This window comes from Dactylosporangium sp. CA-139114, assembly GCF_050955725.1.
Classification (GTDB): domain Bacteria; phylum Actinomycetota; class Actinomycetes; order Mycobacteriales; family Micromonosporaceae; genus Dactylosporangium.
This window is the reverse complement of the sequence record NZ_CP192080.1, coordinates 5,118,504-5,174,434: the sequence shown is the minus strand read 5'-3', so window position 1 is coordinate 5,174,434 and position 55,931 is coordinate 5,118,504. Positions and strand designations below refer to the sequence as shown.

General features: G+C 74.7%; 51 protein-coding genes (2 of these 51 cut by a window edge). 21 read left to right on the top strand and 30 right to left on the bottom strand.

What is annotated here, in order from left to right; all coding sequences use genetic code 11:
* Both ACQP2P_RS22820 and ACQP2P_RS22815 read left to right on the top strand, forming a co-directional pair.
* Nucleotides 1–352, top strand: the 3' portion of a protein-coding gene (locus tag ACQP2P_RS22820) for an Hsp20/alpha crystallin family protein (protein ID WP_433603934.1). The gene continues 95 nt to the left of window position 1, outside the view; 352 of the gene's 447 nt are visible here — the last part of the coding sequence; its start codon lies beyond the left edge, outside the window; the stop codon is at nucleotides 350–352.
* A gap of 164 nt (nucleotides 353–516) precedes the next feature.
* Nucleotides 517–1,833, top strand: coding sequence for a radical SAM protein (locus ACQP2P_RS22815; RefSeq protein ID WP_433603933.1), 1,317 nt, complete (start codon nucleotides 517–519; stop codon nucleotides 1,831–1,833).
* 51 nt (nucleotides 1,834–1,884) lie between these two features.
* Here ACQP2P_RS22815 and ACQP2P_RS22810 read toward each other — a convergent pair whose 3' ends face one another.
* The 7 genes from ACQP2P_RS22810 to ACQP2P_RS22780 all read right to left on the bottom strand — a co-directional run bounded on the left by ACQP2P_RS22810 (nucleotide 1,885) and on the right by ACQP2P_RS22780 (nucleotide 6,657).
* Nucleotides 1,885–3,171 carry a PP2C family protein-serine/threonine phosphatase gene (locus tag ACQP2P_RS22810; RefSeq protein ID WP_433603932.1) on the bottom strand — a complete coding sequence of 429 codons (1,287 nt, stop codon included), beginning with the start codon at nucleotides 3,169–3,171 and terminating at the stop codon, nucleotides 1,885–1,887.
* Nucleotides 3,168–3,473: an STAS domain-containing protein gene (locus ACQP2P_RS22805; protein WP_433603931.1), complete on the bottom strand. Its 306-nt coding sequence runs from the start codon at nucleotides 3,471–3,473 to the stop codon at nucleotides 3,168–3,170. Before ACQP2P_RS22805 ends, ACQP2P_RS22810 begins: the two co-directional genes overlap by 4 nt.
* A gap of 85 nt (nucleotides 3,474–3,558) precedes the next feature.
* The gene (locus ACQP2P_RS22800) at nucleotides 3,559–3,975 is read right to left on the bottom strand and encodes a hypothetical protein (RefSeq protein WP_433603930.1); all 417 of its coding nucleotides are present in this window, start codon (nucleotides 3,973–3,975) and stop codon (nucleotides 3,559–3,561) included.
* A gap of 10 nt (nucleotides 3,976–3,985) precedes the next feature.
* Nucleotides 3,986–4,426, bottom strand: a complete 441-nt coding sequence (locus tag ACQP2P_RS22795; protein WP_433603929.1) for a DUF3618 domain-containing protein — start codon at nucleotides 4,424–4,426, stop codon at nucleotides 3,986–3,988.
* Complete coding sequence (locus ACQP2P_RS22790) at nucleotides 4,423–4,824, bottom strand: phage holin family protein (protein ID WP_433603928.1); 402 nt, start codon at nucleotides 4,822–4,824, stop codon at nucleotides 4,423–4,425. Before ACQP2P_RS22790 ends, ACQP2P_RS22795 begins: the two co-directional genes overlap by 4 nt.
* Before the next feature lie 71 nt (nucleotides 4,825–4,895).
* Nucleotides 4,896–5,324, bottom strand: coding sequence for an ATP-binding protein (locus ACQP2P_RS22785; protein ID WP_433603927.1), 429 nt, complete (start codon nucleotides 5,322–5,324; stop codon nucleotides 4,896–4,898).
* A gap of 94 nt (nucleotides 5,325–5,418) precedes the next feature.
* On the bottom strand, nucleotides 5,419–6,657 hold the full coding sequence (locus ACQP2P_RS22780; protein WP_433603926.1) for a PP2C family protein-serine/threonine phosphatase: 1,239 nt from the start codon (nucleotides 6,655–6,657) through the stop codon (nucleotides 5,419–5,421).
* Between the two features lie 96 nt (nucleotides 6,658–6,753).
* Between ACQP2P_RS22780 and ACQP2P_RS22775 the strand changes: the two genes are divergently transcribed.
* From ACQP2P_RS22775 to ACQP2P_RS22765, 3 genes are all read left to right on the top strand, one after another.
* Nucleotides 6,754–7,128 carry an STAS domain-containing protein gene (locus ACQP2P_RS22775; protein ID WP_433603925.1) on the top strand — a complete coding sequence of 125 codons (375 nt, stop codon included), beginning with the start codon at nucleotides 6,754–6,756 and terminating at the stop codon, nucleotides 7,126–7,128.
* 226 nt (nucleotides 7,129–7,354) lie between these two features.
* Nucleotides 7,355–7,576, top strand: coding sequence for a hypothetical protein (locus ACQP2P_RS22770; protein WP_433603924.1), 222 nt, complete (start codon nucleotides 7,355–7,357; stop codon nucleotides 7,574–7,576).
* Nucleotides 7,573–8,475 (top strand): PfkB family carbohydrate kinase, encoded by a 903-nt coding sequence (locus ACQP2P_RS22765; RefSeq protein WP_433603923.1) that lies wholly within the window; start codon nucleotides 7,573–7,575, stop codon nucleotides 8,473–8,475. The genes ACQP2P_RS22770 and ACQP2P_RS22765 overlap by 4 nt, the downstream gene beginning before the upstream one ends.
* 26 nt (nucleotides 8,476–8,501) lie before the next feature.
* Here ACQP2P_RS22765 and ACQP2P_RS22760 read toward each other — a convergent pair whose 3' ends face one another.
* The 4 genes from ACQP2P_RS22760 to ACQP2P_RS22745 form a co-directional block, all read right to left on the bottom strand.
* Nucleotides 8,502–9,704: a PP2C family protein-serine/threonine phosphatase gene (locus ACQP2P_RS22760; protein WP_433603922.1), complete on the bottom strand. Its 1,203-nt coding sequence runs from the start codon at nucleotides 9,702–9,704 to the stop codon at nucleotides 8,502–8,504.
* Nucleotides 9,701–10,018, bottom strand: a complete 318-nt coding sequence (locus ACQP2P_RS22755; RefSeq protein WP_433603921.1) for an STAS domain-containing protein — start codon at nucleotides 10,016–10,018, stop codon at nucleotides 9,701–9,703. Before ACQP2P_RS22755 ends, ACQP2P_RS22760 begins: the two co-directional genes overlap by 4 nt.
* Nucleotides 10,015–14,106: a SpoIIE family protein phosphatase gene (locus tag ACQP2P_RS22750; protein ID WP_433603920.1), complete on the bottom strand. Its 4,092-nt coding sequence runs from the start codon at nucleotides 14,104–14,106 to the stop codon at nucleotides 10,015–10,017. Before ACQP2P_RS22750 ends, ACQP2P_RS22755 begins: the two co-directional genes overlap by 4 nt.
* A 365-nt stretch (nucleotides 14,107–14,471) precedes the next feature.
* Entirely contained in the window at nucleotides 14,472–15,380 is a 909-nt protein-coding gene (locus ACQP2P_RS22745; RefSeq protein WP_433603919.1) for an NADP-dependent oxidoreductase, read from the bottom strand.
* Nucleotides 15,381–15,429: 49 nt separating this feature from the next.
* Between ACQP2P_RS22745 and ACQP2P_RS22740 the strand changes: the two genes are divergently transcribed.
* Both ACQP2P_RS22740 and ACQP2P_RS22735 read left to right on the top strand, forming a co-directional pair.
* A complete protein-coding gene (locus tag ACQP2P_RS22740) occupies nucleotides 15,430–16,038 on the top strand; it encodes a TetR/AcrR family transcriptional regulator (RefSeq protein WP_433603918.1) in 609 nt (202 codons plus the stop codon).
* Nucleotides 16,039–16,124: 86 nt separating this feature from the next.
* On the top strand, nucleotides 16,125–16,553 hold the full coding sequence (locus ACQP2P_RS22735) for a DUF6069 family protein (protein WP_433603917.1): 429 nt from the start codon (nucleotides 16,125–16,127) through the stop codon (nucleotides 16,551–16,553).
* A 24-nt stretch (nucleotides 16,554–16,577) separates the two neighbouring features.
* Here the strand turns inward: ACQP2P_RS22735 and ACQP2P_RS22730 are convergent, their stop codons facing one another.
* The 6 genes from ACQP2P_RS22730 to ACQP2P_RS22705 form a co-directional block, all read right to left on the bottom strand.
* Nucleotides 16,578–19,073 carry an ATP-binding protein gene (locus tag ACQP2P_RS22730; RefSeq protein WP_433603916.1) on the bottom strand — a complete coding sequence of 832 codons (2,496 nt, stop codon included), beginning with the start codon at nucleotides 19,071–19,073 and terminating at the stop codon, nucleotides 16,578–16,580.
* Between the two features lies 1 nt (nucleotide 19,074).
* Nucleotides 19,075–19,875 carry a potassium-transporting ATPase subunit C gene (locus tag ACQP2P_RS22725; protein WP_433603915.1) on the bottom strand — a complete coding sequence of 267 codons (801 nt, stop codon included), beginning with the start codon at nucleotides 19,873–19,875 and terminating at the stop codon, nucleotides 19,075–19,077.
* Nucleotides 19,875–21,887 (bottom strand): potassium-transporting ATPase subunit KdpB, encoded by a 2,013-nt coding sequence (gene kdpB / locus ACQP2P_RS22720; protein WP_433603913.1) that lies wholly within the window; start codon nucleotides 21,885–21,887, stop codon nucleotides 19,875–19,877. Before kdpB ends, ACQP2P_RS22725 begins: the two co-directional genes overlap by 1 nt.
* On the bottom strand, nucleotides 21,884–23,551 hold the full coding sequence (gene kdpA / locus ACQP2P_RS22715; RefSeq protein ID WP_433603911.1) for a potassium-transporting ATPase subunit KdpA: 1,668 nt from the start codon (nucleotides 23,549–23,551) through the stop codon (nucleotides 21,884–21,886). The genes kdpB and kdpA overlap by 4 nt, the downstream gene beginning before the upstream one ends.
* Nucleotides 23,551–23,640, bottom strand: a complete 90-nt coding sequence (kdpF, locus tag ACQP2P_RS22710; protein WP_433603909.1) for a K(+)-transporting ATPase subunit F — start codon at nucleotides 23,638–23,640, stop codon at nucleotides 23,551–23,553. The genes kdpA and kdpF overlap by 1 nt, the downstream gene beginning before the upstream one ends.
* A 72-nt stretch (nucleotides 23,641–23,712) precedes the next feature.
* Nucleotides 23,713–23,856: a hypothetical protein gene (locus ACQP2P_RS22705; protein ID WP_433603908.1), complete on the bottom strand. Its 144-nt coding sequence runs from the start codon at nucleotides 23,854–23,856 to the stop codon at nucleotides 23,713–23,715.
* Nucleotides 23,857–24,063: 207 nt separating this feature from the next.
* Here ACQP2P_RS22705 and ACQP2P_RS22700 point away from each other — a divergent pair, with 207 nt between their 5' ends.
* The 6 genes from ACQP2P_RS22700 (at nucleotide 24,064) to ACQP2P_RS22675 (ending at nucleotide 27,119) form a co-directional block, all read left to right on the top strand.
* Entirely contained in the window at nucleotides 24,064–24,477 is a 414-nt protein-coding gene (locus ACQP2P_RS22700; RefSeq protein WP_433603907.1) for a rhodanese-like domain-containing protein, read from the top strand.
* A 257-nt stretch (nucleotides 24,478–24,734) separates the two neighbouring features.
* Entirely contained in the window at nucleotides 24,735–24,986 is a 252-nt protein-coding gene (locus ACQP2P_RS22695) for an Hsp20/alpha crystallin family protein (RefSeq protein ID WP_433603906.1), read from the top strand.
* Nucleotides 24,987–25,038: 52 nt separating this feature from the next.
* On the top strand, nucleotides 25,039–25,446 hold the full coding sequence (locus ACQP2P_RS22690) for a four-helix bundle copper-binding protein (RefSeq protein WP_433603905.1): 408 nt from the start codon (nucleotides 25,039–25,041) through the stop codon (nucleotides 25,444–25,446).
* Between the two features lie 112 nt (nucleotides 25,447–25,558).
* Nucleotides 25,559–25,861, top strand: coding sequence for a putative quinol monooxygenase (locus tag ACQP2P_RS22685; protein WP_433603904.1), 303 nt, complete (start codon nucleotides 25,559–25,561; stop codon nucleotides 25,859–25,861).
* 1 nt (nucleotide 25,862) lies between these two features.
* Entirely contained in the window at nucleotides 25,863–26,612 is a 750-nt protein-coding gene (locus ACQP2P_RS22680; protein WP_433603903.1) for an AraC family transcriptional regulator, read from the top strand.
* 108 nt (nucleotides 26,613–26,720) lie between these two features.
* Nucleotides 26,721–27,119, top strand: coding sequence for a ChaB family protein (locus tag ACQP2P_RS22675; protein ID WP_433603902.1), 399 nt, complete (start codon nucleotides 26,721–26,723; stop codon nucleotides 27,117–27,119).
* Nucleotides 27,120–27,141: 22 nt separating this feature from the next.
* On the opposite strand, the gene ACQP2P_RS22670 is transcribed toward ACQP2P_RS22675, so the two are convergent.
* From ACQP2P_RS22670 to ACQP2P_RS22640, 7 genes are all read right to left on the bottom strand, one after another.
* Nucleotides 27,142–27,612: a (2Fe-2S)-binding protein gene (locus ACQP2P_RS22670; protein WP_433619217.1), complete on the bottom strand. Its 471-nt coding sequence runs from the start codon at nucleotides 27,610–27,612 to the stop codon at nucleotides 27,142–27,144.
* The gene (locus ACQP2P_RS22665) at nucleotides 27,609–28,412 is read right to left on the bottom strand and encodes an FAD binding domain-containing protein (RefSeq protein WP_433603900.1); all 804 of its coding nucleotides are present in this window, start codon (nucleotides 28,410–28,412) and stop codon (nucleotides 27,609–27,611) included. The genes ACQP2P_RS22670 and ACQP2P_RS22665 overlap by 4 nt, the downstream gene beginning before the upstream one ends.
* Nucleotides 28,409–30,583 carry a xanthine dehydrogenase family protein molybdopterin-binding subunit gene (locus ACQP2P_RS22660; protein ID WP_433603899.1) on the bottom strand — a complete coding sequence of 725 codons (2,175 nt, stop codon included), beginning with the start codon at nucleotides 30,581–30,583 and terminating at the stop codon, nucleotides 28,409–28,411. Before ACQP2P_RS22660 ends, ACQP2P_RS22665 begins: the two co-directional genes overlap by 4 nt.
* Before the next feature lie 74 nt (nucleotides 30,584–30,657).
* A complete protein-coding gene (locus tag ACQP2P_RS22655; protein WP_433603897.1) occupies nucleotides 30,658–32,541 on the bottom strand; it encodes an amylo-alpha-1,6-glucosidase in 1,884 nt (627 codons plus the stop codon).
* Nucleotides 32,538–35,102, bottom strand: coding sequence for an MGH1-like glycoside hydrolase domain-containing protein (locus tag ACQP2P_RS22650; RefSeq protein ID WP_433603895.1), 2,565 nt, complete (start codon nucleotides 35,100–35,102; stop codon nucleotides 32,538–32,540). Before ACQP2P_RS22650 ends, ACQP2P_RS22655 begins: the two co-directional genes overlap by 4 nt.
* A gap of 85 nt (nucleotides 35,103–35,187) precedes the next feature.
* Nucleotides 35,188–35,871, bottom strand: a complete 684-nt coding sequence (locus ACQP2P_RS22645; protein ID WP_433603894.1) for a hypothetical protein — start codon at nucleotides 35,869–35,871, stop codon at nucleotides 35,188–35,190.
* Between the two features lie 82 nt (nucleotides 35,872–35,953).
* Nucleotides 35,954–36,805, bottom strand: coding sequence for a DUF1996 domain-containing protein (locus ACQP2P_RS22640; RefSeq protein ID WP_433603892.1), 852 nt, complete (start codon nucleotides 36,803–36,805; stop codon nucleotides 35,954–35,956).
* 261 nt (nucleotides 36,806–37,066) lie between these two features.
* Between ACQP2P_RS22640 and ACQP2P_RS22635 the strand changes: the two genes are divergently transcribed.
* From ACQP2P_RS22635 to ACQP2P_RS22625, 3 genes are all read left to right on the top strand, one after another.
* Nucleotides 37,067–39,226, top strand: coding sequence for a discoidin domain-containing protein (locus tag ACQP2P_RS22635; protein ID WP_433603891.1), 2,160 nt, complete (start codon nucleotides 37,067–37,069; stop codon nucleotides 39,224–39,226).
* Nucleotides 39,227–39,315: 89 nt separating this feature from the next.
* Nucleotides 39,316–39,480 carry a hypothetical protein gene (locus ACQP2P_RS22630; RefSeq protein WP_433603889.1) on the top strand — a complete coding sequence of 55 codons (165 nt, stop codon included), beginning with the start codon at nucleotides 39,316–39,318 and terminating at the stop codon, nucleotides 39,478–39,480.
* A gap of 42 nt (nucleotides 39,481–39,522) precedes the next feature.
* Nucleotides 39,523–40,410, top strand: a complete 888-nt coding sequence (locus tag ACQP2P_RS22625) for a glycosyltransferase family 2 protein (RefSeq protein ID WP_433603888.1) — start codon at nucleotides 39,523–39,525, stop codon at nucleotides 40,408–40,410.
* Here the strand turns inward: ACQP2P_RS22625 and ACQP2P_RS22620 are convergent.
* Complete coding sequence (locus ACQP2P_RS22620; protein WP_433603887.1) at nucleotides 40,382–41,053, bottom strand: response regulator; 672 nt, start codon at nucleotides 41,051–41,053, stop codon at nucleotides 40,382–40,384. The two genes, ACQP2P_RS22625 and ACQP2P_RS22620, sit on opposite strands and share 29 nt — an antisense overlap.
* On the bottom strand, nucleotides 41,050–42,132 hold the full coding sequence (locus ACQP2P_RS22615; RefSeq protein WP_433603886.1) for a sensor histidine kinase: 1,083 nt from the start codon (nucleotides 42,130–42,132) through the stop codon (nucleotides 41,050–41,052). The genes ACQP2P_RS22620 and ACQP2P_RS22615 overlap by 4 nt, the downstream gene beginning before the upstream one ends.
* 194 nt (nucleotides 42,133–42,326) lie before the next feature.
* Here ACQP2P_RS22615 and ACQP2P_RS22610 point away from each other — a divergent pair, with 194 nt between their 5' ends.
* From ACQP2P_RS22610 to chrA, 3 genes are all read left to right on the top strand, one after another.
* Nucleotides 42,327–42,599 carry a DUF6223 family protein gene (locus ACQP2P_RS22610; protein WP_433603885.1) on the top strand — a complete coding sequence of 91 codons (273 nt, stop codon included), beginning with the start codon at nucleotides 42,327–42,329 and terminating at the stop codon, nucleotides 42,597–42,599.
* 75 nt (nucleotides 42,600–42,674) lie between these two features.
* Nucleotides 42,675–43,391, top strand: a complete 717-nt coding sequence (locus ACQP2P_RS22605; protein WP_433603884.1) for an ArsR family transcriptional regulator — start codon at nucleotides 42,675–42,677, stop codon at nucleotides 43,389–43,391.
* Nucleotides 43,376–44,518 (top strand): chromate efflux transporter, encoded by a 1,143-nt coding sequence (gene chrA / locus ACQP2P_RS22600; protein ID WP_433603882.1) that lies wholly within the window; start codon nucleotides 43,376–43,378, stop codon nucleotides 44,516–44,518. Before ACQP2P_RS22605 ends, chrA begins: the two co-directional genes overlap by 16 nt.
* Before the next feature lie 31 nt (nucleotides 44,519–44,549).
* On the opposite strand, the gene ACQP2P_RS22595 is transcribed toward chrA, so the two are convergent.
* On the bottom strand, nucleotides 44,550–45,752 hold the full coding sequence (locus ACQP2P_RS22595) for an MFS transporter (protein WP_433603881.1): 1,203 nt from the start codon (nucleotides 45,750–45,752) through the stop codon (nucleotides 44,550–44,552).
* Between the two features lie 73 nt (nucleotides 45,753–45,825).
* On the opposite strand from ACQP2P_RS22595, the gene ACQP2P_RS22590 reads away from it, so the two are divergent.
* Complete coding sequence (locus tag ACQP2P_RS22590) at nucleotides 45,826–46,581, top strand: DeoR/GlpR family DNA-binding transcription regulator (RefSeq protein WP_433603879.1); 756 nt, start codon at nucleotides 45,826–45,828, stop codon at nucleotides 46,579–46,581.
* A 5-nt stretch (nucleotides 46,582–46,586) separates the two neighbouring features.
* The gene (locus ACQP2P_RS22585) at nucleotides 46,587–47,186 is read left to right on the top strand and encodes an HAD family hydrolase (protein ID WP_433603877.1); all 600 of its coding nucleotides are present in this window, start codon (nucleotides 46,587–46,589) and stop codon (nucleotides 47,184–47,186) included.
* On the opposite strand, the gene ACQP2P_RS22580 is transcribed toward ACQP2P_RS22585, so the two are convergent.
* The 3 genes in view from ACQP2P_RS22580 to ACQP2P_RS22570 are tightly spaced (at most 9 nt apart) and all read right to left on the bottom strand, a layout consistent with a single transcriptional unit that may run on beyond the window.
* The gene (locus ACQP2P_RS22580; protein ID WP_433603876.1) at nucleotides 47,115–52,382 is read right to left on the bottom strand and encodes a non-ribosomal peptide synthetase/MFS transporter; all 5,268 of its coding nucleotides are present in this window, start codon (nucleotides 52,380–52,382) and stop codon (nucleotides 47,115–47,117) included. The genes ACQP2P_RS22585 and ACQP2P_RS22580 overlap by 72 nt on opposite strands.
* Nucleotides 52,379–55,567, bottom strand: a complete 3,189-nt coding sequence (locus ACQP2P_RS22575) for a non-ribosomal peptide synthetase (protein WP_433603874.1) — start codon at nucleotides 55,565–55,567, stop codon at nucleotides 52,379–52,381. The genes ACQP2P_RS22580 and ACQP2P_RS22575 overlap by 4 nt, the downstream gene beginning before the upstream one ends.
* 9 nt (nucleotides 55,568–55,576) lie before the next feature.
* Nucleotides 55,577–55,931, bottom strand: the 3' end of a protein-coding gene (locus tag ACQP2P_RS22570; RefSeq protein WP_433603873.1) for an amino acid adenylation domain-containing protein. 4,385 nt of this gene lie beyond the right edge of the window; only the last 355 of its 4,740 coding nucleotides appear in the window; its start codon lies beyond the right edge, outside the window; it ends in the stop codon at nucleotides 55,577–55,579.

Here is a 55,931-nt window from a genome sequence, read left to right as displayed (position 1 = left end):
GATGCCCGTGGACGCCTACCGCAACGGCGACGAGTTCGTGGTCGTGTTCGACCTGCCGGGCGTGGACCAGGAGGCCATCGACATCAACGTCGAGCGCAACGTGCTGACCGTCCGCGCGGAGCGCCGGCCCCTCGACCTCGGCGAGAGTGCGCAGGTCACGCTGTCCGAGCGCCCGCTCGGGGTGTTCTCCCGGCAGATGTTCCTCGGCGACTCGCTCGACACCGACCACATCCGGGCGACGTACCACAACGGCGTGCTGGCCCTGCGGATCCCGATCACCGAGAAGGCCAAGCCGCGCAAGATCGCGGTCGGCGGCGCCGCCGCACCGGACCAGAAGGTGCTCAGCAGCTGACACGGACACGCACACCGCGCGCCGGCCGGGGGTCCCCCGGCCGGCGCGCGGTGTGCGCCGGGCACCGCGGCCGCGGCACGGCACAATGGTGGTGACGGGAGACGGTGCTCACATCGGCGACGGGTGCCGTCCGGCCACCGCGGGTCCGGGAGGATGTTCTGGTGATGCAGTCGCGTACGGAGCTCGTCGAGGACTTGATGGGTCGCTTCCCCCACGTGCCGAGGGAGGCGGTCATCAAGGAGGATCTCCTGCGCGGCGGCTTGGCCTTCGACGACTCGGCCCTCACCGACAACGAGGGCGGGGACGTCAAGCCGAAGTCGTACTTCATCTTCTCCTTCGACCACCGCACGCTGCCCGACCTGGGCACCGCCGCGCTGCGCCGCCCGCCGGAGGAGATCGTGCTCACCGGCGGGCCCTACGAGCTGCGCCGCACCGTGGTCTCCGTGCGGATCAACCCCGCCTCGCCCTATCGTGTGAAGACCGACGAGGACGGCCGCCTCCGGCTGCACCTGGACGACCGGCCCATCGCCGACATCGGGCTCCCGCCGATGCCCGACTACTACCGGCACACCCTCGCCAACGGCAAGTCCGTGATGGAGGTCGCGCCGACCATCCAGTGGGGCTACCTCATCTACCTGACGGCGTTCCGCGTGTGCCAGTACTTCGGCGCCAAGGAAGAGTGCCAGTACTGCGACATCAACCACAACTGGCGCCAGCACAAGGCGGCCGGGCGGCCGTACACGGGCGTCAAGCCGGTCGACGAGATCCTCGAGGCGCTGGCCATCATCGACAAGCACGACACCGAGCAGGCGTCGAAGGCCTACACGCTGACCGGCGGCAGCATCACCTCCCACGTGGGCGGCAAGGCCGAGGCCGACTTCTACGGGCAGTACGCCCAGGCGATCGAGGAGCGCTTCCCGGGCCGGTGGATCGGCAAGGTGGTCGCCCAGGCCCTGCCCCGCGCCGACGTGCAGCGGTTCAAGGACTACGGCATCCAGATCTACCACCCCAACTACGAGGTGTGGGACAAGCGCCTGTTCGAGCTGTACTGCCCCGGCAAGGAGCGCTACGTCGGCCGCGAGGAGTGGCACCGCCGAATCCTCGACTCCGCCGAGGTGTTCGGCCCCCGCAACGTCATCCCGAACTTCGTGGCCGGCGTGGAGATGGCCGCCCCGGCCGGATTCGCCACCGTCGACGAGGCGATCGCCTCCACCGCCGAGGGGCTGGAGTACTTCATGTCCCGCGGCATCACCCCGCGGTTCACCACGTGGTGCCCGGAGCCGACCACGCCGCTGGGCAAGGGCAACCCGCAGGGGGCGCCGCTGGAGTACCACGTCCGGCTGCTGGAGACCTACCGCGCCATCATGGAGGCCAACGGCCTGACGAGCCCGCCCGGCTACGGCCCGGCCGGCCCCGGCCGCGCGGTGTTCTCGGTGAGCTCGTTCATGGACAGCCTGCCGGCCGCGCCCGACGCCGCCTGAGTCGTCACCGCCGGCGGTCAATCACCCCGGGGCGGCCCCGGGGCGGCCCCGTCACGCGGTGCGGCGCAGCGCGAGGACCGCGATGTCGTCGTGCGGCACATGGTCGTCGAGCATCGCGGTCATGACGGTCGTGCACATGCTCTCCGCCCGCCCGATCTCGACCACGCCCGCGAGCCGGCCGAGCCCCACGGACAGGAGCTGGTCGCGCCGCTCGACCAGCCCGTCGGTGTAGAACACCAGCCCCGCGCCCACCGGCAGCGGCAGCTGCGTGGTGCCGCGGGGCGCGTCCGGGTAGGCGCCGAGCGGCAGGTCCGGCTTGACGGTCGTGAGCGAGCCGGCCGCGCCCGGCTCGGCGTAGACCGGCGGCAGGTGCCCGGCGTTGGACACCGTGACGCGATCCAGGCCCGGCGGGATGACCGCGTAGAGCGCGGTCGCCATGGCCCCGGGCTCGAAGCGCTGGATCTTGCGGTCGAGGCGGGTCAGGACATCGGCCGGATCGTCGGTCTCCAGCGCGTAGGCGCGCAGCGCGGAGCGGATCCGGCCCATCACGACCGCCGCGCGCAGCCCGTTGCCGGCCACGTCGCCGACCGCGAGACCGACGCACCCGGACGGCAGCTCGAACACGTCGTACCAGTCGCCGCCGACGCCGACCCGGGCGCCGGGCACGTACCGGACCGCGAGGTCGAGCCCGGCGATCTCCGGTGGCCGGCTCGGCAGCAGGCTGCGCTGCAGGGCGTGCGCGGCGGCCTGGTCGAGCCTCTGGATGCGGGCCTGGGTCGCGAGCGCGATCCGGTCGGCGACGAGCTGCAGCAGCTCGACGTCCGGCGCGCTGAACCGGCGCGGGGCGCGGGTGCCCACGTACAGCACCCCGATCACCCGCCCGCCGGTGATCATGGGCACGCCCAGCAGCGACACGATGCCCTCGGCGCGCAGGGCCGGGCTGTAGACGTTGGTGCCGTCGACGCGCCCGATCACCACCGGCCGCCCGCCGGCGGCGACCCGACCGGCGAACCCGACGCCGAGCGGCACCCGGATGCCCTGGTAGACCTCGCGCTCAAGGCCGCTCGCGGCGGTCGCGTGCAGCTCGGTGCCGGTCGCGTCCAGCAGCATCACGGCGGCGGTGTCGGCCTGCAGCAGCGCCCGGGCCCGCACGAGCAGCTCGTCGAGCAGGTCCTCGACCCGCAGCCGGGACAGCGCGGCGTCGGTGACCCGCTGCAGCCGGCGCAGCCGGCCGGCGCTGTCGGCCTCGTCGAGCAGGAGGGCGCTGTCGGGCTCGTCGAGCCGGCCGGCGCCGTCGGGCTCGTCGAGTCGGCCGGCGCTGTCGGCCTCGTCGTTCACGCCGAGCCTCCAGCGCCCCCGGCGAGGTGCTCGGCCACCCCCGTCAGCTCCAGCGCGCTCAGGACGATGCCGTGCGCCCCCGTGACCCGCAACTCGCGCCCGGCCGCGTCGGCGGCCCGGCGGCCGTGCACCAGCGTGCGGATGCCCGCCGAGTCCAGCAGCCGCACGTCGCGCAGGTCGACGACGAGCCGGCCGCCCGCGGGCAGCTCCGCGAGCGCGGCGCGGATCCGCTCCTCGAGCGCCGGCGCCGTCTGCAGATCGATGACCCCGGACGGGGTGATGGTGACACCGTCGGGAACCACAGACCCTCCTCCGGCCCATGCGGTATCGGTCGCCCCGATGATAGCCAGACAACCAGGTCGGCCCGCCCGGCCCGGCCGTCGTCGGTCACACCGTGCGGTCGAGGTCCGACGGGGTCCCGGGCTCGGCGGTCTTCGGCGCGGCCTTCGAGGCGGCGCGCTTGCGCGGCTTCGGCGCCGCGGTGCTCGTCGTGCTCGTCGTGCTCGTGGTCGTCGATCCGGGCGTCGGGGCCGCCGCTGTCGTCGAGGTTGCGGGCACCGCCCGCACCGGCGTGCTCGTCGGCCCGGGCGTCGCGACCGCCGCGGGCACCGCCTTCACCGGCTTGGCCGCCGCCGGGGCGGGCGCGCTGAACAGCTCCTGCACGGTCTGCACGGCCTGGCCGGCGGTCGGGTTGGCGCGCAGGCGGCCGGTGCTGGCCACGATCTGCTCGTACTTCTCCCGCCCGGCCCGCGCGCCGAGCACATAGCCGACGGCCGCGCCCGCGGCCAAGGTCAGCAGACGCATCTGTCTCTCCTCATCCCCGCCGGCGGCGGACTGCGTACACGATGACGATCACGGCGGCGGCCGCCCCCGCGAGCACGGCCCACGGCAGCGGGCGGCGCGCCTCGGCGGCGATGTCGGTGTCGTGGACGGCCCTGCGCACGGACGTCGCCGCGCCGGCGGCCCGGTTCGCCACGACGCTCGCCCCGCTGCCGGCCTTGTCGGCCACGACGCTCGCCGCGCTCCCGGCCTTGCCGGCCGCGGTGCGTGCCGCGGCGCTGACCCGCTGTTTGGCCTCGTCGGCCGCCGCGGCGACTGACGAGGCGACTGACGAGGCGGCGGTGGCGGCCGCTTCCTTGGCCCGGCCCTGCACGTCGGTCTTCGCCGCGAGCCGCTCGGTCGTCTCCGCGAGCCCGGACCGGGTGGCGGCGATCTCCGCCCGCAGCCGGTCCGCCTCGTCGCCCTGGGTGCTCATCCTCGTCGTCCTTCCCGCACCGCGGCCTTCACGGTGTCCACATCCGCGTGCACGCCGTCGACCGCCTGCTGCGGCACGGGCGGCGTGGCCTGCTGCAGCTCGCGCTTGCCCAGCAGCGCCGCGACCCCGGCCGCGGCCAGCACCACGACGAGCACGACGAGCACCGCGAGCCAGAGCGGCCAGACCAGATCGAGCAGGACCACGAGCAGCGTCAGCAGCAGCCCGACGGCGAACCAGGCGAGCACCGCGGCGGCGCCGAAGAGCCCGCCGCCGATCCCGGCCCGCTTGCCCTTCTCGACGAGCTCAACCTTCGCCAGCGCGAGTTCGTCGCGCACGAGGGTCGAGATCTGCTCCGCGGCCCGCCGGACGAGCTCGGCCGTCGACGCCTCATCAACCATTGCGGCAACCTCCCGGAATCGCCGTCAACATTCCCGTGCCATTCGGCGATCAAACGTCCGAATACGCCGATTCAGCGATCCAGGGCCAGCTCCAGCCACACGTCCTTGCCGTCGTCGGGATGGTCGCGCACGCCCCAGCGCGCGGCGAGCGCCTCGATCAGCAGCAGCCCGCGGCCGTGATCGACGTCGGGCGCGGGCGCCTGCACGGCCACCACCGGGGCGGGAACGTCGTCGTGGACGGAGATGCCCAGGACGCGGTCGGTGCAGTACACGTCGATGTACCCGACGCCGTCGGCGTGCAGCAGCGCGTTGGCGGTCAGCTCGGAGACGAGCAGCTCGACGTTGGCGCACAGCCGGGGGGTCGCGGGCCGGGCCAGCAGCCGGGGCAGGACGCCGAGCACCCACTCGCGGGCGGCGGAGGCGACGGACACGTCGCGGCCGTTGCGGGGCCGCCAGCGGACCGAGCGGCCTGCGGCCTTGCCGCCGTCCTCGTCGTGCATCAGACTCCCCCGCACATCGCTCGGGCCTCGCGTTAGGGGATACCCCGATATCGACGCGGCACACACAGGGCCGGGCCGGCGGGACGGATTCGCATCAGGCGAGGGGCAGCATCGCCCGGACCGCGTCGTACGACCACTCGACCAGCATCAGCGTGGCGTCGTCGGCCGGGGGCCCGGCGTAGTGCGACAGCGCCGCGTGGCAGAGCCGGCGCAGGGTCTCGGGGGCGGGGAGCCGGCCCGCGTCGCGCCGGACGAGCCCGGCGAGGCGGTCCACGCCGAAGGCGGCGCCGTCGCGGTCGCGCGCCTCGGTGATGCCGTCGGTGTAGAGCAGGACCCGGTCGCCGCGGCGCAGCGTCTCCTCGCCGACCTCCCGGCCCGAGTCGTCCAGCCCCAGCGGCAGCCGGCGGCCGCCGGTGAGCTCGTGCACGAGCCGGCCGTCCCGCACGAGCAGCGGCGGCGGGTGCCCGGCATTGACGTAGCGCATCCGGCCGCTGTCGAGGTCCAGATGGGCGAGCACCGCGGTGGTGAAGCGCAGCTCCGGCAGGTATGCCTCCAGCGCCCGGTCGGCCGCCCGGGCCAGCCCGTCCAGGTCGTCGCCCGCCCGCCGGGCCGCCCGGATCGCCGACATCACCACGGCCGTGCCGAGTCCGGCCCGCATCTCGTGCCCGGCGGTGTCGAAGATCGCGAAGAACAGCGACGGACCGTCCGCCGCGTAGTCGAACCCGTCGCCGCCGACCTCGTAGCAGGGCTCGAGGATCGCCGAGACCACCGCGCGGTGGCACACGAACGTCATGGGCGGCAGCAGCCGCCACAGCAGCTCCGAGGCCTCCGACATGCGCCGGACGCGCCGGACCTTGAGCAGGGCGTCACCGTACGGGATCTTGGTCGCGATCAGGTGCCCGACGAGCTGGCCGAACAGGTCGCAGCCGGCGAGAAACGCCTCGTCACCGAGGTCGATGTCCGCGTGGCCGGTGCCGCCGCGGACGGCCAGCTCCAGCACGCCGAGGCGTTCGGTGCCGTCGAGCAGGGGCATCCACAACCGCGCGGGGTGTCCGTCACCGGCCGGCACCGGCTCCCACGACACCGTCCTGAACACCCGGCCCGCGACCGTCTCATCGACCGGGATCGGCTCAGCGTCCCCCGTGTCCGGCCCGGGCACCGGGCGCAGCGTGCGCTGCTCCTGGTCGACGAGGTAGATCGTGGCCGTCAGCCCGAGCGGCCGCACGGCCGCCGCGACCTCGGCGGCCAGTTCGTCGGGCTGGGCCAGCCGGGTCCGCGCGAGCAGGTCGGCGATCGCCGCCCGCCAGGGCCACGACGCATCGGGAGTGCTCACCGGCCGACCTCCTTGCCCACCGCAGACGACAACATCACCACCATCTCGCACCCGCGTGCGGTCCGGCCACCGAGCGGCACGGATAAGCTCACGATCGTGCGATCCTCATTCCTCGGCGATGGCGGCAACCCCGCCGACACGGTGACGGTGCACGTGCTCGACGGCGATCCCGCCGTCGTCCGCGTGACCGGCCGGCTCCTGTTCGACACGCTGCGGCCGCTCGCCGACGCGCTGCAGGGCCTGACCCGCGCGAGCGGTTCCCGGATCGTCCTGGACCTCGCCGAGGTCCCGATGTGCGACTCCAGCGCACTGAACCTCCTGGTCCGCACCCGCTCGGCCGTGGACGGGACGGGCGGCTGGCTGCGGCTGGCCACCGTGCAGCCCATGGTCGCCAGCGTCCTGGAGATCACCAATCTGACGTGGATCCTGCCGGTCTTCGACACCGCCGAGGAGGCCGCCGCGCAGGACTGAGCCGCACGCAGCCGCCCTGGGCGGGGTCGCGCCGTCGAGCGGCAGCCCGCGCGGCCGGTGGTGACGTCCAGCGGCAGCCCGTCCGGCGCGGCCAGCACGCGCCGCCGGGTGCCCGGCTGATCGAGTCCGAGCGCCGGGTGCCAGAGCGGCTCCCGGCGGAGTGCGACCCGCTGTTCGGGTAGCGCCAAGTTCGTTTCCCCGGCCGCAACGGTGGTAGACGGCCCGGATGCGACAGTTTCGGATGGACCACAGCCGGGACCGCGGCGCCGATCCGCGGGCCCAGGCGACGCCGTCGATGGGCGGCACCGAGGCGACCACGAGCCGGCTCGTCGGCGCGGTGCGGCAGCTGGTGGCGGCGACGCCCGGGCTGCGCTGCGGCCCGGCCGCGGGCATGGTCGTGCCGGACGCGGCCGGCACGAAGCTCGACACCGTGCCGGTGGCCGCGTGAACGCGAACGTCACGGTCGTCGGGCAGCTCGCGCGGGATCTGGTGCTCGTGCTGGACAGTGTGCTGCCGGAGGTGGGCGCCTCCGGGGCGGTGCGGGAGCGGCGGGAGCAGCTCGGCGGCAAGGGCGCCAACCAGGCCGTGGCGCTCGCCCAGCTCGGGGCGCGGCCGACGCTCGTCGCGGTGGCCGGGGACGATCCGTTCGGGGACGTGCTGCTCGAGCAGGCCCGCGCCGACGGGATCGACGTCTCCGCCGTGGTGCGCCGGTCCGCGACGGCGACCGGGCTCATCGTCGAGGTGCTGCAGGAGCCGAACCGCTGGCGCTACCTGGAGCATCTCCCCGAGCCGGTGCTGCTGTCCGCGGGCGACGTCACGCAGGCCGATCGGGCCTTCGGAACGGCCGAGGCGGTGCTGGTGCAACTGCAACAGCCCGAGGAGGCCGTGCTGGCCGCGACTCGGCGGGCCGCGAACGCCGACGCCCTCGTGGTGCTCGACGGCGCCGCCCCGGACCGTGCCCGCGACGAGCTGCTCGCCCTCGCCGACGTCGTGCGGGCCGACGCGGTCGAGGCTCGCACGCTCACCGGCGCCGACTCCCCGCAACAGCTCGAGGTCGCGGCGGCCGACCTGGTGCGGGCCGGGCCCAGGGTGGCCGCGCTCGCGTTCGCCGAGGGCAACGTGTTCGCCTGGCGCGGCCCGGGCCCGAACGTCGAGACGCTCACGCTGCCCTTCGGCGACGAGAAGGTCGTCGACACCACGGGCGCCGGCGACGCGCTCGTCGCGGCCCTGACCGTGGCCCTCCTGCGCGGCGTGCCGGTGCCGGACGCGGCACGGTTCGCGGTGGCCGCGGCCGGGGCGACCGTCGGGCACCCGGGCGGCCGGCCCGCGCTGCTGGGCCTCGGGTGACCGCCCGAACCCGGCCCGGACTCGAGCTAGGTCCGGCGCAGGGCCAGCAGGGCGATGTCGTCGCCGGCCGGCTCGCCGTCGAGCATCGTGGCCATCACGCTCGTGCACAGCTCGTCCGGGCCCGTGGCGGTGACGGCCCCGGCCAGGCGGTGCAGGCCCTCGCCGATCGGCCGGGCCCGCCGCTCGACCAGGCCGTCGGTGTAGAACAGCAGCGTGCCGCCGACCGGCAGCGGGAACTCGGTGTTGTGCCGGGGCCGGCTGATGTGGGTGCCCAGCGGCAGGTTCGCGCGGACCGGGAGCAGGTGCGTGCGGGCGCCGGGCGCGGCCAGCATCGGCGGTGGGTGGCCCGCGACCGACAGGGCCATCGTGGCCAGCGTCGGGTCGATGACCGCGTAGATCGCCGTGGCCATCGCGCCCGGCTCGAAGCGGTGGATCTTGCGGTCGAGGCGGGTCAGGACGTCGGCGGGGTCGTCGGTCTCCAGGGCGTAGGCGCGCAGGGCCGAGCGGATGCGGCCCATCACGACGGCGGCGCGCAGCCCGTTGCCGGCCACGTCGCCGACGGCCACGCCGATGCCGCCCGAGGGCAGCTCGAACACGTCGTACCAGTCGCCGCCGACGCCGACCTGCGCGCCCGGCACATAGCGGACCGCGACCTCGAGGCCGGGGATGTCCGGCGGGCGGCTCGGCAGCAGGCTGCGCTGCAGGGCGTAGGCGGTCGCGCGGTCGAGGCTGTGCAGGCGGGCCTGGGTGGCGGGGGCGATCCGGTCGGCGATGAGCTGCAGCAGCTCGATGTCGGCGGGCGTGAACGCGCGCGGGGTGCGGGCGCCCACGTACAGCACGCCGATGACCCGCCCCGCGGTGATCATCGGCACGCCGAGCATGGAGGCCATGTGCTCGGCCACCAGGACCGGGCTCACCACCGTCGTCGCGTCGACCCGGTCGATCGCGACCGGCTCGGCGCTCGCCGCGACCGTGCCGGCGAACCCGCGGCCGAGGGGCACGCGGATGCCGAGGTTGACCTCGCGCTCGAGGCCGCTGGCGGCGGTGGCGACGAGGTCGCCGCTCTCCTCGTCGAGCAGCATGACGGTCGCGGTGTCGGCGTGCAGCAGGTCGCGGGCGCGCACGAGCAGCTCGTGGAGCATGTCCTCCACGCCGAGCTTGGACAGCGCGGCGTCGGTGACCAGCTGCAGGCGCCGCAGCTGCTCCCGGCTGTCGTGCGGGTCCGTCATGCGCCGACGTCCTCGGCCACGACCTCGACCGCCGCGAGCTGGTCCAGGCCGCTGAAGGTCAGCAGCGCCTCGTTGAGCGGGCTGATGCGGATGTCGAGCCGCTCGGCGTGCGCGAACAGGGTCGCCAGCGCGGCGCTGTCGAGGTATTCGACCCGCGTCAGGTCGACCAGGAGCCGCGCGGACCCGTCGCCGAGCGCGTCGCGCAGCCGGGTCGCGAACTCGGCCGCGTTGGTGAGGTCGATCTCGCCGACGGCGCTGAGCCGGGCGACACCGTCGACCGCACGACCTGTGGTGATGTGCAGCGGAGTGGTCATGGCGTGATCCTCGTGGACATCTCGACGGTGGTTCCGGTGGCGGTGGTCCGCAGATCGACGTGCTGCATCAGGGCTCGCATGAGCTTGATGCCGTGGCCGCGGTTCGGGTCGGGTTCGCTGCGCTCGGGCCGCCAGCTGCCGTTGTCGGTGATGGTCAGGTGCAGGTCGCTGCCCATCGCCCGGACCAGCAGCCGCACCCAGCCCTGCCCCTCGCGGTGCCCGTGCTCGATGGCGTTCGCGCACGCCTCGCCCGCGGCGACGAGCACCTGCTGGGCCAGGTGGGTGCCGATGCCGGCCCGGCCCATCCAGCGGCGCAGCGCGGCCCGGGTCGGGGCCAGCTCGCTGCTCTTGGCCTCGAAGGACAGGTCCAGGGGGGCCGGGTGGCGGTACAGCAGCATGGCCACGTCGTCGCTGGCCCCCTCGTCGCCGATCATCTGCTCCAGCACCCGGTCGGCGAGCTCGTCCACGGGCAGGGCCCGGTGCGACTGCACGGCGTCGGCGGCGTTGCCGATGCCGACGGTCAGCGGGCGCCGCCGGCGTTCGACCAGCCCGTCGGTGTAGACCAGCAGCACCCCGCGCGGGGGCACCGTGACGCTCGCCTCGGCGCGGACCTCGCCGCGCGGGACGCCGATCGGCAGGCCCCGGGCCGCCATGAGCAGCTCGCTCTGCCCGTCCGGCAGCGCGAGGATCGCGGGCGGGTGGCCGGCGCTGGCGTAGACCAGCCCGCCGTCCTCGGGGTCGAGGATGGCGCAGAACGCCGTCGTGCACACGGCCCCCGGCAGCAGGGCCGCGAACCGGTCGAGCGCGACGAGCACCTGGCCCGGCCCGGTCGCCTGCAGCAGCAGGGCGCGGGCCGCGCTGCGCAGCTGGCCCATGACGGTGGCGGCCTCCAGCCCGCGCCCGACGCAGTCGCCGACCATGATGCCGATGCGCCCGTCGGGCAGGTCGACGGCGTCGTACCAGTCGCCGCCGACCTCCAGCGGGCGGGTCGCCGGCTGGTAGCGCACCGCGAACCCGTCCGGGAGCAGGACCGGGCCGAGGATGGAGCGCTGCAGCGTGACCGCGACCTCGCGCTCCTGGTCGAACGCGTAGGCCCGGTGCAGGGCCTGGGCCACCGACCCGCACAGCAGCAACAGCAGCGTCTGGTCCTCGGTGCCGAAGCCGCGGGCCGGGTCGAGCGCGATCCGGATGCCGACCGCCCCGAGCGGCGAGTCGAAGCTCGTGCCCGCGCCGACCGGGCGGCCGCCGGCCCCCATCTCGATGAGAATCCGCGAATGGCCGAGGTCGAGCAGGCCGTCGAGCACCGCGGGCGCCTGGGCCTCGCCGGCCGCGTCGAACACGGTGAGGGTGCCGGCCCGGGCGGTCACCCCGGTGGCGTGCCACTGGCGGCGCAGCTGCCCGACGGCCGCCCGCAGCACCTCGGGCACGGTCCGGGCGTCGGCGAGCCGCTCGTTCATGGCGTTCAGGGCCGTCTCGCGCTGGGCGGCGGAGCGCTCGGTGGTGATGTCGCGCAGGGTGCCGACGAGCATCGTGGAGCCGGCGTCGTCGTGCACCGAGTTGATCGTGACCGCGGACCAGAGCCGGTGCCCGTCGCGGTGCTGCAGCGGCAGGACCATGTTGCCTTGCCGGCCCGCGACGACGCGCCGGTACTGCTCCACGACCTCCGCATGCGCGGCCGGGTCGGCCTGCGCGTCGGGCCACCACGGGTGCGGCGCCGGGTATGGGACCCCGTCGGCCGGGTAGCCGAGGATGTCGGCGAAGGCGGCGTTGACCTCGACGATCGCGCCGTCCTCGTCGGCGACGAAGAACCCCTCCTGCAGCGAGTCGATGAGCGCGGTCCGCCACCGGGCGTGGTGGTTGCGCAGCCGCGCGAGATCGACGTTGGCCCGGACCCGGGCCAGCAGCTCCTGGGCCGCGAACGGCTTGACCAGGTAGTCGTCGGCGCCGGCGGAGAGCCCCTCGACCGCCGCCTCCTGCCCGGCCCGCGCCGAGAGCAGCATGACCGGCACGCCGGCGGTGCGCGGGTCGGCCCGCAGCGCGGCGACGAGGGTCAGGCCGTCGATGCCCGGCATCATCACGTCGGAGACGATCAGGTCCGGCGGCTGGGCCCGGGCGGCGGCCAGGGCGGCGGTGCCGTCCGCCACGGTCGTCACGTCATACCCGGGGTTGAGCAGCCGGCGCAGGTAGTCGCGCATGTCGGCGTTGTCGTCGGCGACGAGCACCCGGGCGCGGGGCCCCTCGCCGGACACCGCGGGCACCACCGGACCGGCGGCCGGGGCGTCCTCCTCGGCGCCGGGCAGCCAGCGCAGTGCCTCGCGGACGAACGGCTCGGCCGTCTCCGTGGCGGTGTCGCTGCCCGTCGCCGCCGCGAGCTGGTCGGGCGGCAGGTGCGCGCTGCCGAACGGCAGCCGGATGGTGAACGTGGTCCCGGCGCCGGGGGTGCTCGCGGCCTCGATGGTGCCGCCGTGCAGGGTCACCAGCTCCTGCACCAGGGCCAGGCCGATGCCGCTGCCCTCGTTGGATCGGGCGCGGGCGGTGGCGATGCGGTGGAACCGCTCGAACAGCCGGGGCATCTCCTCGGCGGCCACCCCGATGCCGGTGTCGGCGACGGTCACCACCGCCTGGGCGCCCACGGCCGCGACCGCGACGCGGATGCCGCCGTCGAACGTGAACTTCAGCGCGTTGCTGAGCAGGTTCAGGACGATCTTCTCCCACAGGCCGCGGTCGAGGTACACCGGCTGGGGCAGCGGCGGGCAGTCGACGTCGAACGCGAGCCCGGCCCGCTCGACCGCGGCCCGGAAGACGCTGGCCAGCTCGGCGGTGAACAGCGGCAGGTCGACGGGCTCGTAGCGGGCCTGCATCCGGCCGGCCTCGATGCGGGAGAAGTCGAGCAGCGTGTTGACGAGCTTGCCCAGCCGCAGGCCGTTGCGGTGGATGACCTCGACCTCGTCGCGGGCGCGCTGGTCGCCGGGCGGGAGGCGGTCGCGCAGCTCCTGGACCGGGCCCATGATGAGGCTGAGCGGGGTGCGGAACTCGTGGCTGATGTTGGAGAAGAACGTGGTCTTGGCCCGGTCGAGCTCGGCGAGCTCCTCGGCGCGCCGCTGCTGGGCCTGGTAGCTGCGGGCGCTGGCGATGCCGGTCGACACGTGCCCGGCGGCGAGCTCGAGGAACCCGCGGTACCCCTCGTCGAGCAGGCGGTACCGGTTCAGGCCGGCGACGAGGAAGCCGTACGGCGTCGTGCCCTGTTGCAGCAGCGGCAGCAGCAGCGCGTGGGTCGGCGGCTCGGCCCACGCGCCGGTCGGCAGCCCCTCGAAGCCGCTCAGGTCGATCGGCGCCGGCGAGCCCGAGATCGGCCACGGACCGGTGCTCTGCCCGGTGGCGATGCGCTCCGGCGCGGCCGGGTGCCCCGGGGCGAGCCCGGTCGCGGCGGCCAGCCTGGCGCCGCCGTCCTCGTCGAGCAGGTAGGTCAGCGTGAAGGGCAGGTCGCGGCCGTTGCGCCCGAGCTGCTCGGCGGCGAAGGCGAGCATCTCCGCCTCGGTGCGCACCACGCTCGGGTCGGACCCGAGGTCACGCAGCGTGGCCATCCGGCGCTCGCCGATGACGCGCTCGGTGTCCTCGTTCACCACGCACAACATGCCGGCGAGCGCGCCGTGGTCGTCGTGCAGAGGACTGTACGAGAAGGTGTGGTACGACTCCTCGCGGTACCCGGACCGCTCGACGAAGAGCAGCAGCCCCTCGTCCCACGTGGCGTTCCCGGTGGCCAGGACGGACTCGATGCGCGGCCCGATCTCGCCCCAGATCTCCGCCCAGACCTCGGGGGCCGGGCGCCCGAGCGCCCACGGGTACTTGCGGCCGAGCGTGTCACGGCGGTATGCGGCATTGCAGAAGAACGTGAGCTGCGGCCCCCACGCCATCCACATCGGAAAGCGCGAGGACAGCAGGATGCTGACCGCGGTGCGCAGGCTCTGCGGCCACCCGCTCGGCGGCCCGAGCGGCGTCGCCGCCCAGTCCACCGCGGCGAGGTCCCGGCCGACCTCGGCATCCACGGCAAACACGTCCACGCCGTCGGGATGCCTCCCCTCGGACATACCGCCCCCTCGCTCCGCTCGCGCCACGATCGTTTCGTTACCCAAAGGCCTACCAGAACTCGCGTGCGGCCGCTTGGTTCGACGTGGCCGGGATGGGACATTGCACCGTGCCCGGGGGATGCCCGCGTCGGCGTGCGCCGATGGGGCTACGATGGGTGCCGCCCTGAGCCCGGGGGTCAGGCGGTCGTGGCCGTATGCGGCTGAGGTAGCCGCCGCGCCGCCCAGCATAACGACACCGATGGATTCGCCGCCGGCCCCGGCATCAGCCCGGCCGCGCCCCGACGAACTCCAGGCCGCGCCCCCACGCCAGCTCGCTCGCGGCCTCGTCGTGCTCGGGCGTCCCCGGGCATCAGGGCATCAGGGCATCAGGGCATCAGGACGATCCTGCCGGGCGCGTGGCGGGTCTCGCTCAGCTCGTGCGCCGCGGCCGCCTCGGTCAGCGGGAACCGCGCCGCGACCGGGATGCGCAGGCGCCCCGACGCGGCCAGATCCACGGCCAGCGGCAGGGCGTGCGCCGCCAGGGGGTCCGGGCGGGACATCAGCACGCCGTGGGTCGCGGCGGTCAGGTCGGCGATGGTGACCACCCGCGACGGGGCGCCCGCGACCGCGATCAGCTCCGGCAGGGTGCCGCCCGCGCAGTCGAGCACCGCGTCCACGCCGCCCGGGGCCAGGGCCCGCACGCGGTCGCGCAGGCCCGGGCCGTACGCCGTCGGGATCGCGCCCAGGGAGGACAGCAAGGCGTGGGCGGCCGCGCGGGCGGTGCCGATGACCGTCGCGCCCCGGGCCACCGCCAGCTGGGTCGCGACCGAGCCCACGCCGCCCGCCGCGCCGTGCACCAGGATCGTTTGGCCCCGAACGAGGCCGAGGTGGTCCAGGACCCGGGTCGAGGTCTCCGCGGGACCGGCGGCGCCGCCCGCCTCGGCCCAGCTCCACGACGGGGGTTTCGGGGCCCAGGCGACGAGGACGGCATGGTCGGCGTTGGCGCCCCGGGAGGCCGGCGCGACCCAGCCGAACACCTCGTCGCCGAGCGCCGTGCCCGTCACGCCGGGGCCGAGCTCGTCGACCACGCCGGCCGCGTCGAAGCCGGTTCGGAACGGCAACCGGGTCGCGACGGCGTCGCGCAGGGCGCCCGAGCGGATGCGGGTCTCGCCGGTCGACAGGCCCGACGCGCGCACGGCGACGCGCACCTCGCCGGGGCCGGGGTGCGGCGCGGGAACCTCGGCGACGTGGACGACCCCGGGCGGGCCGAAGGACGCGAACTGGACGGCTCTCATGGGCCGGACCGTAACGGAACACCCCGTCCGGTTGGCTAAACTGAGAGCGGTGACGGCGCAAGTGAGACAGCGCTCGGACGCGCGCGACAACCGGGCCCGCATCCTGGCCGTCGCGCGGGCGGCGTTCGCGGCCGATGGGCTCGACGTGCCCATGCGCGAGATCGCGCGGCGGGCCGAGGTCGGGGCGGCTACGGTGCACCGGCACTTCCCGACCAAGGAGGCGCTGTTCGCCGCGGCGTTCGCCGAGCCGATGGCGCTGTGCTCGGCCGTGGTCGAGCGGGGGCTGGCCGAGGCCGACCCGTGGCTCGGGTTCTGCCACGTGATCGAGGAGCTGATGCGGCTGCACGCGCTCGATCGCGGCCTCTCGCGCACGTTCACCTCGCGGCTGCCACGGGCCGTGGAGCGTCTGCGGGCCGACCGCGACCGGACGGTACGGCTGCTGCTGCGGCTCATCGCCGACGCCAAGGCGTCCGGGCACCTGCGGCCCGACCTCGAGCTCGAGGACGTCATCGTGGCGCTGATGGCCAACGAGGGCATCCGCGCCGAGTCGCCCGCGCTGCGCTCGGCGGCGTCGCGGCGGTTCGCGGCGCTGATGGTCGAGTCGTTCCGGGCCCGGCCCGGCGCGGCCCCGCTGCCCCCGCTCGCCCGCCTTTCTTAGCCGCTTCTTATCGCCAGGACGGTGGATTTCTCACGCCCGTGCCGTTTGCTGCGTGCATCAGCAGCGACAGCCGTGGGAGGCACGCCATGACCAGTACCACCGCCCGTCCCGGCACCTCGTGGAAGTCCACCCTCGCCGCCGCCGGCATCGCCGCGGCCGGGGGGTTCGTCGTCAACAGCGTCATCGCGCTGGCCGGCCGGGGCCTGCTCGACGCGCCGGCCGAGTTCATGCCGCTGCAGCCGCAGGTGTACGGCATGCTGACCCTCGTCGGCGCGCTCGCCGGCGCCGTCGGCTGGCACCTGGTCGCGACCCGCTCGGGCGACGCCGGCCGCCTGCTGCGCGTCCTCGTGCCCGTGGTGCTCGTGCTGTCCTGGATCCCGGACGTGGTCCTGCTCGTGACCAGGTCGCAGCCGGGCACCACGACCGCCGGCGTCCTCTGCCTGATGCTCATGCACCTGGGCGTGGCGGCGGCCGCCGTCCCCGCGTACCGGCGGCTCATCCCGCCGCGGTCCTGACCGCCGCGCCCGCCCCGGGCCGGCTCATCGCAGCACCGCCGCCAGCGTGAGGGTCATGGTCAGCCCGCCGCCGGGGGTCGGCTCCGGGGCCAGGGTGCCGCCCATCGCCTCGGCCAGGCCGCGGGACAGCGCCAGGCCGAGGCCCACGCCGGTGGAGTTGTCGCGGTCGCCGAGGCGCTGGAACGGCTGGAACACGCGCTCCTGGTCTGACTCGGCCAGGCCCGGGCCGTGGTCGACGACGCGGATCTCGATGCGCTCGGCGTGGGCGCTCGCGCCGAGCGACGGCGGGCGGCCGGGCGGGCTGTGGCGCAGGGCGTTGGCGAGCAGGTTGACCAGGATGCGCTCCAGCAGGGCCGGATCGGCGATCACCTCCGGCAGCTCCTCGGGCACGGTGATCGCCACGGCGGCGTCGAGGTCGTCGGCGGCGCGGGGCAGGGCGTCGGCCAGGTCGACCGGCTCCAGCGTCATCGCGAGGGCACCGGCCTGCAGCCGCGACATGTCGAGCAGGTTCTCGACCAGGCGCGTGAGGCGGTCCAGCGCCTCCTCCGCGGTGGCCAGCAGCTCCGCGGTGTCCTCGGGCGAGAAGTCGACGTCGGGGCTGCGCAGGCTGCCGACCGCCACCTTGGCCGCGGCCAGCGGGGTGCGCAGGTCGTGGCTGACCGCGGAGAGCAGGGCGGTGCGCAGGCGGTCCACCTCGGCCAGGGTGCCGGCCTCGGCCGCCTGCTCGCCGAGGCGGCGCTGGCGCAGCGCGATCGCGGCGTGCGCGGCGAACGCCTCGACCAGGCGGCGGGCGGCCGCGGGCAGCGCGTGCCCGCGCAGCACCAGGGCCACGTTCTCCTCGACCGGCACCTCGGTCTCGCCGTCGGCCGGCGACATGCACGGCGTTTCGCCGACCCAGGCGGCCACCTGCCACGGCGCGTGCGGCGAGTCGCGCTCCAGCAGCGTGACGCAGGCGAGGCCGAAGGACTCCCGCACCCGCTCCAGCAGCGCCTCGAGCGGGTTGGCGCCGTGCAGGACGCTGCCGGCGAGCGTCGCGAGGGTCTGGGCCTCGGCCGAGGCGCGGGCGGCGTCGCGGGCGCGGCGGGCGGCGCCGTCGACGACGCTGGCCACGGCGACGGCGACCCCGACGAAGGCCACGAGCGCGAAGACGTTCTCGTGCTCGGCCACCGTGAGCCGGTTCAGCGGGGGCGTGAAGTACCAGTTCAGCAGCATGAACCCGCCCACCGCGCAGATGAGCGCCGGCAGCAGCCCGCCCACGAGCGCGGCCCCGACGGCCAGGGCGAGGTAGGCGAGGATGTCGCTGGGCAGGGACATGTCGCCGCGCAGGCCGTCGAGGAGGGCGGTCAGCAGCGGCAGGCCGAGCGCGGCGAGCAGCAGCCCGGCGAGGCGCCGGCGCCGGTCGAGGCCGCCGGGGCTGCGGGCGCGCAACCCGAAGCGGCGCGCCTCCTCGTGGGTGACGAGGTGCACGTCGATGGCGCCGGACTCGGCGGTGGTGGTGACGCCCACGCCGGGCGAGAAGACCTGGGCGAGGCGGCCGCGGCGGCTGGCCCCGAGGACGAGCTGGGTGGCGTTGACGCCGCGGGCGAAGTCGAGCAGCGCGCCCGGCACGTCGGCGCCGAGGACCTGGTGGTACGTCCCGCCGAGGGACTCCACGAGCAGCCGCTGGCGCGTGAGGTTGGCCGGGTCCGCGCCGGCGAGCCCGTCGCCGCGCACGACGTGGACGGCCAGGAGGTCGGCGCCCTTCGTGCGGGCGGCGACGCGGGCGGCCCGGCGCACCAGCGTGTCGCCCTCCGGGCCGCCGGTGAGCGCCACGACGACGCGCTCGCGGGTCTCCCACGTCTTGTCGATGCCGTGGTCGGCCCGGTAGCGGTCGAGCTGGTCGTCGACCTTGTCGGCCAGCCACAGCAGGGCCAGCTCGCGCAGGGCGGTGAGGTTGCCGACGCGGAAGTAGTTGCCCAGCGCCGCGTCGATCTTCTCGGGCCGGTAGACGTTGCCGTGGGCCATCCGGCGGCGCAGCGCCTCCGGGGTCATGTCGACGAGCTCGATCTGCTCGGCCCGGCGGACCACGGCATCGGGCGTCGTCTCGCGCTGCGGCACGCCGGTGATCGACTCGACGACGTCGTTGAGCGACTCCAGGTGCTGCACGTTGACCGTGGTGAGCACGTCGATGCCGGCCGCCAGGAGCCGCTCGATGTCCTGCCACCGTTTGGCGTTCTCGCTGCCCGGCACGTTGGTGTGGGCCATCTCGTCGACGAGCGCGACCTCGGGGTGGCGGGCCAGCAGCGCGTCGAGGTCGAGCTCCGTGAACTCCGCGCCGCGGTACGTCAGGTGCCGGCGGGGCAGCACCTCGAGCCCGGCGAGCATCGCCTCGGTGAAGGGGCGGCCGTGGGTCTCCACGAACCCGACGACGACGTCGGTGCCGCGGGCGAGGCGCCGCCGCCCCTCCTCCAGCATCTTGTAGGTCTTGCCGACGCCCGGGGCCGCACCCAGGTACACCCGCAGCATCCCGCGCGCCGTCATGTCAGCTCCGATCGAGAGCGAGGTTGAGCTCGAGCACGTTCACGGCCGGTTCCCCGATGAACCCGAGCGTACGGCCGTCGGTGTGCTCGGCGACGAGCCGGCGCACGTCGGCCTCGGGCCGGCCGCGCGCCGCCGCCACCCGCCTGATCTGCAGGTCGGCGTAGGCGACGCTGATGTGCGGGTCGAGGCCGCTGCCGCTGGCGGTGACCGCGTCGGCCGGCACCGCCGGGGTCGCGGGGGCGTCGCCGCGGATCGGGGTCCGCACGCCGCCGCCGTAGTCCTCGCCCTCCTTCGCGCACTCGACGGGCCTGCCCTCGTACGAGCGCACGAACGGCGTGGCCGGGCACGTCTGGTAGAGGCTCACGGCGTGGTCGGGGTACACGGCCAGGACGGCGGCGTGGCCGTCGGGGGTGCAGAAGGGCCGGGCGCCGTCCACGCCCTCGAGCTCGCCGACGGCCCGGCTGCGGCCGCAGACCTCGTCGAGGAGCTTCGTGTTCTCGGGCCCCAGGTTGCTGGCCGAGGTCGAGGTCGGGTCGTAGCCGTTGCCGGCGGCGGAGGGGCGGGACTGGAAGTACTGCTTGAGCGGGTTGCCCTTGTCGTCGGTGAAGGACTGTCCGACCAGGGCGCTGCCGACCGGTTTGCCGTCGCGGTCGATCAGCGAGCCGCCGGCGGGGCCGGACAGGCCGGGAAGGTGGGCGACGGCGACCATGAGCAGCGGGTAGGCCAGGCCGAGCACGATGGTCAGCACGACCAGGGCGCGCAGGGCGGCGAGGTGCTGGGCGAGCCAGGCGGGCAGGCGCATCAGGAGATCCCCGGGATGGTCATGATGATGAGGTCGATGAGCTTGATGCCGATGAAGGGCACGATCACGCCGCCGGCGCCGTAGACGACCAGGTTGCGGCGCAGCATCGAGTCGGCCGAGCCGGGCCGGTACCGCACGCCGCGCAGGGCGAGCGGGATCAGCGCGACGATGACGAGGGCGTTGAAGATGACCGCGGACAGGATCGCCGAGGCCGGCGAGTGCAGCCGCATGACGTTCAGCGTGTCCAGGCCCGGGTAGAGGGCCGCGAACATCGCCGGGATGATGGCGAAGTACTTGGCGATGTCGTTGGCGATGGAGAAGGTGGTCAGCGCGCCGCGGGTGATGAGCAGCTGCTTGCCGATCTCCACGATCTCGATGAGCTTCGTCGGGTCGGAGTCGAGGTCGACCATGTTGCCGGCCTCCTTCGCCGCCGACGTGCCGGTGTTCATCGCCACCCCGACGTCGGCCTGGGCCAGGGCCGGGGCGTCGTTCGTGCCGTCGCCGGTCATCGCGACGAGCTTGCCGCCCTCCTGCTCGCGCTTGATGAGGGCCATCTTGTCCTCGGGGGTGGCCTCGGCGAGGAAGTCGTCGACGCCGGCCTCCGCCGCGATCGCCCTGGCCGTCAGCGGGTTGTCGCCGGTGATCATGACGGTGCGGATGCCCATGCGGCGCATCGCGTCGAACCGCTCCCGCATGCCCTGCTTCACGACGTCCTTGAGGTGGATGACGCCGAGGGTCCGGGCCGGCTCGCCCGCGGTCCGCGAGGCGACGACGAGCGGCGTGCCGCCGGAGGAGGAGACGGCGTCGACGATCGAGCCGACCTCGTTCGTCGGGTGCCCGCCGTGGTCGCGGACCCACTTCATCACCGCGATCGCGGCGCCCTTGCGGATCTCGCGGCCGTCGACGTCGACGCCGGACATGCGGGTCTGGGCGGTGAACGGCACCCACGCGGCGCCGGTGACCTCGCGCTCGCGCAGGCCGTGGTGCTGCTTGGCGTACACCACGATGCTGCGGCCCTCGGGGGTCTCGTCGGCGAGGGAGGACAGCTGGGCCGCCTCGGCGAGTTCCTCGGCGGTCACGCCCTCGACGGGCAGCAGGCCGCCCGCCTGCCGGTTGCCCAGCGTGATCGTGCCGGTCTTGTCCAGCAGCAGCGTGTTGACGTCGCCGGCCGCCTCGACCGCGCGGCCGGACATGGCCAGGACGTTGCGCTGCACGAGCCGGTCCATGCCGGCGATGCCGATCGCGGAGAGCAGCGCGCCGATCGTGGTCGGGATCACGCAGACCAGCAGTGCCACGAGCACGATGCCGGAGACCGGCCCGCCCGAGTAGATGGCCAGCGGCTGGAGGGTGGCGACCGCGAGCAGGAAGATGATGGTCAGCGAGGCGAGCAGGATGTTCAGGGCGATCTCGTTCGGCGTCTTCTGCCGGTTCGCGCCCTCGACGAGCCCGATCATCCGGTCGATGAACGACTGTCCCGGCTTCTGGGTGATCTTCACGACGATCCGGTCGGAGAGCACCTTGGTGCCGCCGGTGACCGCCGACCGGTCGCCGCCGGACTCGCGGATGACGGGCGCGGACTCGCCGGTGATCGCGGACTCGTCGACGGAGGCGATGCCCTCGATGACGTCGCCGTCCCCGGGGATGATCTGCCCGGCCTCGACCACGACGACGTCGCCCTGCTTGAGGTCGGCCGCCTTGACCGTGGTGCCGTCGGCCAGGTTCGCCACGGTGTCCTGCTTGGCCCGGCGCAGGGTGTCGGCCTGGGCCTTGCCGCGGCCCTCGGCGACCGCCTCGGCCAGGTTGGCGAAGAGCACGGTCAGCCACAGCCACACCGTGACCGCCCACGCGAAGCCGGAGGGGTGCGCGACGGCGAGCACGGTGGTGAAGACCGAGCCGACCTCCACGATGAACATGACCGGGTTGCGCCACAGCGTGGCCGGGTTCAGCTTGCGCAGCGCGTCGGGGACCGATTTCCACAGCTGGTTGGGGTCCAGCAGACCCGCGGCGATCATGATGCGCCGAGTCCTTCCGCGAGGGGGCCGAGCGCGACGGCCGGCAGGTAGGTGAGCAGCACGACGACGACCGCGACGGCCACGACCATGCCGATGAAGAGGGGTTGGTACGTCCGCAGCGTGCCCGCGGACGCCGGCACGGGCTGCTGCCGGGCGAGCGAGCCGGCCAGGCCGAGCACGAGGATGATGGGCAGGAACCGGCCCAGCAGCATGCACAGGCCGAGCGCGGTGTTGTAGAAGGTCGTGTTGGCGCTGATGCCGGCGAACGCGGAGCCGTTGTTGTTCGACGCGGACGTGAAGGCGTACAGCACCTCGGAGAGGCCGTGCGGGCCCGGGTTCGCCATGGACCTTCGGGCCGACGCCGACCCCATGGCGATCGCGGTGCCGACGAGCACCAGGGCCGGGGTCGTCAGCAGGTACAGCGACGCGAACTTGATCTCGCGCGCGCCGATCTTCTTGCCGAGGTACTCCGGCGTCCGCCCGACCATGAGCCCCGCCACGAACACCGTGATGACCGCGAGCACGAGCATGCCGTAGAGCCCGGACCCGACCCCGCCCGGCGCGACCTCGCCGAGCATCATGTTCAGCATCGCCACCATGCCGCCGAGCGCGGTGTAGGAGTCGTGGAACGAGTTGACGGCGCCCGTCGAGGTCAGGGTCGTCGCCGCGGCGAACGTGGCGGACTGCGCCACGCCGAACCGGGTCTCGGTGCCCTCGGTCGCGGCCCCGACCGCGGCCGGCACGGTGCCGCCGTGGTGCAGCTGCAGCGCGTTGAGCGCGATGACGCTGCCGATGGCGAGGATCGCCATGATGCCCGCGATCGCGAGGCCCTGCCGCCTGTCCCCCACCATCCGGCCGAACACGCGCGGCAGGCAGAACGGGATGAGCAGGAGCAGGAAGACCTCGAACCAGTTCGTCCAGCCCGTCGGGTTCTCGAACGGGTGCGCGCTGTTGACGTTGTAGAAGCCGCCGCCGTTCGTGCCGAGCTCCTTGATGGCCTCCTGGGAGGCGACCGGCCCGCCGGTGAGGTGCTGCCCGGCGCCGGCGAGGGTGGTCACCTCGGTGCCGCCGGAGAGGTTCTGCACCGCGCCGCCGGCGATGAGCACGAGCGCGCCCAGCACGGCGATCGGCAGCAGGATGCGCACGCTGACGCGCACGAGGTCCACCCAGAAGTTGCCGAGCTGCTCGGTCCTCGACCGCGCGAACCCGCGCACCAGGGCGATCGCCACGGCGACGCCGACGGCCGCGGAGAGGAAGTTCTGCACCGCCAGGCCGGACATCTGCACGAGGTGGCCCATCGTGGACTCGCCCGAGTACGACTGCCAGTTCGTGTTCGTCACGAAGCTCACGGCGGTGTTCCAGGCCTGGTCCGGTGCGACGGGATCGAAGCCGAGACTGAGCCACAGGTGGTGCTGCACGCGCTGGAACAGGTAGAGGAACAGGATCGACACCGCGGAGAAGGCGAGCACACTGCGCGCGTAGACGCCCCACGACTGCTCACCGTCGGGGTTGACGCCGGTGACGCGGTACATCACCCGCTCCGCGCGCAGGTGCCGCGCCGAGGTGATCGCGCGGTACATGTAGTCGCCGAAGGGGCGGTACAGCAGCGCGAGGACGGCGATCAGCGAGGCGATGAACAGCACGCCCGCCAGGGTGGGGCTCATCAGAACCGCTCCGGGAAGAGCAGGGCGGCGATCAGGAACGCGGTCAGGCCGACCGCGAGGACGAGGCCGACGAGGTTCTCGACGTTCACAGCCGCTCCACCGCCCGCACCGCCAGGCCGAGGACCGCGAACGCCGCGATCGTCAGCAACACGAACCACACATCAGCCACTGGGGCTCGCCTCCTTGTGGGCATGGTCCGGCGGCGTGAGTCCGCCGCCGCTGAGCCAGGTGCGCATCCGCCGGATGTCGCCGCGGTCCTGCCCGACGATGTCGGTGCGGGCCGGGCAATCGCGGCGAGGGGTCACGCCCGCCACCTGCGTCCGGCGCTGTTCACCCGGCTCGCTGCAAGTGAAGACCCGCGCGAGTACCCCGCCCAGATGTCTTGATGCTTTCCCTACGCACCTGGTGCGTTTCTTGACGCGTTCTTGACGCGTGCATGTTTTTCACCGGCGCCGTGGCGCGGATCGGGGTCCGAGCTCCAGCGCCCGCCCCCGCCGGGCAGAATCGGGGGCATGCAGCAGCTCAGCGTCGCCGGGGTCGATCGGGTGCTCGACGAGGCCCGGCGCGGCATCCGGCGGTACAGCCCGCAGGAGACGGAGGCCGCGCGCCTTCGCGGTGCCCTGGTCGTCGACACCCGCACCGAGACGCAGCGGGCCGAGACCGGCGAGCTGCCGGGCGCGATCGTCATCGACCGGACCGTGCTCGAATGGCGGCTCGACCCCGCGTCCGACGCCCGGATTCCCGAGGCGACCGGGTACGACGTCGAGATCGTCGTGGTGTGCCGGCAGGGCTACAGCTCCAGCCTCGCCGCGCAGAGCCTGCGCCGGGTGGGCCTGCACCGGGCGACGGACCTGGCCGGCGGGGTCGAGGCGTGGCTGGCGGCGGGCCGACCGCTGCACCGCGGCGAGGCCGACGTGCGCCGCTGACCCCCATCCCGCCCAGGCGAGACATCCTCACCCGGGGCCGGTCGAGCATGGACGCGACAACCGGCGCTCAGGAGGGAACGGCCCGCCATGTCGCTCGCACCGTTCTCCGCCCATCACCGTCGCGGCGGCGCCCTCGCCCGGCGGCCGGGCTGGGACCCCGGCCGCGAGGCCGACGAGCTCGACGCCCGCTTCGGGCAGCCGATCCGGTCGTACTTCGGCGAACCGGGCCTCGCCTCGCCGGTCGCCAGGGCGACGGCGTGGCGGCCACCGCTCGACATCGAGCAGACCGACTGCCCGGCGGCATCGACGCCGACCGGGTCGAGGCCGACTACGACAACGGCGTGCTGACGATCACCGTCGGCAGGACGCGCGGCACGCACCCGCGGCGCATCGAGATCGACCGCGGCTCCGGTGACCGCCAGATCGGCCGGTCGTCGTCCCACACCCGGCCGGCCGGCCCCGGCTCGCCCGTGCCCGGCCGGAGCGGCTCGCCCAGTTCGCGCCGCTGAGGCCGGCGGTCACCCGAATTCCGAAGGCTCGACGAACTCCGAAGGAGGCACCATGACTGCTCCGACCATGCCGATGATGGAGACGCACCCGCAGCGTATCGAGGTCGACCGGGCCCAGCTGGCGGCGGCGATCGACGCGATCGCCGTGTGCACCCAGGCCTGCATCGCCTGCGCCGACGCCTGCCTGGCCGAGCGGACCGTCACCGAGCTGGCCAAGTGCGTCAGCGTCAACCTCGACTGCGCCGACGTCTGCGCCGCGACCGTCCGGGTGCTGCTGCGGCACACGGGCTCCGACGCGAACCTCAACCGCACGCTGCTGGAGGCCTGCATGATGGCGTGCCGCAGCTGCGGCGACGAGTGCTCGGCCCACGCGAGCATGTACGAGCACTGCCGGATCTGCGCCGAGGCCTGCCGGATGTGCGAGGACGCGTGCCGCCGGCTGCTGACGGCGATGGGCTGACCGCGCAGGAGCACCGACGGACGCCGGGGGGCGCGCCCGGATGTCCGATGGAAGCGTGAACGTGTCCGACCGGCGGCGGCAGCCACAGGTCCGCAGAGGCGATGATCGGTGCATGTTCATCGCGATTCTCGATTTCCGGACCGCCGCCGCCGATCGGCCCGCGGCCCTCGCCCAGCTCGAGACCGAGCGGGACCAGATCCGCGCCATGCCGGGCAACCTCGCGTTCCGGGTGTACGCCTCCCGGGAGGACGACTCGACCGTCACCGTCGTGCACGAGTGGCAAGATGAGGAGTCGTTCAAGCCGTACCTCGCCTCCGAGGCCTTCATCCGCTCCGGCGAGGTGCTGCGGCCCATGATGACCGGCTCCCCGGTGAGCCGGCGCTTCCACGCCGAACTGCTGGAGACGGTGGCCTGAGATGACCCGGCAGGCGTACAGCTTCGTGCGCACCTTCGCGCCCGAACCCGCGCGCGAGCTGTGCGTCGACCGGCACTACCTGCTCTGCGCCTCCGCCGGTGCCCTCCGGCTGGAGGCGCGGGGCCGTGCCTGGCTGCTGCCGCCGGCCCGGGCCGCGCTCATCGCGGCCGGCGAACCGATCCAGGTCAGCCTCCCGCAGCCGGTCACCACGGCGTCGGTGCTGTTCGAGCCCGGGTTCACCGAGCCGGCGCCGGCGCCGCTGACCGTCTTCGACCTCAGCCCGCTGGCCCGGGCGCTGCTGGCCGAGTGCGGCTCGTTCGGCGACGGCGCGCAACCGCTGCCCTGGTACGGCGAGAAGCTCTTCGCCGCCCTGGCCGCCGTCGCCTGGCGCCTCGCGGAGACCCCGAGCCCGGTCGTCGTGCCGGCCGGGCGGTCGCCGGAGCTGCGCCGGGCCCTGCGGCTGACCGAGGACCGGCTCGCCGAGCAGGTCCGCTTCGAGGACCTCGCCGCCGAGATCGGCCTCGCCCCACGCTCCCTCGCCCGCCGCTTCGAGGACGAGACCGGGCTCACCTGGCGCGCGGTGCTGCGCCGGATGCGGATCATGCGCGCGATCGAGGAGCTGGCCGCGGGCGACACCCCGGTCACGAAGATCGCGTTCGCGGTGGGGTACACCTCCCTGTCGGCGTTCAACGCGGCGTTCCGGGAGCTGACGGGGAAGTCGCCTTCGCAGTACCGGGAGAGCTTCCGCTGAGCGCTCGGCGGGTTTGCCGACCGCGACGTGGGCGGGTGACCCCGGGGGCGTTTGATCGGCAGCCCGGCGGGCATGCGACCCGAAGGTCCACGTTCGAAGGAGGATGCGATGCCCGCCAGGAAGGACATGCCGAGCACGCTCAAGCGGTCGCCGAAGAAGGCCCAGGACACCTACGTCAAGGCGCACGACGCCGCCGTCGAGGAGTACGGCGAGGGCGAGCGCGCCCACCGCACCGCGTTCGCCGCGGTCAAGCACTCGTTCGAGAAGACCGGCGACCACTGGGAGCCGAAGGGCCGCAAGGGCCCGAGCGACGCCAAGGCCGCCGGCGGGCGCAACACCCGCGCGAAGACCGCGGGCGGGGTCGACGCCAACGCGAGCAAGCAGCACCTGATGGACCAGGCGCGCCGGCTCGACATCACCGGCCGCAGCCGGATGACGAAGGCCGAGCTCGTCGACGCCATCCAGAAGGCCGGCAACCGCGCCACCAGCTCCGCGCGCGGCAGGTGACGGCCGCGGCAGGTGCCACGGCTCAGCCCGGTGGCGGCGGGCGAAGCCCGCGCAGGCTCTCGCACGCACGCCTGATCCCCTCGTAGCCGGTGCACCGGCACAGGTTCGACGTCAGCAGCTCCCGCAGCCGCCGCGGATCGTCGAGGACCGCGGGGTCCGACTCCAGCGCACCGGCCACGAGCATCAGGAACCCCGGCGTGCAGAACCCGCACTGCAGCGCGTGCTCGGCCGAGAACGCGGCCTGGAGCGGGTGTTCGAGGCCCTCGACGGTCCGCACGGCCCGGCCGTCGCACTGCACCGCGAACATCAGGCACGAGCGCACCGCCTCGCCGTCGACGAGCACGGTGCACGACCCGCAGACGCCGTGCTCGCAGCCGAGGTGGGTGCCGGTGAGCCCGCACTGCTCGCGCAGCGCGTCGGCAAGGGTGCGCCGCGGCGGCACCTCGAGCTCGAAGGCCTCGCCGTTGACGGTCAGCGTGACGCGCACCCTCAGCCCCCGTTGCGGGCCTGGCGCAGCGCGCGCCGCACCAGCACGCCGGCGGGATGCCCCAGCGTGGCGGCGGCGCCGTCGATCGCCGCGTCGTCGAACGGCCGGTCCGCCAGTGCCCGCTCCGCGGCGGCGGCGCGCACCGGGCGGTCGGCGGCGTTCACCAGGCCGATGCGGGCGGCGGTGACCCGGCCGCCGGCGACCGTCACCGCCGCGAGCGCCGCGAGGGTGGCGAAGCTCGCCTGGGTGCGCCGGTGCTCCACGAATCCGACGGCCGTTGCGGGCGGCAGCAGCGGCAGGTGTACCGCCAGCAGCAGCTCCCCCGCCTCCCGCGCGGTCGTGAACGGCCCGGTGCAGAAGTCGGCGGCCGCGACGATCCGGTTCCCGGTGGCGCTCGCGAGCTCCAGCCGGGCGTCGAGCGCGACGGCGACCGCGGGCCACTCGGCGGCCGGGTGGGCGTACGCGAGGCTGCCGAGCATCGTGCCGCGCGCCCGGATCGGCGGGTGCGCGATGTGCCGCGCCACCCGCCGCAGCAGCGAGCCGAGCGGACCCCCGACGCGGCCGGACTCGAACGCCCGGTGCCGCACGAGCGGGCCGACCCGCAGCTCGTCGCCGACGACCTCGAGCCGGTCGAAGCCGGGCACCCGGTTGATGTCCACGAGGCGGGCGGGCCGGGCGGCGCGGGCATGCATCTCCAGCACCAGGCTCTGCCCGCCGGCGAGCACCCGGGTCCCGCCGTCGGCCAGCGCGTCGAGGACCTCGGCGGCGCTGCGCGCGGCCACGTAGTCGAACGGCGCCGGCTTCACCGGACCACCGGCATGCGCAGGTCCTGCGGATCGTCGAGCCCGAGCGCGTCGGCGACGGCATTGAGCACCGCCGGGGGCACGCCGATGCAGCCGGCCTCCCCCGCCCCCTTGGCACCCAGCGGGGTGTTCGGGTTCGGGGTGCACGTCTCGGCGAGGCGCACCGGCGGCAGCTCGGCCACGGTCGGCAGCAGGTAGTCCAGCAGGCTCAGGGTGAGCGGGCGGCCGTCGGCGTCGTAGCGCACGCCCTCGTAGAGCGCCTGGCCGAGGCCCTGCACGATCGAGCCGCGGGCCTGCCCGTCCACGATGAGCGGGTTCACCACGACGCCGTAGTCGTCGACCGCGACGAGGTCGAGCACCCGCGCGGTGCCGAGCTCCGGGTCGACCTCGACGACGGCCGCGTACGCGCCGAACGGGAACGCCTCCGGCGGGCCGAACGTGTCCTGCGCCCGCAGCGGGGCCAGCTCGGCGAGCGGGACCGAGCGCCCGCCCGCGACGAGCGCGCCGGCGCGGTACTCGACCTCGGCGACCGGCACGCCCAGCGCCTCGGCGGCCCGCCGCCGGGCCGTGGCCACGAGCTTCGTCGCGGCCCGGTGCAGCGCGGCCCCGCCCGTCTGCATCGAGCGGCTGGCGAACGAGCCGACGCCGGACGGTACGACCGCCGTGTCCTTCTCCACGAGCCGGACCAGCGCCGGGTCGACGCCCAGCACGTCCGCGACCACCTGCGGGAACGACGTCTCGTGGCCCTGGCCGGTGCCGCAGCAGCCGCTGAGCGCGACGAACGTCCCGTCCGGGCGCGCCTCGACGGCCCCGAACTCCTCCCCCACGCCCGAGCGCTCGACGTAGGTGCACAGCCCGATGCCGATCGGCCACTGACCGGCCGCGCGGCGGCGGGCCTGCTCGGCGCGCCACTGCTCGATCCCGAGCTCGCGCAGCGCCACCTCGAGGGCGGCCGCGTAGTCGCCGCTGTCGTAGGTGAACCCCGTCGGCGTCTCGTACGGGAAGGCGCGGATGAAGTTGCGCCGCCGCACCTCGGCCGGGTCGAGGCCGAGCCGGCGCGCGAGGAGCTCGACGGTGCGCTCGATCGCGAAGGCGGCCTCGGGCCGGCCGGCGCCGCGGTAGGGGGCGGTCGGCGCGGCGTTCGTGACCACGGCCCGGGTGCGCACGTGGGCGCTCGGAATCCGGTAGGCGCCGGTGGCCATCATCGACGTCGCCAGCGGCACGAACGCGCCGGTGTGGGGGTAGCCCCCGACGTCGGCGTCGATGTGCAGCTCGTAGGCGAGGATGTGCCCGTCGGCGTCGGCGGCGAGCCGGACGCGCTGGTGCTGCCCGCGCCCGTGCGGCGGCCCGCCCAGCGCCTCGCGGCGGTCCTCGAGCCAGCGCACCGGGCGGTGCAGCCGGCGCGCGGCGGCGACGATCGCGAGGTACTCCGGCCAGGTCTCGCTCTTGCCCCCGAACGCCCCGCCGACGTCGGGCACGATCACCCGCACCCGGTCCGGTTCGAGGGCGAACGCCTCGGCGAGGTCGTGGCGCAGCCGGTGCGGGGCCTGGTGCGACACCCAGACCGTCAGCCCGTCGTCCGCCTCGGGCCGCACCAGGATCGCCCGGGGCTCGATGGAGGTGTGGGCGAGCCGTTGCTGGCGGTACAGCGCCTCGACCACGATCGCGGCGTCGCGCCACACGCCCTCGTCGGCGGGCGTGCCGAACTCGCGCTCGGCGGCCACGTTGCTCAGCCCGGCGAACAGCTCCACGCCGCCGGCGGCCGCCTCGGTGGGGTCGAGCTGCGCCGGCAGCGGGTCGACGCGCACGATCGCGGCGTCGCACCCGTCCTCGGCCAGGTAGCGGTCACCGGCCACCACGACGGCCACCGGCTCGCCGTAGAACCGCACCCGGCCGGTGGCCAGCGGCGGCCACGGGCGGCCCTCGATCGAGGCGGGGTCCAGCATCGGCGGGGTCGGCGGCAGGTGGGGCAGGTCGGCGTGGGCGAACGCGGCCACGACCCCGGGCACGGCCCGCACCCGGCTCAGGTCGACGCCGCGCAGCTCGCCGTGCGCGACGGGGCTGCGCACGAACGCCGCGTCCAGGCACCCGCGCACGCGGATGTCACCGACGTACTGCCCGGCCCCGCGCACGAGGCGCCCGTCCTCTCGCCGTCGCAGGCGCGCACCGATCACGCCGGCCGCCTACCCGCGCCGCGATCGCGCAAACGGCGGACATGGGCGGCGCCCCGGCGGGTAGCGGCCCCGCCTCAGGCCGCGAGCAGCCGCCGGGCTCGCAGGAGCTCGGCGACCGACCAGGCCTGGAACGGGCAGCCCGTGGCCGCGTGCGGGGGGTCGCCGTCCGCGGTCTCCGACACCGAGCCCAGGCCCCACTCGTCCAGGTGCAGCTCGAGGCCGTCCAGCAGGCCGGCCGTCGGCAGGCCCAGGCGTGCGCAGGCGTCGGCGTAGGGGCCGATCAGCCACGGCCACACGCAGCCCTGGTGGTAGGCGGCGTCGCGCTCGGCCGGGCCGCCGCGGTGCACGCCCCGGTAGCCGGGCTCCGACGGGGCCAGCGAGCGCAGGCCGAGCGACGTGAGCAGCGGGGCGCAGGCCGACACCGGGGCCGCGTCGCGGATCGGGGCGTGCGGCAGCGACACGGCCAGGAGCTGGTTGGGCCGTACCGCCGGATCGTCCCCGGCCGGCCCGTCGACCACGTCGAAGAGCCCGGCGCCGTAGGGGCGCACGAACCGGCGGCGGAACGAGGCCGCGGCCCGGTCGGCGTACGCGGCGAAGTCGGCGGAGCCCAGCAGCTCGGCGGCGGAGGCGAGCGCGGAGATCCACAGGGCGTTGATCTCGACGGCCTTGCCCCGCCGCTCGGTGACCGGATGGCCGTCGACCCGCGCGTCCATCCACGTCAGCGCGAAGCCGGGCTTGCCCTGGGTCAGCAGGCCGTCGGCCGGGTCGGCGGCGATGCCGAAGCGGGTGCCGTCGCGGTGGCGGGTCAGGATCTCCACCACCGGGCCGGCGAGGGCGTGGACGGTGTCGAGGTCGCCGGTGACCGCGGCGTAGCGGCCGATGGCGTGCACGAACCACAGCGCCGCGTCGGCGGTGTTGTACTCCAGCGTGCCGGTGTCCGCGGTGTTGGCCAGCATGCCCTCCGACACCGTGGCGCCGGCCCGCAGCAGCACCGCCCGGGCGTCGGCGTGCCGGTTGGTGGACAGCAACAGGCCCTCGAGCGAGATCATGAGGTCGCGCGACCACTCGCCGAACCACGGGTAGCCCGCGACCGCCGACGGACCGGTCGGCGTGTCCACGACGAACTGGTCGGCCGCGATCGCGAGCTGCCGGCCGGCGGGATCCCGGACCCCGGCCTGGCGCACGAGCTTGCGGGCCCGCTTGCGCGCGGCGGCGACGAGGCCGGCCGCGGCGGGCAGGACCCCGTCGAAGGGGATCGCGGCGGCGGTGATCCCGGCGGTACCGCCGGGGGCGAGCTCGGCCTCGAAGCGCCCCGCCGCCCACAGGTCCTCGACGGGGTTGAGGCCCCGCGCCGCCTCCTCGCGGGCGTAGACGCCGCGGTACCAGTCCCCGCCGGGCCGCCAGTCCGGCCCGGTGACCCGGTAGGCGTCCTCGAACACGAACCCGTCCGTGGCCGCGGTGACCGCGGGCTCGCCGTGCGCGGTGCGCTCGCCGTGCGCGTCCCGCCACGTGCACAGCGCCGTGAGCTGCAGGGTGATCTCGTGCGGCGCGCGCACGACGGTGAACAGCACGCCGGCCGCGGGCCGCCCGTGGGCCATCGCGACCTCGCGCTGGACGACCACGTCGCCGAGATCCCAGCGCCACCGCGGCACCCCCTCGTCGATGCGGAACTCGGCCAGGTGCCGGTAACCGGCCGGGTCGACGCTGCCGCCCGCCCACTCGTCGGTGGCCAGCCGCACCGTGGCATCGCCGATGCGCACCACGGGCTCGATCGCGGCCAGGCCGAGCCGCCGGGCGCTGCCGCCGGGCTCGGCGACGACCAGCAGCCCGTGGTAGCGGCGGGTGCGCAGGCCCGAGACGGTGCCCATGGCGTAGCCGCCGAGCCCGTCGGTCACCAGCCACTCGCGCGCGCTGGCCGCGTCGAGGTCGCCGCAGACCTGGCGGCCGAAGGCGATCACCGGCGCACCCCCGGGCGCGCCACGAGCTCGGCGAGCAGGCCGGTCCAGCCGGTCTGGTGCATCGCGCCGAGCCCGGCGCCGTTGTCGCCGTGGAAGTACTCGTAGAACAGCAGGTTGTCACGCCAGTTCGGGTCGTGCTGGAGCTTGCCGGCCCAGCCGTGCGCGGGACGGCGGCCGTCGGGCCCGCGGCGGTACAGCGAGAGCAGCCGCTGCCGCAGGTCCTCGGCGATCTCCCCGGCCGTGCGCATCCGGCCCGACCCCGTCGGGTACTCGAACTTCACCCCGCCGCCGAGGTTCGCGTCGTAGTCCGCCAGCGTCCGCAGCACGAGGTAGTTCAGCGGCATCCACAGCGGACCCCGCCAGTTGGAGTTGCCGCCGAACATGCCCGTCGTCGACTCCGCCGGCTCGTAGCCCACGCTCGCGCTCCAGCCGGGCAGCTCCAGGCGGAACGGGTGCTCGGCGTGCCAGCGCGAGAGGGCGCGCAGGCCGTAGGGCGACAGGAAGCTCTCCTCGTCGAACAGGTGCGGCAGGACCCGCCGCACCCGGCCGGAGCCGGCCACGCCGACGCCCACGAACCGGCCGCCGCCGTCGGCGTGGATCACGTGCTCGGCGGGGATGTCGGCGAAGCTTCGGCACCGGGAGCGGACCCGCTGGAAGTCCTCCTCCCGCAGGGCCTTGGTGGCGAAGAGCGGGATGATGCCGACCATCGAGCGCACCCGCAGCGGCACCGAAGAGCCGTCGGGCGCGCGGAGCACGTCGTAGTAGAAGCCGTCCTCCTCGTTCCACAGCTCCTGGCCGCCCATCGCCTCGGTGATGAGCGCGAAGTGCTCGAGGAACTTGATGACGAGGTCGTCCAGCGCCGGGTCGTGCGCGGCCAGCTCGCGCGCCATCTCCAGCAGGCTCAGGCAGTAGAACGCCATCCAGGCCGTCGCGTCGGACTGCTCCAGACGGTAGCCCGGCGGCAGATGCGACCGGTCGATCGGCCCGATGTTGTCCAGCCCGAGGAACCCGCCCTCGAACAGGTTCCGGCCGTCGGCGTCCTCACGGTTCACCCACCACGTGAAGTTCAGCACCAGCTTGGAGAAGACCCGGTGCAGGAACAGGCGGTCGCGCCGGCCGTCGATGTCGTACACCTGCAGCGCGGCCCAGGCCTGCACCGGCGGGTTGAGGTCCTCGAACGCCCACTCGTAGGCGGGAATGGCGCCGTTGGGGTGCTGGAACCACTCGCGGCACAGCAGCGTCAGCTGGTATTTCGCGAAGGCCGGGTCGAGGTGCGCGAGCGCGACGGCGTGGAAGGCCGAGTCCCAGGCGGCGAACCACGGGTACTCCCACGGGTCCGGCATCGACATCACGTCGGCCGCGTCCAGGTGCCGCCAGCCCGCGTTGCGCCCCTGCCGCCGCGCCGGCGGGGGTGGCGGCTGCGCGGGGTCGCCGGCCAGCCAGCGGGCCACGTCGTAGTGGTAGAACTGCTTGCCCCAGATCATCCCGGCGAAGCCCTGCCGCATGATGCGGGCGTCCTCGTCGCTCGTCCCGGCCGGCGCGAGCTCGCGGTAGAACGTGTCCGCCTCCCGCTGCCGCTGCCGGAACACCTCGTCGAAGGCCGGGCCGTCCGGGCGCTCGGACAGGCGCAGCCGCAGCTCGACGGTCTCGCCCGCCTCGACGGCGAGCCGGTACCAGAAGGCGGCCTTGGTGCCGGTGCGGGCCGGGTTCACGGTGTCGGCGCCGTGCACGACGTGGTCGTTGATGCCGTCCTTGGGGTAGCGCACCGCCGACCCGGCGCCGAAGAGGCGCTCGGCGTTGGTGTCGTTGTCGCAGTACAGCTGCGGCGGTCTGCCTTCGGCGCGCAGGGTCATGCCTGCGGCGCCGATGGCGTCGCCCCGGGCCTCGAGGCTCGGCCGGGGCGTGTCGTCCCAGGACCAGGTGTTGCGGTACCACAGCGTCGGCAGCACGTGCAGGGGCGCCCGCTCGGGGCCGGCGTTGGTGATCCGCACCCTGACGCACACGTCGTCCGGGTCGGCCTTGGCGTAGTCGGCCTCGATGACGAAGTACCGGTCGTCGTCGAAGACGCCGGTGTCCAGCAGCTCGTACTCGGGCTCCTCCCGGCCGCGCCGCCGGTTCTGCGCCACCAGGTCCTCGTACGGGAACGCCCGCTGCGGGTAGTGGTAGCGCCACCGCAGCCAGCTGTGGCTCGGGGTGGCGTCGAGGTACCACCAGTACTCCTTGGCGTCCTCCCCGTGGTTGCCCTCGGTGCCGGTGAGCCCGAAGATGCGCTCCTTGAGGATCGGGTCCCGCTCGTTCCAGAACGCGAGCGCGAAACACAGCCGCTGCTGCGCGTCGCAGATCCCGCCCAGCCCGTCCTCGCTCCACCGGTAGGCCCGCGACCGCGCGTGGTCGTGCGGGAACGCCTCCCACGCCGCCCCGCCGTCGCTGTAGTCCTCGCGCACCGTGCCCCAGGCGCGCTCGCTCAGGTACGGACCCCAGCGGTACCACGGGCTCGCCTGCGCCAGCCCGTCCTCGGGCCGGCCGACCTCCGCCATCCGCTCCCGCTCCGGATTGCTCATGCATCCAGCGGACCAGCTCGCGGCACGGGCGCCGACACCCGGCGCGAATGACCGCCCGCGGGTCCACGGCAGCGACCCGCCTCGATCACCAGGGATCGACCCGTCTGACCTCGAGGCTCAGCGGCGCGCGGACACCGGCCCAGGCGGCCCGGTCGGCGAGCACCTCGGCGAGCCAGCCGATCGCCTCGGCCGACCACTCGGCGAGCCGCCCGTCGCGGTACACGTGCAGGCCCTCGAGGCTCGCCGGACCCGCGTCGAGCCGCACCGCCGTCCACGCCGCGGCCGCCTCGAACCAGCCGGCGGTGCGCAGCGCGGGCACCGGCGCGTAGGGCGGGCGCGTGCGGGGGTCAATGCCGCCGACCGGAAGCTCGAGGCGCACCGCGGTCACCTCGGCGGTGCCGGCGCGGGCGACGGCGTCGACGGCGCAGCTCAGGAACGGCTGCACGGGCAGCGGGCGGTCGCCGGCCGGGGCGGTGACGTCCACCTGGAACCAGGCGACCAGGCCCGGCCCGGCGTCGGGGTGCGTCCAGCCCGCGTCGTTCACGCACCACAGGCCGGGCGCGCGGGTCATGCGGTCCTCGGCGCCGCCGCCGGCCGAGGTGTCGTCGAGCCACCCCATCGCGAGGGAGCGGGTGAGGAACAGGCCGTAGGCGTCCGGCTCGGCGCCGGGGTGCGGGGCGAGCTCGCCGTACAGCTCGGCGACCATCGTCCCCGCGGACCGCCTCCGGGCGCCGGGCGCGATGCCGGGCCGCGCGACGTCGTCAGTCACCTGACAACCCTACCGTCCCGGACATTCCGGGCGGTGACGGCTCGGGGAACGGGCACGGCCGGTCCCCGAGCCGATCGGCGCGTCACGGCTTCTTCGGATCCTCACCGAAGCCGTTGCACTGCCGGCCGCCGTTGATGCAGTACTCGACGAGGTACCGCTGGCGGGCGGCGTCCCAGCCGTTCATGAAGTCGTAGTGGAACGTGTAGCTGGGGCCCGAGGCGTAGACGAGGCCGCCGGTGTCGCCGTTGTTCAGCGGGTACGGCAGCTTGATCTCCAGCATCGGCAGCGGGACGGGGTGGTCGGCCGGGCAGACCCCCGAGACCGGCCACGCCATGTGGGACTTGTGGTCCGCGGTGTCGAGGTGGACGCCGTCCCAGCAGCTCGGGGCGACCAGGCGCACCTGCAGGGTCGAGCCCGGCGGGCAGGACGGCGGGATGTCCGCGCCCTTGTAGCCGGTGCACTGCCAGTTGCCGGTGAAGTGGGCGACGTCCGGGGTCTTCGCGTCGCCGACGAGGAGCTTGAACCCGGCCGGGAACGGCTTGACGGTGCGGTAGTCCTTGACGCCGGACTTGTAGTAGACGGTCGGCTTGTCCGGCTGCAGCGGCACGCCGCGCTGCAGCAGGGTCGGGAACCAGTAGCCGGACGCGTCGAGGGTGTCCTCGCACGAGGTGGCCCCGCCGACCAGGGACTGCGGGGTGGAGCTCGCGTTCACGGCCGGGTTGCCGATGAACGAGTGGTTGTGCGAGGCGCCGGGCAGGCCCGGGAAGACGATCGGGTCGTCGCTCAGCGTGTGGTTCACGGTGCAGTTGGCGTGCATCTCGTGGTACTGGGCGCGGGGCGGGTCGTCGGCGGCGAGGGCCGGTCCGGCGACGGCGGCCACCGCGGCGAGGGCGAGTGCTGCGACGGACAGCGGCAGCACGCTTCGGATGCTCATGTCGACTCCTTGGCGGTGAATCGAGCATCGGCAATTGATAGCTGCGGACCGTAGCAGCGCCGGAATCCCCCAGGAAAGCGTTTGCCATCGAGTTGCCATGCCAAGTCGTGGTCCACAGTGGAGCGCCGTTGATCGATTTGGCAACTCGTGGCAAACGATTGTCCGGCCGGGCGCGGCGGGCCTACGGTCCAGTCATCCGCCCCCGCCTCCACGCGCCGCCCGCCAGCGCCGCGCGGCGATGGAGCCTGCCTTGGAGATGCCATGAAACGCTCGTTCGTCGCCTTAGCCGCCGTCGCCGCGGCGCTGCTGGCGTATGCACTCGTCGTCGTGGTCGGACCGGCGGTCGCCGCGCCGGCCTGCGGTACCACCAACGTCGCCCTCAACCGTCCCGCGTCCGCGTCCTCGGCCGAGAACGCGACTCTCGCCGCGGCCAAGGCCGTGGACGGATCCGCCTCGACCCGCTGGTCCAGCGCGCACGGCGTCGATCCACAGTGGATCCAGATCGATCTGGGCGCCACGACGCAGATTTGCCAGGTCGTGCTGACGTGGCAGCGCTCGTACGCGAAGGCCTACCGCGTCGAGGTCTCCGCCGACGGGGTGAACGGCTGGACCCCGATCTACTCGACCACGACCGGCGCCGGCGGCACCGAGACCCTGCCGGTCGACGGCTCGGGCCGGTTCATCCGGATGTACGGCACCGCTCGTGCGACCCAGTACGGCTACTCGCTCTTCGAGTTCGCGGTCTACGCGGGCGAGCCGGGCGGCCCCCAGCTGCCCGGCGGCGGTGACCTCGGCTCGAACGTCGTGGTCTTCGACCCGAGCCAGTCCTCGGCCACGATTCAGGCGCGCCTGGACCAGATCTTCACCCAGCAGGAGACGAACCAGTTCGGCACCGAGCGCTACCAGGTGCTGTTCAAGCCGGGCTCGTACTCGGGTCTCAACGCGCAGCTGGGCTTCTACACGTCGATCAACGGCCTCGGGCAGAACCCGCAGGACGTGCAGATCCATGGGGACATCACCGTGGACGCGGGCTGGATGGCCGGCAACGCGACCCAGAACTTCTGGCGCTCGGCCGAGAACCTCTCGGTCTACCCGGTGTCGGGCCGGGACCGGTGGGCGGTGGCCCAGGCGGCGCCGTTCCGCCGGATGGACGTGCACGGCGGGATGACCCTCGCGAGCCCGAACTGCGGGTGGGCGTCGGGCGGCTACATCGCCGACAGCCGGGTGAGCGGGGAGATCAGCCCGTGCTCGCAGCAGCAGTGGTTCACCCGCGACTCCACCATCGGCAGCTGGAAGGGGGCGCTGTGGAACATGGTGTTCTCGGGCGTGCAGGGCGCCCCGGCCACGAGCTTCCCCTCGCCCCCGATCACGACCCTGCCCACGTCGCCGGTGACGCAGGAGAAGCCGTACCTCTACGCCGACGCGTCGGGCTACCGGGTGTTCGTGCCGTCGCTGCGCACCAACAGCAGCGGGGCGACCTGGATCAACGGCCAGACCCCGGGCACGTCGCTGCCGCTGAGCCAGTTCTACGTGGCCAAGCCCGGCGTCACGGCCGCCACGCTGAACCAGGCGGTCGCGCAGGGCCTGAACCTGCTGTTCACCCCCGGCGTGTACCACCTGAGCTCGACGGTGAACATCAACCGCGCGAACACCGTGGTCCTGGGCCTGGGCTACGCCACGATCGTGGCGGACAACGGCGCGCTGCCGATGGCCGTCGGTGACGTCGACGGGGTCAAGATCGCCAGCCTGCTCTTCGACGCCGGCCCGACGAACTCCCCGGCGCTGCTGCAGGTCGGCCCCAACGGCGCGACCGGCAACCACGCGGGCGCCCCGAACCTCATCTCCGACGTGTTCCTGCGCGTCGGCGGCGCGGGCGCGGCCAAGGTCACCAACGCCCTCGTGGTCAACAACAACAACACGATCATCGACCACATCTGGGCCTGGCGGGCCGACCACGGCGCCGGAGCGGGCTGGACCTCCAACCCCTCCGACACCGGGCTCATCGTCAACGGCCAGAACGTGACCGCCTACGGCCTGTTCGTCGAGCACTTCGAGAAGTACAACGTCATCTGGAACGGCAACGGCGGCAAGACCATCTTCCTGCAGAACGAGCTGCCCTACGACCCGCCGTCGGCCGCCGCTTGGTCCCACGACGGGATCACCGGCTACGCCGCCTACAAGGTCGCCGACACGGTCACCTCGCACGAGGCGTGGGGCATGGGCAGCTACTGCGTCTTCACGACGGACCCGTCGATCGCCGCGTACCACTCGTTCGAGGCGCCGGTGAACGCCGGCGTCAAGTTCCACGACCTCCTGACCGTGTCGCTGGGCAAGGGCTCCATCACCCACGTCATCAACGACACCGGTGACGCCGCCCTGCCGAGCAAGGTGACGCCGCACACGGTGGTCAGCTACCCGTGACGGCCCGGGCGCCCGGCGGCCGGACGGCCGCCGGGCGCCGCACGGCACATGACCGTTTCGCCTCACCCGCGCTGGGTAGGCGAGGCGGTATGACGCTGCCGAACGACGACACCGGCCACCTCGTGGATCCCGGTTCCCCCGACGACACCGACGAGTTCGACCGGGATGCCGATCGGGAACCGCCGGCCCTCGACCCGCTCAACGGCGAACCCGATGCCGTCACCACCGGGGCGCCTCTCGGACCGCCGGACTGACCCGCGACGTTTACGCGTGGCGGCGCGGGACAGTCGGGCCCCATGCCCGCCGTCTCCGTCGTGATCGCCACCCGCAACCGGTGCGCCGGACTCGAGCGCACGCTGCGGGCGCTGCACCGCGAGGCCGACCCGCCGCCGGTCATCGTCGCCGACAACGGTTCCAGCGACGGTACCGCCGGCATGCTCGCCACCGCCTACCCGCACGTGCGCCACCTGCCGCTCGGCCGCAACCTCGGCGCCGTCGCCCGCAACCACGGCGCCGCGGCGGCCGGCACGGCCTACGTCGCGTTCGCCGACGACGACTCCTGGTGGGCGCCCGGCGCCCTCGCCCGGGCCGCCCGCCACCTCGACGCCGCGCCGCGCCTGGCCCTGGTCGCGGCCCGCACGCTCGTCGGCCCACGGGAGCGGCTCGACCCGATGTCGGCCTCCATGGCCCGCGATCCGCTCGGCACCGCCCCCGACCTGCCCGGCCCCTCCGTGCTCGGCTTCCTCGCCTGCGCCGCGGTCGTGCGCCGCGACGCGTTCCTGGCCTGCGGCGGCTTCGACCCGGTCGTGTTCTTCATGGGCGAGGAGGCGCGGGTCGCCCTGGACCTGCGCGCCGCGGGGCACGGCCTCGCCTACTGCGACGACGTCGTCGCGCACCACCACCCGCAGCCCAACCCGGCCGCCGAGGCGGCGAAACGCCTTCTGGCCCTGCGCAACCGGGCCCTGACCGCGTGGATGCGCCGCCCGGTGCGCGTCGCCGTCGAGGCGACCCGCGACGTGCTGGCGACCGCCCGGCCGGCCGCCTGGCCGCTGCTCGGCCGGCTCCCGCGCGCCCTGGCCCGGCGCCGCTGCGTCCCCGCCGAGGTCGAGTTCGAGCTGGCGCTGCTGGCCGCCGCCGAGCACGGCGGCCGGGCGATCATCGAGCGTCCCGCCCGCGGGGACTGACCAGGCCGGACTCGTATGCGATGACGACGAGCTGCGCGCGATCCCGGGCGTGCAGCTTGGTCATGGCCCGGTTGACGTGCGTCTTGGCCGTCACGGGACTGATCGTCATGCGGGCGGCGATCTCGTCGTTGGCCAGGCCGTGCGCCACGAGGGTGACGGCCTCGCGCTCGCGGGCGGTCAGCCCCGCCAGCGCGGCGGTGGCCCGGTCCAGCGGGGGCTGGGTGACGTAGCGGTCGATGAGCTTGCGGGTGATCGAGGGGGCCAGCAGCGCGTCGCCGCGCGCCGCGACCCGCACGGCGTGCAGGAAGTCCTCGGGCAGGATGTCCTTGACCAGGAAGCCGGCCGCCCCGGCGCGCAACGCCGTGAAGACGTACTCGTCGAGCCCGTAGTTCGTGAGCACCACCACGTGCACCCCGTCCAGGCCCGGGTCGGCCGCGATGCGCCGGGTCGCCTCGAGCCCGTCGACCACGGGCATCCGCACGTCGACGAGGACCACGTCGGGCCGCAGCCGCGCGGCGAGCGCCACCGCCGCGCCGCCGTCGCCGGCCTCCGCCACGACCTCGATGTCGTCCTCGGCGTCGAGCAGCGCGCGGAACCCGCTGCGGATGAGGGGCTGGTCGTCGGCCAGCAGCACGCGGATCACGCGACGGGCAGTTCGGCGTGCACCGCGAAGCCGCCCTCGGGGCGCGGCCCGGCCCGCAGCGAGCCGCCGAGCGCGGTCACCCGTTCCCGCATGCCGAGCAGGCCCACGCCGGGCGCGACGGGCGCGGCCGGGGTGGCGGTGCCGTCGTCGACGACGCGGATGCCGAGCAGCCCGGGGCGGTACTCGATGGTGACCGAGGCGGTCGCGGCCGGCGCGTGCCGGGCGACGTTGGTGAGCGCCTCCTGGACGATGCGGTACGCGGTGCGCTCCAGCGCGGCGGGCAGGCCGGCCCGCTCGCCCTCGATGCTCAGCGTCGCCTCAACGCCGCCGGCCCGGGCCCGCTCGATCAGCGCGGGGACGTGCTCGAGGCCGTTGGGCCCGCACGCGTCGTCGTCGCGCAGCACCTCGAGCGTCGCGCGCAGCTCCCGGGCCGCCTCCCGGCCGGCCGCGCGGATCGCGAGCAGCGCGTCCGGCACCGGCTCGCCCCGCTTCCGCGCCACGTGGACGGCGGCCTCGGCCTGCACCTTGATCACCGAGATCTGGTGGGTGAGCGAGTCGTGCAGCTCGCGGGCGATGTGCAGCCGCTCCTCGTCGGCGCGCCGGCGGGCGATCTCCTCGCGGGTCCGTTCGGCCTCGTCGGCCCGCCGCTCGGCCTGGCGCAGCGCCTCGCCCGCCGCACCGGCGGCGATCAGCCACGCGAGCTCGAGCACACCGCGGGACTCGGCGAACGCCGCGCCGGTGCTCTGACCCGCGGCCAGCGCCGCCAGTGGCAGCGCGGCGAGCATGGCCACGCTGACGGCGATGGTCGCGGCCCGGCGGCCGGCGCGCATGGCGGCGTAGACCGCGACGAGGTAGGCGACGGCGAACACGTCGAACCCGGCCGCGTGATAGCCGACCGCGCACAGGCCGGTCGCGACGAGCACGGGCACCGGCGCCCGCCGGCGCGCGGCCAGGGCGAGGCCGCCGGCGACCAGCAGCGCGTAGCCGGCCGCGGGACCGGGACGGTGCTCGGCGACCCCGGTGATCAGCAGGATCGCCGCGACGCCGACGGCGATGCCCCAGTCCGAGATGCGGCCCATGCGGGCACCTTAGCCGGGCCCGGGCGCGGGCGACTCGTCCGCGCGGACCGCATCGGACTACTGCGCGCGCAGTAGACGACCGGCATCTGCCGCGGCCGCGGCACCGCGTGAAGCCGCCCCCGGGCCGATGCGCCGCGGCCGCCCCGGCGGCCAGGATCGGAGCCATCCCATTCCCGCAAGTGAAGGAGCCGACCATGACCGTCGACCGGGCCGTGGCCACCCTGGCCGCCATCGTCGCGCTGGCCGCCGTCGTCATCGGCGTGCGGGCCCTGAGCCGGGCGGGCCGCGGGGCGAGGGTCGCCCTGGCGGCCGGGGCGGCCGGCCTGATCACCGGCGTCATCATGCTGGCGACCGCGGACGGCGGCCCGGGCACCGGCAACGGCGTCGTCGGCGCCGGCGTGGCCGTGGTGCTCGGGCTGGCCGCGATCGTCCTCGGCGTCATCGCCCGGCGCCGGCGACTCGCGTGAACCCGGCGCGGCCGAGGTGATCCGGGCCGGACGCCGGGGGATTTGCATCAAACTGATTTGATGTATCCTGCGGGCGTGGCGGAGTTGCCCCCGTTCCTGCAGGCCGTGGCGCACCCGCTGCGGTGGCGGCTGCTCGGCGAGCTGTCCCGCAGCGACCGCCAGGTGCGCGAGCTGACCGCGCTGCTCGGCGAGCAGCAGAGCCTGGTCTCGTATCATCTGGGTCACCTGCGCCGCGCCGAGCTGGTCCGGTCCCGCCGCAGCGCCGCCGACGCCCGCGACATCTACTACCGCCTGGACCTCACCCGCTGCGGCGCGCAGCTGGCCGCGGCGGGAGGCGCGCTGCACCCGGCCCTGCGCTACGTCGCGCCGCGACCCGCCGCGCCGGGCCCGACGAGCGTGCTGTTCCTGACCGGCAACAGCTCCCGATCCCAGATGGCCGAGGCCCTGCTGCGCGACCGCTCGCACGGGACGATCGCCGCGCACAGCGCCGGCAGCCGCCCGAAGCCCGTCCACCCGGACGCGATCGCCGCGATGGCCGCGCGCGGGCTGGACCTGAGCACCGCGCGCCCGAAACACCTGGACGAGTTCGCCGGCCGGCACTTCGGCCACGTCATCACCCTGTGCGACAGGGTCCGCGAGGTCTGCCCCGAGTTCCCGGGGCACCCGGACAAGATCCACTGGAGCATGCCCGACCCGTCCGCCGAGCCGGACGGCCGCCCCGCATTCGACCGCGCCGCCGGCGAGATCGCCGAGCGCCTCGACCACTTTCTGCACACATGCGCGACGACGTAGGCCTCGCCACCGTCCTGCGGGAGTGGGGCCGCATCGGCTGCCTCGGCTTCGGCGGCCCCCCGGCCCACATCGCCCTGCTGCGCAGGCTCTGCGTCGAGGATCGCCGGTGGATCGGCGCGCAGGAGTTCGAGGACGCCATCGCGGCGTGCAACCTGCTGCCCGGCCCGGCCTCGACCCAGCTGGCCATCTTCTGCGCCTGGCGGGTCCGCGGCCGCCTGGGCGCGCTCGTGGGCGGGGCCGCGTTCATCGTCCCGGGCCTGATCGTGATCCTGGCCCTGGCCGTGCTGTTCCTGCACGGCAACCCGCCCACGTGGGTGAAGGCCGCCGGCGCGGGTGCGGGCGCCGCGGTCGCCGCCGTGGCCGTCCAGGCCGGGGTGAGCCTGATCCCGGCGGGATGGCGGCGAGCACCGCAGCAGAGCAGCCGCGTCAGATGGATCCTGTACCTCCTCGCCGGCACCGTCGCCGCCGCGACCATCGGCCCGTGGCTGGTGCTGCTGCTGGTCGTCGCGGGCATCGTCGAGCTGCTGGCCCAGCGGGTCCCCGCCCCGCGCCGGCCGCCGGCCCCGGCCCTGGCGATGACCGGCCTCGGCGGCGGGGTCCTGCTGCCGGTGGCCTGGGTCGCGCTCAAGGTAGGCGCCCTGTCCTACGGCGGCGGCTTCGTCATCATCCCGCTCATGCGCGCCGACGCGGTCGACAACTACCACTGGATGACCGGCGCCCAGTTCCTCAACGCGGTCGCCCTCGGCCAGATCACGCCGGGCCCGGTCGTGCAGACGGTGGCGGTGGTCGGCTACGCCGCCGCCGGGCTGGGCGGCGGCGTGCTGGCCTCGATCGTCGCCTTCAGCCCGTCCTTCGCGTTCATCCTGCTGGGCGCCCACCGCTTCGACCGCCTGCGCGGCAACCGGGCCGTGCGGGCCTTCCTGGACGGCGCGGCCCCGGCCGCGGTCGGCGCCATCCTGGGCTCGGCGATCCCGCTGGCCCTGACCCTCACCCAGACCTGGCAGTGGTTCGTGCTGGCCGCGGCGGCGGTGCTCCTGCTGGCCCTGCGCCGCGGCCCCGTCCTGACCCTGCTGGGCGCCGCCGCGGCCGGGACGGTCATCGTCCTGTCCGGCGGCCCGCTGGGGTGATCATCCGTGGGCCGGTCGCGGTGGGCAGTGCTCAGCGCGACGGCCGGGGCGGGCGGACCGTCGTGGCGATCATCGCCGCCACCGCCAGCAGCACCGCCACCACCGTCAAGGCCCGCAGCACGGTGATGTGATCGCCGAGGAACCCGATGATGGGCGGCCCCCCGAGGAAGGCGCAGTACCCGATCGAGGCGATCACGCTCACCCGCCCGGCGGCCTTGCGGGGGTCGTCGCCGCCCGCGCTCATCCCGACCGGAAAGCCCAGCGAGGCGCCCAGGCCCCAGAGCAGGGTGCCGGCGTAGGCGTAGACCGGGCCGGGGCCGAACACGAAGAGGGCCACGCCCGCGATGCCGAACACGGCCAGGACGCGCACGACCGCGGTGCGGCCGTAGCGGTCCAGCAGCCGGGGGCCGAACCAGCGGCCCGCGGTCATCGCCGTCAGGAAGAGCGCGAAGGCGATGGTGCCGAGCGCGGCCGACACGTGGTGGCCGTCGATCGCGGCGACGCTGATCCAGTCGTTGCCGACGCCCTCGGCGAAGGCGAAGGCGAGCACGAACAGGCCGATCAGGAGCGTGCGGGGCTCCTTCCACGCGGCCAGGGCGCCGCCGGGGGCGGACTCCGGCGAGGCGGGCTCGCCGGGGCCGTGGCCGGCGATGAAGCGCCGCGCCTGCCAGGTGACCACGAGCACGACGAGCACGGCCACGGCGACGAGGTGCACGGCCACGGGGACGCGCAGGGCGATCATGACCGCGCCGACGAGGGCGCCGGCTACGGTACCGAGGCTGAATCCGGCGTGGAAGCGGGACATGACCGATCGGCCGAGGTGGCGCTCCACCACCGTGCCCTGGACGTTCATCGCCACGTCCCACGCGCCGTTGGCGAAGCCGAGCAGTGCCAGGCCGGCGACGACCGGGGCGACGCCGGCCTGCGCGCCGAGTGCGGCGACGACGAGCCCGACGCCGAGCAGGACCGCCATGGTGCCGACGATCCGGGCCGAGCCGAAGCGGGTCACCAGGGGCCCGGACAGCGGGAGCGCGACCAGGGAGCCGGCGGCGATGGCCAGCAGGACCAGGCCGAGGGCGGCCGAGTCGAGCCCGAGGCGGTCACGGACCTGCGGGATGCGGGCGGCCCAGCTGGCGAACGCGAAGCCCGAGCCGATGAAGGCGGCGTAGGTCGCGGCGGTGGCGGTGCGGACCGCGGGCGGGGTGGGCACCGCGGCGGCGATCGAGGCGAACATGGCAACGAACATAACAAACAAGATCCGCGTTCGAAACGTTGTCTTTACCGCGCCAGTGGTGTTCAATGGCGGCATGACGCTCAGCGATCGCCACCGGCGGATCCTCGAGGCCGTGCGGCACGCCGGTCAGCTCGGCGTCCCGCGGCTGGCCGAGCTGACCGGCACCTCCGAGATGACCGTGCGCCGGGACCTGGAGCAGCTGGCCGACCAGGGGTTGATCGAACGCTACCGGGGCGGGGCGCGCACCCTCACGCTGCGCGGCGAGGAGCCGCCGTTCGCGGTGCGCACGCACGAGGGGCTGGACGCCAAGCGGCGCATCGCCGAGGCGGTCGCGGACCTGATCGCCGACGGGGAGGCCGTCGTGGTCGACGGCGGGACCACCTGCCTCGAGGTCGCCCGCCTGCTCGTCCCGCGCCGGATCACCGTCATGCCGCTGTCGATGCACGCGGCCAACGCGCTCGCCGGCGGCCCCCAGCTCCGGCTGCTGCTCCCCGGCGGCGAGCTGCGCCCGGACGAGCTCGCGCTCACCGGGCCGCTCACCGAGGCCTCGCTGGCCGCGCTGCGCTTCGACACCGCGATCCTCGGCTGCTGCGGCCTCACCGCCGCCGGGATGACCGCCTACGACCTCGCCGACGCGGCGATCAAGCGCGCGATCATCGCCTCCGCCCACCGCGTCATCGTGGTCGCCGAGCCCGCCAAGCTCTCCCGCACGGCGCTGGCGTTCGTGGCGCCCGTGTCCGCGTTCAGCCTCGTGGTCACCACCGAGGACGCGGCCGAGGACGACGCCGACGCGCTCACCGCCGCCGGCACCGTCGTGCGGAGGGTCTGAGCGCCGTGCCCGACGTCATCCTCTTCGACCTGTTCGGGGTCATCGCGCGGCACCAGTCGCAGGCCGGTCGCGACGCCCTCGTGCAGATCGCCGGTCTCCCCGAGGCCGATTTCTGGCAGTCGTACTGGCACCACCGCGTCGCCTACGACGCGGGCCTCGTCACCGGGGCCGAGTACTGGCGCCGGGTCTCCCGGTTCACCGAGGAGCAGATCGCCGCCCTCGTCGAGGCGGACATCGCGAGCTGGAGCGAGGTCGACGAGAAGATGGTCGGCCTGCTGGAGCGGGCCGCGGCCGCCGGGGTGCGCCTGGCGCTGCTGTCCAACATCCCCGCGGAGCTCGCGGCCCACTACGAGCGCCACCACCGGCGGTGGCTGCGCCACTTCGAGCTGGTGGCCTTCTCGTGCCGGATCGGGCTGGCCAAGCCGGACCCGGCGGCGTTTCACTGGTGCTGCCGCGAGCTCGGCCTGGCCCCCGATCGACTGCTGTTCGTGGACGACCGCGACGAGAACGTCGCGGCCGCCCGGCGCGTCGGGCTACACACGCACCTGTTCGTCGGCCTCGGCCTGGACCTCGTCCAGCGAGTCGGGGATCTCGGCCCCCGCTGAGGCGTCCGGCAGGTCGTCCTCCATCCGGTGCAGGGGCCGGTAGGCGAGGCCCAGCGCGCCCCAGACCACCAGCAGCACGCCGCAGGCGAGCAGGATCAGCCCCGTACCGCGGGCGTCCCCGACCCCCACGACCCGCCCGACCGTGTCCGCGAGCGCGCCCCCGGGCCGCAGCAGCGGCGCGACCGCGTCCGTGAACGGCGGTGCGGTCAGGAACGCGACCGGCGTCATCGCCACGGCCAGCATCTGGTTCGTGGCGAGCACCCGGCCCTGCAGCTCCAGGCCGACCTTGACCTGGATGATCGCGAGCCAGTGGGCGTTGAGGATGGAGAGCGAGGCGTACCAGATGAGGCTGCCCACCGCCGCGAGCCCCGTCGACGGCCGCAGCCCGACGAGCGCGGCTCCGAGACCGACCCCGATGACGAAGCCCACCATGCCCGTGGCCCGGCGCTCGGCGCCGCCCCACAGCACCATGGCCAGCGCCCCGAGACCGGCCCCGACGCCGCTGAACGCGGTGACGAGGCTGACCGCCGTCGTGCCGCCGAACGCGTACACGGTCGGCACGGTCACGGCGAGGGCGAGCATCGCGAGGTAGTTCTCGACCACGAAGAACACGATCATGATCATGAGCGGGCGGCGCCGGACGAGGAACCGCCAGCCGCCGACGATCGCGCGGACGAACGTCTCCTCCTGCCGGCGGAAGAGCCGGTCGGGCAGGCGCACCAGCAGCAGCGTGCCGACGCCGACGAGCAGCGACACCACGTCGACCGCGACGACCCACGGCATGCCCAGCGCCGTGATCAGCGCGCCGCCGGCCAGCGGGGCGATGAGCATGCCGATGCCCGGGCCGAGGTTCGCCAGCGCGTTGGCCTGGCCCAGGTAGGGCTTCGGCACCAGCTGCGCGACCGCGGCCAGGTAGGCGGGGCGGTGGAACGCGGTCACCGCGGACAACAGCCCGGCCAGCAGCCCGACGCTCCAGATCTCCAGCCGGCCCAGCGCCAGCAGGGTGACCACCGCGGACATGACCACCGCGCCCGCCCCGTTGCAGGCCAGCATGATGCGCCGCCGGTCGATCCGGTCGGCCACCGCCCCGCCCACCGGCAGCAGCAGGATCGAGGGCAGCAGGGCCAGCATGGTGACGAGGGCGTAGTCGGCGACGCGGCCGTTGCGCTGGTACGCCCAGACGCCCAGGGCGAACGAGCTCAGCGCGGCACCGATCAGCGAGGTGGTCTGGCCGGCCGTCATGACGTAGAACTCGCGCAGGTCGCGGCGGGCCCGGCCGCCGGTGACCGCGGTGCTGACCGCCTCCGGCGCCCGGCCCGCACCCCACTCCCGCAGCGCGCCGGCGATCTCGTCGGCCGCGGCCGCCGCCTGGTGCTTGAGGAAGTAGTGCCCGGCCCGGGGCAGGACCGCCAGCGCGACGCGATCCGCGAAGGCGCCCCATTCCGCATAGCGTTCCTGGTACAGCTCCGTCGAGCGGTCCCGCGCCCCGATCAGGCACAGCACGGGCGCCCGCAGCCGCCGCCGGTCGGGCCGGGTCAGCTCGCGGGTGAACCACGTCTGCGACTCGTCCACGTCGTGGCGCAGGCCGCGCAGGATCACGTCGGCGTCGAGGCCCTCGTCGTCGTCGAGGCCGCCGAGCGTGCGCAGGAAGTCACGGTACGCCCGGTCGGAGGTGAACCACGTGGCGTGGAAGCGCCGGTGGAACCAGGACGACACCCGCCCCGGCAGCCGCGCCGCCGGGAAGCTGCCCCCGACGACCAGCCCGGCGACCTCGCGGCCGTCGGACTCCAGGCGCAGGGCGAGCTCGGTGGCGGCCGCCGAGCCGACGCAGTGGCCGTAGACCAGCACCGGGCCGCTCGGCAGGTCCGCCACCACGCGGTCGATCAGCTCGGCCATCGGCATCGGCGGCTCGTCGGGCCGGGCCGGGTCGTGCCCGGGCAGCTCGATCGCCAGCACGGCCGCGCCGGGCAGGCGCTGCGCGAGCTCGGTGGCCAGCGGCCCGTACGCCGCGGCCGAGCCGCCGCCGTAGGGCACACAGACGACGGTCAGCGTCGCGTCGGCCGGGCCCGCCAGGCGGTGCAGCAGGCCGGTCGAGCCGGTGTCGCCGTCGAGGTAGGCGGCCAGCTCCCGCACGGTCGGCCGGGTGAACAGGTCGATGACGCGCAGCTGCGGGTCGATGGCCCGCACGGCCCGCACCGCCTTGAACGAGTCGCCGCCGAGGGCGAAGAAGTCGTCGTCCAGCCCGATCTCGGCGCCGTCGAGGACCTCGGCCCAGGCCGCGGCGACCCGCAGCTGCGTCGGGGACTCCGGCGCGACCCGGGTGGCGGCGCCCGGCGGCTGCGGTGCCGGCAGCGCGGTCCGGTCCACCTTGCCGTTGGCGGTCAGCGGGAGCCGGTCGAGGACCACGAACGCCGAGGGCACCATGTAGTCCGGGAGCCGGTCGCGCAGCGCGGCCCGCACCACCCCGGGGTCGGCCGTCGCGGGCGTGATCCAGGCGGCCAGCCGGCGCGTGTGCGCCTCGCCGACGGGCAGCACCACGGCCTCGCCGACGCCGGGGACCCCGCGCACCGCGGAGGCGACCTCGTTGAGCTCGACCCGGAAACCGCGGATCTTCACCTGGTCGTCGACCCGGCCCAGGATCTGCACCAGGCCGTGGGCGTCGACGCGGACGCGGTCGCCGGAGCGGTACCAACCCTGCTCGAAGCGGTCGTCGACGAGGTTCAGGTATCCGCGCGCCACGCTCGGGCCGCCGATGCGCAGCTCGCCCGGCACCCCGTCCGGCACCGGCCGGCCCGCCCGGTCGGTCACCCGGCACTCGACGTTGGCGAACGGCCGCCCGATGGGCACGGTGCCGATGCGGCGCTCGGCCGGAACCTCGCGCACGTCGCAGCCGAGCACGGAGACCGTCGTCTCGGTCGGGCCGTAGTGGACCTGCACCTCCAGGTCCGGCCGGACCCGCTCGATGCGCTCGACGAGCTCCCACGGGCACGGCTCGCCGGCCAGGACGAGCAGCTCCCGGGGCAGCAGCGCGGCGAGGTCGCCGTGCGCGGCCAGCAGCTCCAGGTGGCTCGGGACCAGCTTCATCGCGTCGACCGGATGCTCGGCGAGGTAGGCGGCGAACGCCTCCGGATCGGTGGCGGTCTCGCGGTCCACGAGGTGCGCCACGCCGCCGGTGGCGAGCGCCCCGAACAGGTTCGTCATGCCGAGGTCGGCCGCGTGGGTGGACACCAGGGCGTAGGAGCCGTGCGGCCCGATGCGGTCCGCCACCGCGTGCAGGTAGTGCGCGATGTTGCGGTGCTCGACCATGACGCCCTTGGGCCGGCCGGTCGAGCCGGACGTGAAGATGAGGTACGCGAGGTGGTCCATCGCCACCGCCACGGCCCCGGCCGGCTCGCCGGTCACGTCCGCGACGACGATCGCCTCGCGGCCCGGGACGCGGCACGGCTCACGGCCCGCGAACGCGGCCTCGGTGAGCACGAACCGGGCCTGCGCGGCGTCGAGGATCTCCGCCACGCGGCCGTCCGGGTAGCCGGGGTCGACGGGGAGGTAGGCCGCGCCGGCCTTGAGCGCGCCGAGCATCGCCACGGGCAGGGCCGTCCCGCGCTCGGTGAGCACCGCGACCGGCTCCTCGGGCCGCACGCCGGCCGCCAGCAGCCGGGCCGCCACCACCCCGGCGCGCCGGTTCAGCTCCGCGTAGGACAGCCGGCCGTCCGCCGCGACCACCGCGGTCGCGTCCGGCGCCGACGCCGCGTGGCGGGCGATGAGCTCGTGCAGCGGCCGGTCCAGCGGGTAGGACACCCGCGGGCCGTCCGGCCCGGGCCGCACGCCGGGCTCCAGCGCCAGCTCGCCGACCGGGCGGTCGGGCTCGGTGACCAGGCCGGTCAGCAGCGCCAGGAACCAGTCCATCAGCCGCCGGGCGGTCACCTCGTCGAACAGGTCGGCGCGGAACACCAGCGAGCCGCGGTAGCCGTCGTCCACGCGCGACAGCGCGAGGTTGAGGTCGTACTTGGCCGTGTGGGTCGGCAGCTCCATGCCCTGCGCGTCCAGGTTCGGCAGGCGCAGCGGCGCGGCCGGCTGCTCCAGCACGTTGAGCAGCACCTGGAAGATCGGCGTGTGACCGAGGTTGCGCTCGGGCTGCAGCCGCTCCACGATCCGCTCGAACGGCGTCTCGGACTGCGCGAGCGCGTCGATCGCCATCTCGCGGACCCGGGTCAGCAGCTCGCGGCCGGTCGGGTCGCCGGAGCAGTCGGTCCGCATGACCAGCGTGCCGATGAAGCAGCCGATCATCTTCTCGACGTCCGGGTGGTGCCGGCCCGCGACCGGGACGCCGATCGGGATGTCGTCCGTGCCGCACACCCGGGCCAGCAGCGCCTGGAACGCGGTGAGCAGCACCATGAACGGCGTCGCCCCGCAGGACGCGGCGAGCCCGGCGATCGGGCCGGTCAGCGCCGCGGGCACGTGCACCCGCACCTGCCCGGCCTCGTGGCCGGCCACCGCCGGGCGGGGCCGGTCGGCCGGCAGGTCCAGCACCGGCGCCAGGCCCCGCAGCCGCTCGACCCACCGGTCCAGGGCCGCGGGCGACGGCTCGAGGCCGGCCTGCCAGCGGGCGTAGTCGGCGTACTGCAGCGCGGGCGCGTCCGGCGCCGGGCGGCCGTCGAGGCGGCGGGCGTACAGGTCCGCGATCTCGCTCAGCGCCAGATCGATCGACCACGCGTCGAAGGCGATGTGGTGGACCACGAGCAGCAGCACGTGCTCGTCCGGCCCGTCGCGGCGGATCAGCGCCCGCATCGGCGGCTCCTGCTCGAGCCGGAACGCCCGGTGCCGGAACGCGTCCAGCTCCCCCTCGGTCTCGACGGGCACGTCGTCCGCGCCGCCCAGCACCCCGGTCGGCACGCCGTCGCGGTCCACGAACCGGGTTCGCAGCACGTGGTGGCGCACGGCCAGGTCCCGGATCGCGGCGCTCAGCGCGGCCACGTCGAGCGGGCCGGTCAGCCGCACGGTGGCCGACACGTGGTACGCGCCGCTGTCCGGCTCCAGCTGGTGCAGGAACCACAGCCGGGCCTGGGCCGGCGACAGCGGCGCCGGCGCGCCCGGGTCGGCGGACGCGGGAATGGTGGTGGCGGTGCGAGCGGCGTTGCGGCGCGCCCCGGCCAGCCGCTGCTGCAGCAGCGAGCGCTGGGTGTCGGTGACCGTCACGCCTGCGTCACCTCGGCCAGCAGCAGCGCCTCCAGCGCGGCGGCGAAGTTCGCCAGCACCGGCTGCTCGAACTGCAGCCGCACCGGCACCGCGAAGTCCAGCGCGTCGCGGAGCCGGCCCACGACCAGCGTCGCCGACAGGGAGTGCCCGCCCAGCGCGAAGAAGTTGTCGTACACCGACAGCTCGTCGCGCTTCAGCACGGCGCTCCACACCTCGGCGACGAGCTGCTCCGCCTCGGTGCGCGGCGCGACCCGCTGCTGCACCTCGTCCCGCGGCTCGGGCAGCGCCGTGCGGTCGACCTTCCCGGAGGCGTTGACCGGCAGCGCGTCCAGGGTCATCCAGCGGCGCGGGACCATGTAGTCGGGCAGCGCCGCCCGCAGCAGGGTCTCCAGGGCCTGCGTGTCCGGCGTCGATCCCGGCCGCGGCACCACGTAGCCGACGAGGTGCGCGTCGCCGGCCGGGTCGGCGACGGTCACCACCGCCTCGGCCACGCCCGGCGCCGAGCGCAGCTGCGACTCGATCTCGCCGAGCTCGATGCGGTGCCCGCGCACCTTCACCTGGTGGTCGCGGCGGCCGAGGAAGTCCAGCAGCCCGTCGGTGCGCCAGCGCACCAGGTCACCGGTGCGGTAGCAGCGCTCGCCGGGCCGGACCGGGTCGGCGACGAACGCGGCCTCGGTCAGGTCGGGCCGGCCGTGGTAGCCGCGGGCCACACCGGCCCCGCCGATCCACAGCTCGCCGATGGTCCCGGGCAGCGCGAGGCGACCGGCGGCGTCCACCACGTACACCCACTCCCCCGCCATCGGGGTGCCGATGGGCACGGTGTCGCCGACGGGCGCGGTGACGCGGTACATCGTGGAGACCACGGCGGTCTCGGTCGGGCCGTAGCCGTTCCAGGCCTCGCCGAGCCGCACCGTGAGCTCGCGGGCGAGCGCGGGGTCGAGGGCCTCGCCGATGGCGATCCCCCGCACCTGCGGCGACTGCCAGCCGGCCGCGACGAGCATCCGGAACGTGGTCGGGGTCGCGGTCATCACGGTCACCTTGGACTCGGCGATGCGCTGCGCCACGAGGTGCCCGTCGACGGCCACGCCGCGCTCCAGCAGCACCAGCCGGGCGCCCTTGCCGAGGCCGCACCACAGCTCGAGCCCGGCCACGTCGAACGAGAGCGCGGTCAGGCCGAGCATCACGTCGTCGGGCGTCACCGGGACCAGCTCGCAGTTGGCGGCGACGAACGCGGCGACGGCGCCGTGGTTGAGCTCCACGCCCTTGGGGCGGCCGGTCGAGCCGGAGGTGTAGAGGATGTACGCGAGGTCGCCGGGGCCGGTCGCGGGCAGCTCGCCGGGCTCGGCGGCCAGCGCGTCGGCGAGGTCGACGAGGACGGCGCCGGTGCCCTCGACGAGCGCGCGGGCCACGTCCAGCGTCTCCGCGGCGGCGAGGACGACCCTGGCCCCGGAGTCGCTGAGCTGGTAGCGCAGCCGATCGGCCGGGTGGTCGGGCTCCAGCGGCACGTAGGCCGATCCGGCCCGCCAGACGCCGACCAGCGCGGCGGGCAGGTGCCGGTCGCGGGGCAGGCAGATCCCGACGGGCGAACCGGACCCGGCCCCGTGCGCGCGCAGCGCGGTCGCGATCCGCGCCGCGGCCACGGCCAGGTCGCCGTAGCTCAGGGTGCCGTCGGCGGCGGCGACCGCGACGGCCGCCGGGCGGGCGTCGGCCTGGGCGAGGACCGCGTCGAGCACGGTGGCGGGCGCGTCGGCGGGCAGGTCCGGGCCGGTGCCGAGGGCCACCAGCTCGGCCCGCTCGGCCTCGCCCAGCAGGTCGAGCTGCGAGAGCGGGCGGTCGGGGTCGGCCAACATCCCGTCGAGCAGGGCGAGCAGCCAGCGTGACCAGCGCTCGACCGTCGCCCGGTCGAACAGGTCGAGGCGGTAGTGCAGCTCGCCCTCGTAGCCGCCGTCCTCGGCCTGCAGCGACAGGCTCACGTCGAACTTGTTGAAGTCGAGCGGGGCGTCGAGGCGCTCGGCGCGCACGCCGGGCAGCGCGGGGTCGCGCTGGGCGGCTTCGAGCAGGTACAGCATCGACTGGAAGATCGGCGTCGTGGCGGTGGAGCGCTCGGGCGCCACGGCCTCCACGACCCGCTCGAAGGGCGCGGTGGCGTGCGCGAAGGCCTCAAGGGTGGTCTCCCGGACGCGGTCGAGCAGCTGGCGGCCGGTCGGGTCGCCGGACAGGTCGGTGCGCATCACGAGCGTGTTGATGAAGCAGCCGACGACGCCCTCGGTCGCGCGGTGGTGGCGCCCGGACTCGGGCACGCCGACGGCGACGTCCTCGCTGCCGCAGAGCCGGCCCAGCAGCGCCTGCCAGGCCGCGAGCACCACCATGAACGGCGTCGCGTTGCACTCCCGGGCGGTCTCGCGCACCCGCTCGGCCAGGGCCGGGGACAGCCTGAACGGCAGGTAGCCGCCGCTCCAGTCGGCCACCGCCGGGTAGGGCCGGTCGACGGGGAGCGCGAGCACGGGGGCGAGCCCGGCCAGCCGCTCGACCCACCAGCCGACGTGGTCGTCCGCGGTCCGCGTGGCCTGCCACTCGGTGATGTCGGCGTACTGCAGCCGCGGCGGCGCGGGCGGCTCGCCCTGGCCGAGGCGGGCGGCGTAGAGCGCGCCGATCTCGTCGAGCATCAGGTCCCGCGACCACGCGTCGGTGGCGATGTGGTGCACGGTCAGGGCCAGCACGTGGTGCTCGGCGCCGAGCCGGAAGAGCACGGCCCGCATCGGCGGCTCGCGGTCGAGCTCGAACGGCCGGCTCACCTCGGTCCGCAGCGCCGCGTCCAGCCCGGGCTCGTCGATGTCCACGAGGGACAGTTCGATCCGCTCGGCCGGGCCGGCGACGGCGTGCGCGGGCGGCGCGATGACGCTGCGCAGCACCTCGTGGCGGGCCGCGACCTCGCGCAGCGCGGCCAGCAGCGCGTCGGCGTCGAGCGGGCCGGTCAGCCGCAGCACCGTGGGCACGTGGTAGATCGAGGTGTTGGTCTCGAACTGCGCGTTGAACCACAGCCGGGCCTGCGACGGTGACAACGGCTGCGGCGCGTCCGGGTCGGACCGGCGCGGGATCTCCGCGTCGGCCCGGGCGGCGGCGCGGGCCGCCGCGACCCGCCGCTCCATGAGGGCCCGTAAGCTGTCCTGGTCAGACAAGGTCATAGTCGTTCCCTAGTTGCCGGTGGCCGGTTCGGCCACGATGTCGTCCATAACAAGCCGTTCGAGCTGTCCGGCGAAGTTCGCGAGGACCGGATGGTCGAACAGCAGCCGCACGGGGACCGCGCAGCCGAGCGTCTCGCGCAGCCGGCCCGCGACCCGGGTCGCGGCGAGCGAGTGGCCGCCGAGGCCGAAGAAACTGTCGTCGGCACCGATGCGGTCGGTGGTGAGGATCTGGGCCCAGACGTCGGCGACCAGCTGCTCCATCATCGACTCGGCCGGCCGGTGCGGCCGGTCCTCGCCGGGCTCGGGCAGCGCGCCGAGGTCGACCTTGCCGCTGGGTGTCATCGGCAGCGCGTCGAGCACCACC

Excerpts from the sequence above, each read along its gene's own strand:
- ACQP2P_RS22815 (WP_433603933.1), top strand. The coding sequence starts at position 517 with ATGCAGTCGCGTACGGAGCTCGTCGAGGACTTGATGGGTCGCTTCCCC.
- ACQP2P_RS22800 (WP_433603930.1), bottom strand. The coding sequence starts at position 3,975 with ATGCGTCTGCTGACCTTGGCCGCGGGCGCGGCCGTCGGCTATGTGCTC.
- ACQP2P_RS22795 (WP_433603929.1), bottom strand. The coding sequence starts at position 4,426 with ATGAGCACCCAGGGCGACGAGGCGGACCGGCTGCGGGCGGAGATCGCC.
- ACQP2P_RS22790 (WP_433603928.1), bottom strand. The coding sequence starts at position 4,824 with ATGGTTGATGAGGCGTCGACGGCCGAGCTCGTCCGGCGGGCCGCGGAG.
- ACQP2P_RS22785 (WP_433603927.1), bottom strand. The coding sequence starts at position 5,324 with ATGCACGACGAGGACGGCGGCAAGGCCGCAGGCCGCTCGGTCCGCTGG.
- ACQP2P_RS22770 (WP_433603924.1), top strand. The coding sequence starts at position 7,355 with ATGCGACAGTTTCGGATGGACCACAGCCGGGACCGCGGCGCCGATCCG.
- ACQP2P_RS22760 (WP_433603922.1), bottom strand. The coding sequence starts at position 9,704 with ATGACGGACCCGCACGACAGCCGGGAGCAGCTGCGGCGCCTGCAGCTG.
- ACQP2P_RS22755 (WP_433603921.1), bottom strand. The coding sequence starts at position 10,018 with ATGACCACTCCGCTGCACATCACCACAGGTCGTGCGGTCGACGGTGTC.
- ACQP2P_RS22750 (WP_433603920.1), bottom strand. The coding sequence starts at position 14,106 with ATGTCCGAGGGGAGGCATCCCGACGGCGTGGACGTGTTTGCCGTGGAT.
- ACQP2P_RS22745 (WP_433603919.1), bottom strand. The coding sequence starts at position 15,380 with ATGAGAGCCGTCCAGTTCGCGTCCTTCGGCCCGCCCGGGGTCGTCCAC.
- ACQP2P_RS22735 (WP_433603917.1), top strand. The coding sequence starts at position 16,125 with ATGACCAGTACCACCGCCCGTCCCGGCACCTCGTGGAAGTCCACCCTC.
- ACQP2P_RS22730 (WP_433603916.1), bottom strand. The coding sequence starts at position 19,073 with ATGACGGCGCGCGGGATGCTGCGGGTGTACCTGGGTGCGGCCCCGGGC.
- ACQP2P_RS22725 (WP_433603915.1), bottom strand. The coding sequence starts at position 19,875 with ATGCGCCTGCCCGCCTGGCTCGCCCAGCACCTCGCCGCCCTGCGCGCC.
- kdpB (WP_433603913.1), bottom strand. The coding sequence starts at position 21,887 with ATGATCGCCGCGGGTCTGCTGGACCCCAACCAGCTGTGGAAATCGGTC.
- kdpA (WP_433603911.1), bottom strand. The coding sequence starts at position 23,551 with ATGAGCCCCACCCTGGCGGGCGTGCTGTTCATCGCCTCGCTGATCGCC.
- ACQP2P_RS22700 (WP_433603907.1), top strand. The coding sequence starts at position 24,064 with ATGCAGCAGCTCAGCGTCGCCGGGGTCGATCGGGTGCTCGACGAGGCC.
- ACQP2P_RS22690 (WP_433603905.1), top strand. The coding sequence starts at position 25,039 with ATGACTGCTCCGACCATGCCGATGATGGAGACGCACCCGCAGCGTATC.
- ACQP2P_RS22685 (WP_433603904.1), top strand. The coding sequence starts at position 25,559 with ATGTTCATCGCGATTCTCGATTTCCGGACCGCCGCCGCCGATCGGCCC.
- ACQP2P_RS22680 (WP_433603903.1), top strand. The coding sequence starts at position 25,863 with ATGACCCGGCAGGCGTACAGCTTCGTGCGCACCTTCGCGCCCGAACCC.
- ACQP2P_RS22675 (WP_433603902.1), top strand. The coding sequence starts at position 26,721 with ATGCCCGCCAGGAAGGACATGCCGAGCACGCTCAAGCGGTCGCCGAAG.
- ACQP2P_RS22650 (WP_433603895.1), bottom strand. The coding sequence starts at position 35,102 with ATGAGCAATCCGGAGCGGGAGCGGATGGCGGAGGTCGGCCGGCCCGAG.
- ACQP2P_RS22640 (WP_433603892.1), bottom strand. The coding sequence starts at position 36,805 with ATGAGCATCCGAAGCGTGCTGCCGCTGTCCGTCGCAGCACTCGCCCTC.
- ACQP2P_RS22635 (WP_433603891.1), top strand. The coding sequence starts at position 37,067 with ATGAAACGCTCGTTCGTCGCCTTAGCCGCCGTCGCCGCGGCGCTGCTG.
- ACQP2P_RS22630 (WP_433603889.1), top strand. The coding sequence starts at position 39,316 with ATGACGCTGCCGAACGACGACACCGGCCACCTCGTGGATCCCGGTTCC.
- ACQP2P_RS22625 (WP_433603888.1), top strand. The coding sequence starts at position 39,523 with ATGCCCGCCGTCTCCGTCGTGATCGCCACCCGCAACCGGTGCGCCGGA.
- ACQP2P_RS22615 (WP_433603886.1), bottom strand. The coding sequence starts at position 42,132 with ATGGGCCGCATCTCGGACTGGGGCATCGCCGTCGGCGTCGCGGCGATC.
- ACQP2P_RS22610 (WP_433603885.1), top strand. The coding sequence starts at position 42,327 with ATGACCGTCGACCGGGCCGTGGCCACCCTGGCCGCCATCGTCGCGCTG.
- chrA (WP_433603882.1), top strand. The coding sequence starts at position 43,376 with ATGCGCGACGACGTAGGCCTCGCCACCGTCCTGCGGGAGTGGGGCCGC.
- ACQP2P_RS22595 (WP_433603881.1), bottom strand. The coding sequence starts at position 45,752 with ATGTTCGCCTCGATCGCCGCCGCGGTGCCCACCCCGCCCGCGGTCCGC.
- ACQP2P_RS22590 (WP_433603879.1), top strand. The coding sequence starts at position 45,826 with ATGACGCTCAGCGATCGCCACCGGCGGATCCTCGAGGCCGTGCGGCAC.
- ACQP2P_RS22575 (WP_433603874.1), bottom strand. The coding sequence starts at position 55,567 with ATGACCTTGTCTGACCAGGACAGCTTACGGGCCCTCATGGAGCGGCGG.